This window comes from Methanoregula sp., from assembly GCF_035543475.1.
GTDB lineage: Archaea > Halobacteriota > Methanomicrobia > Methanomicrobiales > Methanospirillaceae > Methanoregula.
Map to the genome: position 1 here is coordinate 55,861 of NZ_DATKKA010000006.1, position 56,548 is coordinate 112,408.

At 58.9% G+C, this 56,548-nt stretch carries 53 protein-coding genes, 1 tRNA gene and 1 pseudogene (2 of these 55 running past the window's edge); 29 read left to right on the top strand and 26 right to left on the bottom strand.

Features of this window, described 5'->3' with window-relative positions:
* Positions 1 to 291: the 5' end (the start) of a methanogenesis marker 9 domain-containing protein gene (locus VMS83_RS01745; protein WP_325409255.1), read on the bottom strand. The gene continues 849 nt to the left of window position 1, outside the view; the window shows 291 of its 1,140 coding nt (coding positions 1–291); its start codon is at positions 289 to 291; its stop codon lies off the left edge, out of view.
* A gap of 226 nt (positions 292 to 517) precedes the next feature.
* Between VMS83_RS01745 and cfbA the strand changes: the two genes are divergently transcribed.
* The 6 genes from cfbA to VMS83_RS01775 all read left to right on the top strand — a co-directional run bounded on the left by cfbA (position 518) and on the right by VMS83_RS01775 (position 5,852).
* A complete protein-coding gene (cfbA, locus tag VMS83_RS01750; RefSeq protein WP_325409257.1) occupies positions 518 to 919 on the top strand; it encodes a sirohydrochlorin nickelochelatase in 402 nt (133 codons plus the stop codon).
* 6 nt (positions 920 to 925) lie between these two features.
* Positions 926 to 2,137, top strand: a complete 1,212-nt coding sequence (gene cfbE, locus VMS83_RS01755; RefSeq protein ID WP_325409259.1) for a coenzyme F430 synthase — start codon at positions 926 to 928, stop codon at positions 2,135 to 2,137.
* A gap of 2 nt (positions 2,138 to 2,139) precedes the next feature.
* Entirely contained in the window at positions 2,140 to 3,213 is a 1,074-nt protein-coding gene (gene cfbD, locus VMS83_RS01760; protein WP_325409261.1) for a Ni-sirohydrochlorin a,c-diamide reductive cyclase catalytic subunit, read from the top strand.
* A complete protein-coding gene (gene cfbB, locus VMS83_RS01765) occupies positions 3,210 to 4,583 on the top strand; it encodes a Ni-sirohydrochlorin a,c-diamide synthase (protein WP_325409263.1) in 1,374 nt (457 codons plus the stop codon). The genes cfbD and cfbB overlap by 4 nt, the downstream gene beginning before the upstream one ends.
* A gap of 128 nt (positions 4,584 to 4,711) precedes the next feature.
* On the top strand, positions 4,712 to 5,677 hold the full coding sequence (gene ilvE, locus VMS83_RS01770) for a branched-chain-amino-acid transaminase (protein ID WP_325409265.1): 966 nt from the start codon (positions 4,712 to 4,714) through the stop codon (positions 5,675 to 5,677).
* A gap of 100 nt (positions 5,678 to 5,777) precedes the next feature.
* Positions 5,778 to 5,852: transfer RNA gene (locus VMS83_RS01775), tRNA-Glu, on the top strand.
* Between the two features lie 53 nt (positions 5,853 to 5,905).
* Here VMS83_RS01775 and VMS83_RS01780 read toward each other — a convergent pair.
* Positions 5,906 to 6,703, bottom strand: coding sequence for a hypothetical protein (locus VMS83_RS01780; RefSeq protein WP_325409267.1), 798 nt, complete (start codon positions 6,701 to 6,703; stop codon positions 5,906 to 5,908).
* Between the two features lie 1,062 nt (positions 6,704 to 7,765).
* Here VMS83_RS01780 and VMS83_RS01785 point away from each other — a divergent pair.
* Positions 7,766 to 7,996 (top strand): hypothetical protein, encoded by a 231-nt coding sequence (locus VMS83_RS01785; protein ID WP_325409269.1) that lies wholly within the window; start codon positions 7,766 to 7,768, stop codon positions 7,994 to 7,996.
* A 706-nt stretch (positions 7,997 to 8,702) separates the two neighbouring features.
* Here the strand turns inward: VMS83_RS01785 and VMS83_RS01790 are convergent.
* Positions 8,703 to 8,915: a hypothetical protein gene (locus VMS83_RS01790; RefSeq protein ID WP_325409271.1), complete on the bottom strand. Its 213-nt coding sequence runs from the start codon at positions 8,913 to 8,915 to the stop codon at positions 8,703 to 8,705.
* A 256-nt stretch (positions 8,916 to 9,171) separates the two neighbouring features.
* On the opposite strand from VMS83_RS01790, the gene VMS83_RS01795 reads away from it, so the two are divergent.
* Entirely contained in the window at positions 9,172 to 9,555 is a 384-nt protein-coding gene (locus VMS83_RS01795) for a hypothetical protein (RefSeq protein ID WP_325409273.1), read from the top strand.
* Between the two features lie 90 nt (positions 9,556 to 9,645).
* Here the strand turns inward: VMS83_RS01795 and VMS83_RS01800 are convergent, their stop codons facing one another.
* From VMS83_RS01800 to serS, 3 genes are all read right to left on the bottom strand, one after another.
* The gene (locus VMS83_RS01800; RefSeq protein WP_325409275.1) at positions 9,646 to 10,677 is read right to left on the bottom strand and encodes a PEGA domain-containing protein; all 1,032 of its coding nucleotides are present in this window, start codon (positions 10,675 to 10,677) and stop codon (positions 9,646 to 9,648) included.
* A 28-nt stretch (positions 10,678 to 10,705) separates the two neighbouring features.
* The gene (locus VMS83_RS01805; RefSeq protein ID WP_325409277.1) at positions 10,706 to 12,241 is read right to left on the bottom strand and encodes a zinc ribbon domain-containing protein; all 1,536 of its coding nucleotides are present in this window, start codon (positions 12,239 to 12,241) and stop codon (positions 10,706 to 10,708) included.
* Positions 12,242 to 12,347: 106 nt separating this feature from the next.
* Positions 12,348 to 13,625: a serine--tRNA ligase gene (serS, locus tag VMS83_RS01810; RefSeq protein ID WP_325409279.1), complete on the bottom strand. Its 1,278-nt coding sequence runs from the start codon at positions 13,623 to 13,625 to the stop codon at positions 12,348 to 12,350.
* Between the two features lie 428 nt (positions 13,626 to 14,053).
* Here serS and VMS83_RS01815 point away from each other — a divergent pair, with 428 nt between their 5' ends.
* From VMS83_RS01815 to VMS83_RS01835, 5 genes are all read left to right on the top strand, one after another.
* Entirely contained in the window at positions 14,054 to 15,328 is a 1,275-nt protein-coding gene (locus VMS83_RS01815) for an NRAMP family divalent metal transporter (RefSeq protein WP_325409281.1), read from the top strand.
* Positions 15,329 to 15,333: 5 nt separating this feature from the next.
* Positions 15,334 to 15,555 carry a hypothetical protein gene (locus tag VMS83_RS01820; RefSeq protein ID WP_325409283.1) on the top strand — a complete coding sequence of 74 codons (222 nt, stop codon included), beginning with the start codon at positions 15,334 to 15,336 and terminating at the stop codon, positions 15,553 to 15,555.
* Entirely contained in the window at positions 15,552 to 16,829 is a 1,278-nt protein-coding gene (locus VMS83_RS01825) for a magnesium transporter MgtE N-terminal domain-containing protein (protein ID WP_325409285.1), read from the top strand. The genes VMS83_RS01820 and VMS83_RS01825 overlap by 4 nt, the downstream gene beginning before the upstream one ends.
* Before the next feature lie 28 nt (positions 16,830 to 16,857).
* On the top strand, positions 16,858 to 17,490 hold the full coding sequence (locus tag VMS83_RS01830; protein ID WP_325409287.1) for a class I SAM-dependent methyltransferase: 633 nt from the start codon (positions 16,858 to 16,860) through the stop codon (positions 17,488 to 17,490).
* A 94-nt stretch (positions 17,491 to 17,584) separates the two neighbouring features.
* Positions 17,585 to 18,118 carry a PEGA domain-containing protein gene (locus tag VMS83_RS01835; protein ID WP_325409289.1) on the top strand — a complete coding sequence of 178 codons (534 nt, stop codon included), beginning with the start codon at positions 17,585 to 17,587 and terminating at the stop codon, positions 18,116 to 18,118.
* A 132-nt stretch (positions 18,119 to 18,250) separates the two neighbouring features.
* Here VMS83_RS01835 and VMS83_RS01840 read toward each other — a convergent pair whose 3' ends face one another.
* Positions 18,251 to 19,087, bottom strand: coding sequence for a PEGA domain-containing protein (locus tag VMS83_RS01840; RefSeq protein WP_325409291.1), 837 nt, complete (start codon positions 19,085 to 19,087; stop codon positions 18,251 to 18,253).
* Between the two features lie 95 nt (positions 19,088 to 19,182).
* On the opposite strand from VMS83_RS01840, the gene VMS83_RS01845 reads away from it, so the two are divergent.
* Positions 19,183 to 19,836, top strand: coding sequence for a VTT domain-containing protein (locus tag VMS83_RS01845; RefSeq protein ID WP_325409293.1), 654 nt, complete (start codon positions 19,183 to 19,185; stop codon positions 19,834 to 19,836).
* Positions 19,837 to 19,877: 41 nt separating this feature from the next.
* Here VMS83_RS01845 and VMS83_RS01850 read toward each other — a convergent pair whose 3' ends face one another.
* From VMS83_RS01850 to VMS83_RS01880, 7 genes are all read right to left on the bottom strand, one after another.
* Complete coding sequence (locus VMS83_RS01850; protein WP_325409295.1) at positions 19,878 to 20,957, bottom strand: GHMP kinase; 1,080 nt, start codon at positions 20,955 to 20,957, stop codon at positions 19,878 to 19,880.
* Positions 20,958 to 21,150: 193 nt separating this feature from the next.
* The gene (locus VMS83_RS01855) at positions 21,151 to 22,515 is read right to left on the bottom strand and encodes a phosphomannomutase/phosphoglucomutase (protein ID WP_325409297.1); all 1,365 of its coding nucleotides are present in this window, start codon (positions 22,513 to 22,515) and stop codon (positions 21,151 to 21,153) included.
* Positions 22,516 to 22,533: 18 nt separating this feature from the next.
* The gene (gpmA, locus tag VMS83_RS01860; protein ID WP_325409299.1) at positions 22,534 to 23,283 is read right to left on the bottom strand and encodes a 2,3-diphosphoglycerate-dependent phosphoglycerate mutase; all 750 of its coding nucleotides are present in this window, start codon (positions 23,281 to 23,283) and stop codon (positions 22,534 to 22,536) included.
* A 101-nt stretch (positions 23,284 to 23,384) separates the two neighbouring features.
* Positions 23,385 to 23,945 carry a ferredoxin domain-containing protein gene (locus VMS83_RS01865; RefSeq protein ID WP_325409301.1) on the bottom strand — a complete coding sequence of 187 codons (561 nt, stop codon included), beginning with the start codon at positions 23,943 to 23,945 and terminating at the stop codon, positions 23,385 to 23,387.
* A 72-nt stretch (positions 23,946 to 24,017) separates the two neighbouring features.
* Positions 24,018 to 24,440 (bottom strand): hotdog fold thioesterase, encoded by a 423-nt coding sequence (locus VMS83_RS01870; protein WP_325409303.1) that lies wholly within the window; start codon positions 24,438 to 24,440, stop codon positions 24,018 to 24,020.
* Between the two features lie 18 nt (positions 24,441 to 24,458).
* The gene (locus tag VMS83_RS01875; RefSeq protein ID WP_325409305.1) at positions 24,459 to 25,160 is read right to left on the bottom strand and encodes a glycosyltransferase; all 702 of its coding nucleotides are present in this window, start codon (positions 25,158 to 25,160) and stop codon (positions 24,459 to 24,461) included.
* 66 nt (positions 25,161 to 25,226) lie between these two features.
* Positions 25,227 to 26,567, bottom strand: coding sequence for a protoporphyrinogen/coproporphyrinogen oxidase (locus VMS83_RS01880; protein ID WP_325409307.1), 1,341 nt, complete (start codon positions 26,565 to 26,567; stop codon positions 25,227 to 25,229).
* A 143-nt stretch (positions 26,568 to 26,710) separates the two neighbouring features.
* Between VMS83_RS01880 and VMS83_RS01885 the strand changes: the two genes are divergently transcribed.
* Entirely contained in the window at positions 26,711 to 28,294 is a 1,584-nt protein-coding gene (locus VMS83_RS01885) for an L-lactate permease (protein ID WP_325409309.1), read from the top strand.
* A gap of 337 nt (positions 28,295 to 28,631) precedes the next feature.
* Here the strand turns inward: VMS83_RS01885 and ilvN are convergent, their stop codons facing one another.
* From ilvN to VMS83_RS01900, 3 genes are read right to left on the bottom strand one after another with little or no spacing between them, the layout of a single operon-like run.
* Positions 28,632 to 29,135: an acetolactate synthase small subunit gene (gene ilvN / locus VMS83_RS01890; protein WP_325409311.1), complete on the bottom strand. Its 504-nt coding sequence runs from the start codon at positions 29,133 to 29,135 to the stop codon at positions 28,632 to 28,634.
* On the bottom strand, positions 29,132 to 30,811 hold the full coding sequence (gene ilvB, locus VMS83_RS01895) for a biosynthetic-type acetolactate synthase large subunit (RefSeq protein ID WP_325409312.1): 1,680 nt from the start codon (positions 30,809 to 30,811) through the stop codon (positions 29,132 to 29,134). Before ilvB ends, ilvN begins: the two co-directional genes overlap by 4 nt.
* Entirely contained in the window at positions 30,808 to 32,298 is a 1,491-nt protein-coding gene (locus tag VMS83_RS01900; protein ID WP_325409313.1) for a 2-isopropylmalate synthase, read from the bottom strand. The genes ilvB and VMS83_RS01900 overlap by 4 nt, the downstream gene beginning before the upstream one ends.
* A gap of 437 nt (positions 32,299 to 32,735) precedes the next feature.
* Between VMS83_RS01900 and VMS83_RS01905 the strand changes: the two genes are divergently transcribed.
* Positions 32,736 to 33,413 carry a DUF2115 domain-containing protein gene (locus VMS83_RS01905; protein WP_325409315.1) on the top strand — a complete coding sequence of 226 codons (678 nt, stop codon included), beginning with the start codon at positions 32,736 to 32,738 and terminating at the stop codon, positions 33,411 to 33,413.
* 60 nt (positions 33,414 to 33,473) lie between these two features.
* On the opposite strand, the gene VMS83_RS01910 is transcribed toward VMS83_RS01905, so the two are convergent.
* Positions 33,474 to 33,767: a hypothetical protein gene (locus tag VMS83_RS01910; RefSeq protein WP_325409317.1), complete on the bottom strand. Its 294-nt coding sequence runs from the start codon at positions 33,765 to 33,767 to the stop codon at positions 33,474 to 33,476.
* Positions 33,768 to 33,882: 115 nt separating this feature from the next.
* On the bottom strand, positions 33,883 to 34,539 hold the full coding sequence (locus VMS83_RS01915; protein WP_325409319.1) for an NAD(P)/FAD-dependent oxidoreductase: 657 nt from the start codon (positions 34,537 to 34,539) through the stop codon (positions 33,883 to 33,885).
* 536 nt (positions 34,540 to 35,075) lie between these two features.
* On the opposite strand from VMS83_RS01915, the gene ppk1 reads away from it, so the two are divergent.
* From ppk1 to VMS83_RS01930, 3 genes are read left to right on the top strand one after another with little or no spacing between them, the layout of a single operon-like run.
* Entirely contained in the window at positions 35,076 to 37,178 is a 2,103-nt protein-coding gene (ppk1, locus tag VMS83_RS01920; RefSeq protein WP_325409321.1) for a polyphosphate kinase 1, read from the top strand.
* A complete protein-coding gene (locus VMS83_RS01925; RefSeq protein ID WP_325409323.1) occupies positions 37,165 to 38,769 on the top strand; it encodes a CHAD domain-containing protein in 1,605 nt (534 codons plus the stop codon). The genes ppk1 and VMS83_RS01925 overlap by 14 nt, the downstream gene beginning before the upstream one ends.
* A complete protein-coding gene (locus VMS83_RS01930) occupies positions 38,766 to 40,391 on the top strand; it encodes a Ppx/GppA phosphatase family protein (protein WP_325409325.1) in 1,626 nt (541 codons plus the stop codon). The genes VMS83_RS01925 and VMS83_RS01930 overlap by 4 nt, the downstream gene beginning before the upstream one ends.
* Positions 40,392 to 40,399: 8 nt before the next feature.
* Here the strand turns inward: VMS83_RS01930 and VMS83_RS01935 are convergent, their stop codons facing one another.
* Positions 40,400 to 40,807, bottom strand: a complete 408-nt coding sequence (locus tag VMS83_RS01935; RefSeq protein ID WP_325409420.1) for a DUF126 domain-containing protein — start codon at positions 40,805 to 40,807, stop codon at positions 40,400 to 40,402.
* Between the two features lie 44 nt (positions 40,808 to 40,851).
* Between VMS83_RS01935 and VMS83_RS01940 the strand changes: the two genes are divergently transcribed.
* Both VMS83_RS01940 and VMS83_RS01945 read left to right on the top strand, forming a co-directional pair.
* The gene (locus VMS83_RS01940) at positions 40,852 to 42,012 is read left to right on the top strand and encodes a proteasome-activating nucleotidase (protein WP_414674906.1); all 1,161 of its coding nucleotides are present in this window, start codon (positions 40,852 to 40,854) and stop codon (positions 42,010 to 42,012) included.
* A gap of 46 nt (positions 42,013 to 42,058) precedes the next feature.
* A complete protein-coding gene (locus VMS83_RS01945; protein ID WP_325409329.1) occupies positions 42,059 to 42,568 on the top strand; it encodes a DUF5804 family protein in 510 nt (169 codons plus the stop codon).
* A gap of 84 nt (positions 42,569 to 42,652) precedes the next feature.
* On the opposite strand, the gene VMS83_RS01950 is transcribed toward VMS83_RS01945, so the two are convergent.
* Positions 42,653 to 43,321 (bottom strand): FKBP-type peptidyl-prolyl cis-trans isomerase, encoded by a 669-nt coding sequence (locus VMS83_RS01950; protein WP_325409331.1) that lies wholly within the window; start codon positions 43,319 to 43,321, stop codon positions 42,653 to 42,655.
* Positions 43,322 to 43,480: 159 nt separating this feature from the next.
* Entirely contained in the window at positions 43,481 to 44,710 is a 1,230-nt protein-coding gene (locus VMS83_RS01955; protein ID WP_325409422.1) for a proteasome-activating nucleotidase, read from the bottom strand.
* A gap of 137 nt (positions 44,711 to 44,847) precedes the next feature.
* Here VMS83_RS01955 and VMS83_RS01960 point away from each other — a divergent pair, with 137 nt between their 5' ends.
* Both VMS83_RS01960 and VMS83_RS01965 read left to right on the top strand, forming a co-directional pair.
* Complete coding sequence (locus tag VMS83_RS01960; protein WP_325409334.1) at positions 44,848 to 45,360, top strand: multiprotein bridging factor aMBF1; 513 nt, start codon at positions 44,848 to 44,850, stop codon at positions 45,358 to 45,360.
* 193 nt (positions 45,361 to 45,553) lie between these two features.
* The gene (locus tag VMS83_RS01965) at positions 45,554 to 48,622 is read left to right on the top strand and encodes a PAS domain S-box protein (protein ID WP_325409336.1); all 3,069 of its coding nucleotides are present in this window, start codon (positions 45,554 to 45,556) and stop codon (positions 48,620 to 48,622) included.
* Positions 48,623 to 48,656: 34 nt separating this feature from the next.
* On the opposite strand, the pseudogene VMS83_RS01970 reads toward VMS83_RS01965, so the two are convergent.
* Positions 48,657 to 49,200, bottom strand: a pseudogene (locus VMS83_RS01970) (LysE family translocator).
* Between VMS83_RS01970 and VMS83_RS01975 the strand changes: the two are divergent.
* Positions 49,123 to 49,392: a hypothetical protein gene (locus VMS83_RS01975; protein WP_325409425.1), complete on the top strand. Its 270-nt coding sequence runs from the start codon at positions 49,123 to 49,125 to the stop codon at positions 49,390 to 49,392. The pseudogene VMS83_RS01970 and the gene VMS83_RS01975 overlap by 78 nt on opposite strands.
* A gap of 258 nt (positions 49,393 to 49,650) precedes the next feature.
* Here the strand turns inward: VMS83_RS01975 and VMS83_RS01980 are convergent, their stop codons facing one another.
* On the bottom strand, positions 49,651 to 50,319 hold the full coding sequence (locus VMS83_RS01980) for an SOS response-associated peptidase (RefSeq protein WP_325409340.1): 669 nt from the start codon (positions 50,317 to 50,319) through the stop codon (positions 49,651 to 49,653).
* Positions 50,320 to 50,713: 394 nt separating this feature from the next.
* Here VMS83_RS01980 and VMS83_RS01985 point away from each other — a divergent pair, with 394 nt between their 5' ends.
* Both VMS83_RS01985 and VMS83_RS01990 read left to right on the top strand, forming a co-directional pair.
* The gene (locus VMS83_RS01985) at positions 50,714 to 52,180 is read left to right on the top strand and encodes an amino acid permease (RefSeq protein ID WP_325409342.1); all 1,467 of its coding nucleotides are present in this window, start codon (positions 50,714 to 50,716) and stop codon (positions 52,178 to 52,180) included.
* A 365-nt stretch (positions 52,181 to 52,545) separates the two neighbouring features.
* Positions 52,546 to 53,097, top strand: coding sequence for an NAD(P)H-dependent oxidoreductase (locus tag VMS83_RS01990; protein WP_325409344.1), 552 nt, complete (start codon positions 52,546 to 52,548; stop codon positions 53,095 to 53,097).
* A 208-nt stretch (positions 53,098 to 53,305) separates the two neighbouring features.
* Here VMS83_RS01990 and VMS83_RS01995 read toward each other — a convergent pair whose 3' ends face one another.
* On the bottom strand, positions 53,306 to 53,620 hold the full coding sequence (locus VMS83_RS01995) for a hypothetical protein (RefSeq protein ID WP_325409346.1): 315 nt from the start codon (positions 53,618 to 53,620) through the stop codon (positions 53,306 to 53,308).
* Positions 53,621 to 53,733: 113 nt separating this feature from the next.
* Positions 53,734 to 53,931, bottom strand: coding sequence for a hypothetical protein (locus VMS83_RS02000; RefSeq protein ID WP_325409348.1), 198 nt, complete (start codon positions 53,929 to 53,931; stop codon positions 53,734 to 53,736).
* Between the two features lie 898 nt (positions 53,932 to 54,829).
* On the opposite strand from VMS83_RS02000, the gene VMS83_RS02005 reads away from it, so the two are divergent.
* The 3 genes from VMS83_RS02005 to VMS83_RS02015 form a co-directional block, all read left to right on the top strand.
* Complete coding sequence (locus VMS83_RS02005) at positions 54,830 to 55,006, top strand: hypothetical protein (protein ID WP_325409350.1); 177 nt, start codon at positions 54,830 to 54,832, stop codon at positions 55,004 to 55,006.
* Positions 55,007 to 55,117: 111 nt separating this feature from the next.
* Positions 55,118 to 56,014 (top strand): class I SAM-dependent methyltransferase, encoded by an 897-nt coding sequence (locus tag VMS83_RS02010; protein WP_325409352.1) that lies wholly within the window; start codon positions 55,118 to 55,120, stop codon positions 56,012 to 56,014.
* A gap of 134 nt (positions 56,015 to 56,148) precedes the next feature.
* Positions 56,149 to 56,548, top strand: the 5' portion of a protein-coding gene (locus VMS83_RS02015; RefSeq protein WP_325409354.1) for a Yip1 family protein. 194 nt of this gene lie beyond the right edge of the window; the window shows 400 of its 594 coding nt (coding positions 1–400); the start codon lies at positions 56,149 to 56,151; its stop codon lies beyond the right edge, outside the window.

Consider the following 56,548-nt stretch of genomic DNA (forward strand, 5'->3'; position numbering starts at 1 on the left):
GATGCCGGCTACGACCCCGGAATCCCTGAGCAGTTCGATCTCGGCCCCCAGCGCCGCGATCGGGTCATCATAGAGGAACTCCTTTCGCTCACCTCGCGCCGCTATTTCCTTTGCGGCATCCATGGTGGGCCGGTCGATCGCGTACCCGCCAATGAACGCGGCTCCGATGTGGTTTTTGCGTTCGAGCACGTACCGGGCATCCACGATCCCTGCCATGGATGCAATGGCCACCGGAGTCTTTACCACGTGGTCATTGATGATGAGGCCGAAACGTTCGAACGCATCCATCATAAGTTCATATCAGTTGCGGCGGGCACCTGAAATATTCTTTGGATCCGATCCGGGAGAGCGTGATGCGCCCGGGCCAGACTGTAGGTCATTTTTTCGTCTGCCGTGATCCAAATGACAAACCATTATTACGATTGCATCCCATTTTTCATACGTAATGTGTTATCGTGAGCAAAAGTACACGAACTTTCCATAAACACATGACGATCTCAACATCGGAGTTACCCCCATGAGTAAAAAGGGAATGTTACTGGTAGGCCATGGCAGCACCATGCCCTACAACAAGGAGCTCATCGAATCCACCGGGAAGATGATCGCAGCGCAGACCCCCGAATTTGTCGTCAAATGCGGTTTTATGAATATCAATAAGCCCTCCATAAAGGAGGCGCTGGCCGAATTTGCCCGGGAAAATATCGATGTGCTCGTGGTTGTCCCGCTCTTTCTTGCAAAAGGCGTCCACATTGAAAAAGACATTCCCGGAGAGATCGGCCTGCCCGAAGGATCCAAGAAGGGCACGTTTGCGCTCAACGGGAAAACCGTCCCGCTCGTGTACGCCGATCCCATCGGGATCGACCCGCTCCTTGCCGAACTGATGGTCAAGAACGCCCACAAGGCCCTTGCACTCGTCTGACCGCATATGCGGGTCCTGGTCCTCGACACGATCCATGGCGGCAGGGAGATCGGTGCAGCCTTTGCCCGTGCCGGGCACTCTGTCGACATCGTGGACGTGTACCGGGGAACCACACCGGATGCAGCGGACCGGGCCGCAGCCACCACCTATGACCTGGTGGCCGCCCCGGTCCATCTCGACCCGGCCCACCCGCTCCTTGCCGGCCGCACGGAGCCGGTGATCACCCACCACGAGGCCGTACGGCGGCTTCTTTCCGAAAACGTGCCCCGGCCGATGATCGAGATCACCGGTGCACAGGGAAAAACCACCACGGCCTGTGCGCTCGCTTCCATCCTTCCCGGCGCCGGTGTCCTGCACACCTCGACCGGCACGTACGCAAAGCCCGGCCACCGGCTACTCTTCAGGAAAAGCATCACGCCGGCCTCGGTGCTGGAAGCAGCAGAAAAGGCTCTGGCCCTGGACGGCTGGCTGGTGGCCGAGGAGTCGCTGGGCGTAACCGGCGCCGGCGAGCTTGCCATTATCACCTCTCCCGGCGATTACCGGTGTGCCGGCAACCGGAAAAGTGCGCTTGCCGCAAAGGTGGCATCATCGCAGGGCAGCAGGCAGCTCCTCTGTGCCCCGGGCGTCCCGTCCGGCGGTCATCCGGATGCCGTGCAGCTGGATGACGTTGTATCTGTCACCGGGGACCGGTGCACCATCGCGGCAGCCGGCCGGTCAGGGGTATTTACCAACCCCCTGCTTGCCCTGCCGGGATACCGCGTGCCGCTTGCCCTCGCCGGGACCGCGGCCGTGCTCCTCGGGTGCGATCCCGCACCGCTCTCCGCGTTTCCCGGGGTCCCCGGAAGGATGGAGATACGAAAAGAGGAGGGGGTCCTTATCATCGACAACGCGAACAGCGGGACGAATGCGGCGACCACCATCGAGGCTGCCCGGTACGCCCGTTCCTGCGCCGGTTCCCCGGCGATCACGCTCGTCATCGGGACAGTCAAAGGTGACGGGGCGGTCTGCGAAGGGTTTGCACCCGACCAGATCCGGGCGGCCATACTGACTATCCGGCCCAGCACGCTCATCTGGGTGGGGGACCCGCCGGAGAGGGATGACCTCCCGGACCTGCCCGCCATCGATGCAGTCTGCCCGACCCTTGATGAGGCGGAACGCTGCGCCCTCGCAAAGACGCATACCGGAGCTGTCGTGCTCGCGGTCAAGACCTGGAGATAGATATGCCCTCACGATTCATGCACCCCCGCCCGAGCTCGATTGTCGCCGCCCTCTATACGGCACGTGACCTTGAAGTGGACGTCGCCATCCTGCACGGCCCCTCAGGCTGTTCCTTCAAGCACGCCCGGCTTCTCGAAGAGGACGGGATGAGGGTGCTCACCACTGCCCTTGCAGACAACGAGTTTATCTTCGGCGGCCAGAAGGCGCTCGAAGGCGTGCTGCGGTACGCCGGGGAACAGTTTGCCCCGAAAAGGATGGCCGTGATCGGGACCTGCGTTTCCATGATCATCGGCGAGGACCTGGAAGCGGCCATCGACAGCGCCGGTATCGCGACCCCGACCATAGCCGTCGATATCCACGCGGGCTTTACCGAGAACATTGCCGGTGTGCTCGCAACGCTCGAGGCTGCCGCGGAAGCAGGCTGGATCAGCGCTGACGAACTGGCCCGGCAGCACCGGCTCATGGAGAAGGCAAACGAGGTGGAGAAGCTCCGGGGCGCTGCATCCCGGGAATACCTTGAACCCTCGCGGGGCGATCTCAAGCACCTTGCCGCAGAGCGCCTCATCGCATGCGCACGGAGCGGGTCAAAAGGTGTCGCGGTCCTGAACGCGAAAAAGGAGACCGCCTACATGTTCGCCGACGAGCTGATCGCGCTCCACGATACCTGCCCGGATGCGGACATCACGTATCTTGTCAACCTCGACAACCGCGGCCTGCCCAAGGTGCGGGCCGACGCAGAACGAATCCGGGAGGAGATGGAGAGGCGGGGGGTCCGGTTTGAGCTCATCGGTGCGCTGGACGAGTACGGCGCAAATGGCGATGCCCTCGGGGCCCGGATCCGAGAGATCGCCCCTTCCTTTGCGTTGATCGCCGGGGTACCGCACGCGATCCCCCCCGAATATACTGACGGGATCGAGTGCTTCTCGGTCACAAACGGCCCGCGGCAGGTAGCGCCGCTCAAGGCCATCGGCCACCAGCACGTGCTCGTGGAGATCGACCTCCACCCGCGGACACTGGGCGTGCGGGATATCGTGGAGAGCGAGTTTGGGGCCGTGATAAGGAGCCTTGCGCGATGAGATCCCTCCTCATCACCGGTGACCGGTCCGGCAGCGGGAAGACGAGCATCACGCTTGCCCTCGCGGCACTTCTCCGGGAACGGGGAGTAGTCCAGACCTTCAAGGTGGGGATGGACTACATCGACCCCTCGTACCTCGCCGCGGTCTCGGGCCGGCCCTGCCGGAACCTGGACAACTTTGTGCTGGGCGACGGGCAGATCCGGGGCATCTTTGCGCACGGGTGCCAGGGTGCCGATATCGCGCTCGTGGAGGGAGTCCGCGGGCTGTACGAGGGAGCGGAGGCATTGGACGACACCGGCAGCACCGCCGCCGTTGCAAAGATCCTCGACCTGCCGGTCGTGCTCGTGGTCTCGGCCCAGAGCATCACCCGGAGCGCTGCTGCAATCGTCAAGGGCTTCCAGGCATTCGACAGCGATATCCGGATCGGGGGCATTATCCTCAACCAGGTCAAGGGCGGGTCGCACCGGGAGAAGGCAACGCGGGCAATCGAGCACTACTGCGGCATCCCCGTGATCGGCGCCATCCCCCGGATGGAGGAGATGCAGCTGGCCATGCGCCACCTCGGCCTTGTCCCGTACCGCGAAGGCTCGGGACGCGGGGATTTTGACACGCGTATCCGGACGATCACCGGGATCATCGGGGACCACGTGGATCTCGACCGCCTCCTTGCGCTGGCAAAGGAGCATATGCCGGCCTCACGGGAACAGATTTTTACTCCTGCACCGGAGCAGGACGTGCGCATCGCGGTCGCGTATGACGAGGCGTTTAACTTCTATTACGCAGACCTTTTCGATCTCCTCCCGGCACTGGGGGCAACGGTCGTGCAGTTCAGCCCGGTCCATGACAGCCTCCCGGAAGCGGACGGCTATATCATCGGCGGCGGCTACCCGGAGCTCTTTGTCCCGGAGCTTGAGAAAAACGACCGGATGCGGGAGGCGATCCGCGAAGTCTCCCGGAACGGTACCCCGGTCTATGCCGAATGCGGCGGGCTCATGTACCTTACCGACCGGATGGTGCTCAAAGCGGGATGGCAGGGCAGGAAGACGGAACTGTCCGGCGCAATGTGCGGGGTTTTCAAAGGGGAGACGGTGATGCCGGCGAAAAGGGTGGTCAGCTACGTGGAGGGAACGAGCAGCAAAACCTGCCCGATGGGGGCCGCCCGGTTCCGGGGCCACGAGTTCCATTACTCGGGTGTGACGCTCGATCCCTCAACGAAGTATGCGTACCGCCTCTCGCGGGGGATCGGGATTGCGGACACGAATGACGGTGCGGTGCGCGACAACACGCTGGGGAGCTACACGCACCTCCACCCGGTCGGGAGCAGGGACATGTTCCGGAACTTTGTTGACCGCTGCCGGGAACGGCGGTAAGACCTTTTTTTGATCCCGACCTGAACCCGTGTCCGGGGCAGGTTATCGTTCTGACGGGAAAACACCGCATTCCCGGGAACAGGGTTAAAGAAAAACTACAAAAGCACCGGCACCCCAATTCAGATTATATGATCATTTATATCGATGGGAAATACCTCCCCGAAGGCCTCGCAAAGGTCTCCGTGTTCGACCACGGCCTGCTTTACGGCGATGGTGTCTTCGAGGGGATCCGTGCATACAACGGACGGGTCTTCCGGCTCAAGGAGCACATCGACCGTATGTACGATTCGGCAAAGACGCTCGATATCACCCCGCCGATCTCAAAAGAGGAGATGATCGTAGCGATCTGCGAAGTGCTGCGCAGGAACAAGCTCACCGATGCCTACATCCGGCCGATCATCACCCGCGGTGTGGGCGACCTCGGGCTTGACCCCCGCAAGTGCCCGAAGGCTTCGGTTATCGTGATCGCCGTTACCTGGGGCGCGATGTACGGCGACCTGTACGAGAAGGGGCTCAAGGCCGTCACGGTCTCGGTGCGGCGCAACCCGGCAGAATGCCTGCCGCCGAATGTGAAAAGCCTCAACTACCTCAACAACATCCTTGCAAAGATCGAAGCGAACTACAAGGGCGGGGACGAGGCGATCTTCTTTGACACGAACGGTTATATCTCCGAGGGCTCGGGCGACAACCTCTACGTGGTCAAGAACGGCGAGATCTTAACCCCCCACACCCTCAACAACCTCCGCGGCGTGACCCGCATGGTGGTCCTCGAACTTGCCGAATCGCTGGGAATCACGGTGAAGGAGCAGAACCTCGGGTACTTCGATCTCTACACCGCGGACGAACTGATCTGCACCGGCACGGCAGCGGAAGTCGCTCCGATCACCTGGGTGGACGGCAGGGTCATCGGTACCGGCAAGCCCGGCCCCGTTACCCGGCAGCTGATGGCGGCGTTTACGGCGATCACCAAGAAAGAGGGATACCCCATCAATAAGAAGACCGGCGCACCGGCAGCAGCAAAACCAAAAGCCACAACCGCGGTAAAGAAGGCGGCACCGGCCAGGGCAAAGAAAACCGCGGCCAGAAAGAAATAACCCTTTTTTACCCACGGCGGCAGGAACCTGCAACGAGCCTTCCGGCTGTCCGTTTCCATAACCTATTTATCAGGCAGAGTAAAACTAGTTAGAGCAACGCGCTGCTATAGTGTAGACCGGCCAATCATGCGGGCCTTTCACGCCCGCGACTGGGGTTCAAATCCCCATAGCAGCACTTTAGCACTGACGGTACAATGCTCTTTTCTTCTGGAACAAATTAGAACAACGTTATTTCACTGATGTTGCTTTTGCAATCATCTCACGCACACCTTCGATTACTACTGGATAAATTGAGTCCTCATAGAATTTAAAAAATTGAATGGAATTTTCATATTTTGTTTCCACTCCTTTTGGAATTGTAAAATTAGATAGGAGGATGGATAAAATCACAGGGCCAGTAACAGTGTTCTTCTTATAATGCTCCAAGAAAAAAAATGGCCAGGATATTGCATACATTTCCTTTTCTCTATCACGAAGAGGGATGCTGTATTTTACACACAATATATCATTATTAATTTTTATCGCTTCTTTCATGGCCTTATTTTCCAATGCAGGCCCTAAATATATTTGACAATGAGGTGTTAGTATTACACCAAACCAATTTGCTTCTTCTGCCCAAGCGTGAGCATCTGCAATTGCAGGGCCAAGGACAGTTCTATCTCCATCATCAATCAGATATTCACCAATGGAAAGAGATCCACGTAATAGAATTTGATGCTTAAGTCCAAATACAATAGCACTTTGAAGCCATTCCGCGATTGAGGGAAATTTTACTAATGCCTCTTTTTCTCGCCCTGTGGGCCAACAGATGATAATTGAATCCCCAAAAGTGGAGATTGTCATTTCAGGAAATTGATATCTCCCTTCGGCGTTTTCGTTGAAAGATTTCCCAATAACCTCCGCCTTTTCTTTTAATTCAGATATTAACGCATTTTTCCCATCTATAAATGTCTGTGCTTCATTAAGTTTGTAATTTGAAACACCTAATGCATCCAATATAGCAATAAACCCAAATTGCTCCACCATATCCTATCCTTTAGGAAATTATCAAGAATCCAGTATTAAAATTGTCCTGAACTCCTCACTTATAATGTAATTCTCTTCGATAGAGATCCCTACTCCAACATAGATCCTTCCAGAACTGCTTTGTCATACTTCCTTCAGGAGCCAGATGATCTGGATCAGGTTCGCCGTTAAGATTCGGGAATGGTGTTCCATCGTTGCGAGACCAGACCACATCTCACTCCAATAACCAGCGATTCCTCCCCCTCCTCGCTTGCGCTCGGAGTCGCTCGGGCGCCTTGCCGGGCCCTCGCTGGGCAAGTGAGTGTTTGTGCGCCCGCTTCACTTATTTCACCACTCCGTTCATCGAATTCATTCACGTGCCAGGATCCCGGTAAGTGCGTAGCGCAAAACCCGACGAGGCGTTTTGAGCGTCCGGCATCGCTCAGCGATCACGAAGCAGACACAAGAGGATTAATGGTCTGATCTCCGTCCCGGGTCTCTGACCGCATAACACATATGGAGGGACTCCCCCTCACACACCGGATAAACCACAAGCCAGACAAACATAACGGTTCCCCTGAATAACCCGATCTGAGATGCCCTATTCCGGGCCCGAATTGAGCCCGGATTACCCTTTTTGGATCTCATCGGAGCCCGTATCGGGCTCCGTTTAAAAATAAGCCCAAATAAGCCTTATTTTTGCAATCGGACAAAATATAGCGTTCACGTATCGCGGTTTTAAGGCCCGATCTCAGACCCAAATGGGTTTTCGGTCGATCCCGGAAAAAGATGCCCTGCAAAGGCCGCTGTGGCCCGATTATGGGCATTATATGGGCCTCAATTTGGCCGTATTTTCCCAAATGGAGCAATATTTGAGCCCTGATTTTTCGCCAGGGTAATCGGACGGTTTTACGGGCGTATTTTGAGGCTGCGGCTGCCCTTTCAGGTCAGGATGACAGCCACCCCATGCCTTCCGGAATCTCTCCCCTCACACAGGTTGCTGGAATTATTTATAGAATAAAGAAAGAGATCTGGCATTGCAATCAAAATTATCGTAAAATCATGAGGATTTGGGCGAATTATATGACATCTGATTCCGAGCAAAAAATGCAATATGCATTGAGTTTTCCTGCACGGATGCTTGTCGTAACTACCGTGGCAATTATTGTCGTGAATCTGATAGAGTTTTATGGCATAATGCATCTTGCTCTGGACTTTGTTCTTGAAGTCAGCATCCTGGAGGTCGTAATAATAGCGATAAGTTTCGCATTCTGGGTCCCACGGTACAACCTGAAATGGGGAAGAAACCCGTAAGCACCCATCAGGAAAATACCATCAGCCGGGCTTTGAACTTTAAAAAAGTCCGGGTCGCGAGCGGATAATTCCGGAAAATGATCGGTCGGGCAGCTGAAGATTTGCAAAAATGATCGGGTCGTGAGCTGAAGATTCTCAGAAAAGTCCGGCCCGGGACCCGGCAATTTTCAAAAATGATCGACCCCCCACCCCCCATCAAAAATTTCAGGGACCCCCCCTCCCACCCATGGGGGTCTCTCTAAAAAAATAACCGGGACCCCCTTTATGCAGTATAAAGCGGGAGTCCCTTTGCTTCTTCCAGTTTCTGAACATGTGTTTCCACTGAAATTTCAGGCGAGAGGGGATCAGGGCTCCCCCATTACTCAAAGACCAGGGGGACCCCCTTATCACGATCATATGGGGTAGTCCCTTGCAACATTCGCGGATCAAAGGTACCCCCTCCCCCCCATGGGGATCTCCGCAAAAAAATACCGGGACCCACTTGCTCCAATGCAAAAGGGGTCCCCCCTGCTGTGTTAGCCTAATGGGGGATGGCCCCCCACGAGAGCATCAGGCCCACTGATCCCGGGAAACGCCGGATCACAAGAGAAGAAATCCGGAAAATGAACGGCTCCGCGGCCAAAGAGTTGAGAAATCAGGGGCAGGAAAATAATCTGCGGTACGAAACCCTACGGGCAGCAGCACAACCGGGCAATGCTGGGCCGGTTCAAAGCCTGATGTCTTCCCGGCCGGGACCGTGCAGGTCCGGATCCGGGCCCGGGACGTGGTCGCCGGTACATCCGTTCGGACATTTGAATGAGGAGTGGTAGTAGACTTCGCCAACGATCGGCTTTACCGGGGAGTAAAACGTAGTGCCACAGATCTTGCACTTCAGTTCCCCCGTATGGGCATTGATAAGCAGGGTGTTGATAGGTGCCATGGTTTTTCTTTCCTGGGCGTGATTTCCCGATACTGTTTTAGGATCCTTTCCCGCAGGGCCAGGTGCGTTTGTACTGGCAGCGTTTACCGGCTCTTTGCAGGAGAGAACCATTTCCTTCAATTACCCTGATCTAAAACAAAACAATATATTATAATCTCTTCAAAAATTTTGAAGCCATTGTAATCCCGGTTACAGCCTAGCGACAACCGGGAGCGGGTGCAGATCCTTTATTGTCCCCCGCGTCAACCAAAAATCTATGGAAACAGATGAGACCCAGCAGCGCAATGACCGGCCCAGGCACCACCGCCACCGCGGGTTTATGCTGATCCCGGCCGGGGTCCTTCTCGGCCTCGGGTTCGGCCTGATATTCAGCCATGCCGGGGCGGGGGTACTGATCGGCCTCGGCCTCGGGTTTATCGGGGCAGCCCTCTTCCCGTACACGCGGACCGGTCCCGATGCCAATACAGTTGCGGGGGGCCGGAGGGGATCGGGGATCCTCGCCCTGGTCGGCATATTCCTGACGGTCATCGGCTTCGGTGTCCTCTGGCAGCCGTTCACCGACTGGCCGGTCATTGCGGCGCTCTTCATCATCCTTCTCGGACTCTGGTTCCTCTTCCGGGCATTCTTCCCGGAAAAATAACCGGGCACTTTTTTTGGGCGGCGTTTCTTCTGCGGGAAAAAAGCGGCAGACCCTGACAAGGGCTGGACAGGACTCCCGGAAAAGAGTGTGTTATGCACCGGACCGCGGCCGGATAAGGACAAAGAGAAGGCCCGCGGCAATGCAGGCACCAAGGGTCACCGGCACCGGGAGGGGTGTGGGGATCTCCGGGATCAGGGAGGCCGGCCGGGAGAGCACGATCGTGGTCGTTACCGGCTGGTCAGCGATTACGGTCACCTCGGTCTCGAACGGGACATAGCCTGCGAGCGTGGCATTGACCGTGTGGTTCCCGGCAGCGATCCCGTTCAGGGTCACCGGGGAGATGCCGGCAGCGGTCCCGTCAAGGGTAATATTCGCCCCCTCTGGCGATGTGTTGATGGCAAGCGAGCCGGTCTTTGGCCGGAGCGTGGCAGTCATTTCCGTGGTCGCACCTTCCTCGACCGTTGCGGAGGTGGAGAGCGTCTCGTAGTTGAAGCGCGAGACGTTTACGAGATACGTGCCGGGAGCTAGGCCCGGGATGCTGATCGGGGACCTGCCCTGGTAATTCCCATTGACAACTACAGATGCATCCTCCGGCACCGAGCTGACATTGAGGATGCCGGGGACGGCCTCGACCGGCGTCGTGATAGCGCTTCCCGGCGGGGACGAGGAGGCGGTCACATAGCCGATTCCCGGACTGGAAAGCGTCACCGAGATCGTGCTGTACTGGGCCTCGTTTAAGTTGGCAAGGGAGTTTGGCCCGTCCACCGCCCAGACCGTGTAGGTACCGGCATCGAGCCGGCCCCCGGTTGCGCCCGTCCCCCAGTCGTACTCCCAGTGGTTGTTGCTGTCTACGCTCACCTGCGTGAACCCGCCCTGGTCGGCAGGGTAGTTGATGTTGTCCAGCGCCACGCCGTTTGCCGGCAGGTTGGGGCCGGTGAGGAAGAGGTACACCGTCTGGCTGGTGTAGCAGTACCCGGATAATTTCACGGTGTCGCCGATATAGGACTGGATGGAGCCGGCGGACACCGCACCGGCAAGCAGGACGCAAAGGAGGAGCCCGGCCCAGATGACCCGGCAGACCGGAGCGGGCCGGGATTTTTTGCAGGCTGCCAGAGGTTCCATATGAAAGGGGGGATTTCCCGGGCAGCCTTCAGGTGGTGTTGCCCGTCTTGTTCAGGCTCGTGGTCGTATTCGAGATCGGCAGGGTGGGCATGGGCGTCAGCACCGGGGTCGGGGTGGCAGTCGGGGTTGCAAGAGTGATCTGCAGGTCAACACTGCCGTTGGGCGTGGTGGTGGAGACGGTCTTTACCATGCTGCCGTCCTTGTACAGGGTGACCGTGAGCTGGTCGCCGGAACCGTCCGTCTTCTGTACGGAGATGGCCACGGAGCCGTCAACCGTCGGGATCCGGTAGAAGTGGTCGCCGGTATCGCTGACTGCGGCCTGGGAACCCGGTATGCCCACGAGACCGGAGTAGGTCTTGTCGTAGGTGATCTCGGCCCAGACACCGCTCTGCGGGATGAGTGACTGAGGTGTGGTCGTAACGGCAACCGTGGTCACAACGGCTGTGACCGCGGGGGTCGGCGTCGGTGTGGGGGTGGGAACGGCCGTGGTCGGTACCGGTGTCGTGACCGGCTGGACCACCGTTGTCTTTTGCAGGTTCATCACCACAAATCCCCCGGCCACGATCGCAAGGATGATCACGATGATGATCGCTGCCGCGAGGATCTTCCGGCTCTTCTTCTTTGGTGCTTCGGGCACCGGGGGGATGGGGGGGATCGGCGGCATGGGCGGGAGCGTGGCTGCAAAGGTATCCGGTAACGGGGCTGCTGCGGGAGCTGGTGCATCGGCCGGGGCCGGGCTTTCAGCCGCAGGCGGTACCGCGGGGGCAGGCGCCGGTTCGGCGGGCGGGGCTGTGGGGGAAGGCACAACCGGAGCAGACTCTGCACGGGGCACCGAGTCTGCGATCAGGGGCTCGATCGAGTGGATGATCTGCTCGATAGGCCGTCCAACCCTGCGCTCTCCCGGGAGGTGAGGTGCTGCGGGAGCAGTGGCAATCTGGGGGGCGGCAGGCGGGGCTTCCTCGCTTGATCCGGGAACCTTTGTCCCGCACCGGTTACAGAAAGTCGAACCCGGGGGGATCCGGTTCCCGCACCGGCCGCAGAACGAACCTTCGGGAAGGGACGTGGTCTCGACAGGCTTGGGGGGCAGGTGGCCGGTCTCCACCGTGATCTTCTTGATGGGGCCGGCTCCCTCGATCTTCTTTTTTATTCCGCCGGCAGCATGATCCTGGTGACTCCCTGCCGCAGTCGGGGTATCAGAAGACGCTTCCACAGCAAAAGCCGCAGCTTCTGCAATATTCTTCCTGAGGGCCTTTGTCCATTCATCGGCCTCGCGCCTCCGCTCACCGGCAGTCTGCCGGACAAAGGTGAGCGCCATCTCCCGGGTATCAGCCGTATCGGTCAGGATGGTGAGCGTGATCACCGGATCGCGGATAGCGTTCTCGCTTGCCATAACGTTCCGAATCGTGAAGAGCTGGATCTGCTGGGTCGGGACGACATTCTTCTCGCTATCGATAATAATAAGACGACGATTGGTGAGCACCAGTTCGAACGGCACGGACTTGACCTTTACATGCTGTGCCGTCAGCACGATGGACTCATCGCTTTTGAGATCGGGATAGCCCATGATTACCACGTTCTTGTTGTACTAATCTTGCATGAACTCTGACAAATAGGTATGGATAAAAGGTGCAATGCCGATGACCCGGAAAAGTAATAAAAAAGAATTTTTTTCAGATGAACTCGCGGTCGTTCATGTACTGCCGCAGGACTTCGGGGATCGTCACCGACCCGTCGCGGTTCTGGTAGTTCTCCAGGATACACCGCAGCGCTCTTGAGGTTGCGATCGCGGTCGAATTCAGGGTGTGGACCAGGCGCTTTGACTCGAAATTCTCCTTGTCCCGCACCCGGATATTGAGGCTTGCCGCCTGGTATGCGGTGCAGTTGGAGCAAGAGACCACTTCCTTGTACGCATTCTCCCGGGGCATCCAGGCCTCGATGTCGTACTTTTTTGCGGCCACGGTCCCGATATCCCCGGTGCAGATGTTGACCACATGGTAGGGAAGACCGAGCCGGGTAAAGACCTCCTCGGCATTGGCCAGCAGCTCCTCGTGGATCTGCCAGGAGTCCTCGGGCCTGCAGAAGACGAACTGCTCGATCTTGGTGAACTGGTGGACACGGAAGAGCCCCTTGGTATCCAGGCCGTGCGCCCCGATCTCGCGCCGGAAGCAGGGGGAGAGCCCGCACAGGCGCACCGGCAGGTCCTTTTCCTCGAAGATCTCGTCCTGGTACATCGCGGCGATCGGGTGCTCGCTCGTTGCGATCAGGTAGGCATCGTTGCCGTCGATCTTGTACATGACCTTCTCGAAATCGTCGAGATCGGTCACCCCCTCGTACGAGCTGCGGTTGATCATGAAGGGCGGGACTACCGGGGTAAATCCCTTCTTTTCAAGAAGGTCGAGGGCAAAACGCTGGAGCGCAAGGTCGAGCATGACCAGGCCCCCTTTCAAAAAGTAGAACCCTGCCCCGGAGGTTTTGGCCGCACGCTCGAAGTCCGCCCACCCGTTGTCGGCCGCGAGCTGCCCGTGGTTTTTTACCTCGAAATCAAACGAGCGCGGTGTTCCCACGCGCCGGAGCTCCACGTTCTCCGTATCATCTTTTCCCACCGGCACGCTCTCGTGCAGGATGTTGGGCAGGCGCATAAGACGGGTCTGGATGAGGGCTGTGATCTCCTCCTGCTCGGCATCGTTTGCCTTGATCTTTCCGGGGAGCTCGGCGGCCTCTTTCATCAGCGGCGCCGGGTCTTTTGCCGCCTTCCGTGCCTCGTTGATCTCCCGGGCGATCGTGTTCCTCCGGCGCCGCAGCTCATCGGTCTGGACCTTGAGCTCGCGGGAGCGGGCATCCTTTGCCAGGATCTCGTCCACCCATGCAATCTTCTCTTGTGCATTCCGTTTGAGCAGGTCGGCTTTTACGATCTCCGGGTTTGCCCGTACAAACCTGATTTCAAGCATCTCTTCGCACCTCTCCCCAGGACTCCGCCGGCCATACGTGCCGGATATTCTCCGGCCGGGGCATTCCTGTAACAGTGTTCAACCTCTTTCCTTATTAGGATTCAATGCCCGCAGGGCACCGGAGGCACGGGACACCGGGTACCTGAAAAACCCGTTTTAACGGGATTATTGTTTTAAATCGCCCAATCTGGATTTTGTTTGGTTAAAAACGCCAGAATAGCGCTATTGAGAGGAATTGATGCCCATGATATTCCCGAAACGCAAAATAACGCCCGCCTGAAGCGATATTATTATATGAGCCCGGCGTCCATCAATTAGACATCGGGCCGCAGGAGTACTGCTCCGCGCCTTTTTATGCTGCCATTCGGATCGAATGGGGGGATGACATTCACAATGCACTAGAGCAGAAACAAGTTCGCGGGTGACGTATGGATTTTTTGTCAAGGGTCTATTTTAACTACCGGAGAATTATCAAGACCATCCAGATCTACCTCCTGCTGGCCGGTCCCGGTCTTATTGTCATGATTGCGGACAACGATGCCGGCGGTATCACCACGTATGCGGCAACCGGGGCAAAGTTCGGGTATAACCTGATCTGGTTTCTCATCCTGCTCGGGCCGGTTGCTTACTTTGTCCAGGAGATGACCGTGCGGCTGGGGGCCGTAACCAAGCACGGGCATGCTGAGGCGATCTTTTCCGCATTCGGCTCGTTCTGGGGATGGTTCTCGCTCTGCGACCTGACACTCGTGAACTGGCTGACGCTCGTGACCGAATTTATCGGGATGACCGCAGGCCTTGCGATCTTTGGGATGCCACCGGCGCTCACGGTGCTGATCGTGATCTGCATCATGATGGCCATTGTCGTGTCCGGGCGGTACTGGACCTGGGAGAAGATCACCATGGTGCTCTGCCTCGTGAACCTGATCTATATACCCGCGGCGTTCCTCGTGCACCCTTCCGTGTACCAGGTGATCCATAACGGTCTTATTCCCAATTTCCCGGGCGGGTTTAACGGCGAGCTCTTCTTCTTTTTGATGGCGAACATCGGGACCACGATCGCTCCCTGGATGATCTTCTTCCAGCAGAGCGCGGTCGTGGACAAGAACATGAAGGAGAAGGACATCCCGTGGGGCAAATTCGACACGGTGGTCGGGGCGATGTTCACGGTCCTTGTGGCGGTCTTCATCATTATCGTCACCGGCACGCTGCTCAAGGGCATGAACGTGGAGAGCGCTGCCCAGGCCGCAGGGATCATGATGGCCACGCAACCGTGGGTAGGGACCTTCCTTGCCATCGGTCTCTTCGATGCCGGGTTCCTGGGTGCGCTCTGCATTGCACTCACGAGCTCCTGGGCATTCGGCGAGGTATTTGGGTGGGCGCACTCCCTCAACTACAAGGTCAAGGAGGCCATCTGGTTCTATCTCTTCTACTTCTTCGGCCTTGTTACTGCCGGCTGCGTAGTCCTGATCCCCGGGGCGCCGCTGGTGCTCATCACGCTCTTTGTGCAGGTGGTGGCAGTCACGCTCCTGCCGGCAGCGCTGGTGTTCTTGATCATCCTGCTCAACAACGAAGAGATCATGGGGAAATACAAAAATACCCTCTTTGACAATATTGCGAACATAACGATAGTCACGTGCATCATTGTCGTCTCATCCCTCTACGGCATCAGCACGTTATTCCCGAACCTGTTCGGAGGCGGGTGAAGATCATGGCATTTTCCTTGCAGAACGGAATTATCGAACCGGTAAAGGCGGTCTTTAGTAACGGCGTGGCAGCAGTCCGGGCGATCAACAAAAAGTACGAGCACCCCCGGATTACCATGTCCCCGGGGGTAAAGATGGCGCTCCTTCTCCTGCGGCTCTACCTGATCTTCCTTGTACTGCTGCTCGCCTACAAGTTCTATACGATCATCACGGGGGGTTCATTATGACACAGAACGAGGCTGCCGCAGGTGCGGCAAAACCCGCGGACAAGGAGACCTTTCTTTCCGAGATCCTCGGTGTCCCGGTCGTTCTTAAGGAAAAGAAGATCGGTACGCTCGGGGACCTGATCATTGTTGAAACGGCACGGATCCCCGAGGTGAAGTCGCTCTATGTCAAGAGGTCGTTTGGTTACCCCAGCCTGATCATCCCGTGGGAGAACGTAGTGGAACTGGGGCACCGGATCACGGTTAATATCACGGCCCTCGAACCCTTCGAGGCAAACCCCCCGGAGGATGCCCTCCTCCTCAAGGATTACGTGATGGACAAGAAGGTCCTTGACCTCGAGGAGAGCGAGGTGGAGGTCGTGTACGATATCCGCCTGGTCCAGAGGAACAGGAAACTCTACGTAACCGACGTGGACACCGGCAAATCCGCCCGGCTGCGGAGGTTCGGCCTGGGAAAGCTGACCCGGGTCCTTTCCGCAGATACGGCGGAAGACCAGATGATCTCCTGGACCTATATCCAGCCGCTCCCCAACAACATCGGGAGCTTCAAGGGAGACGTGAAGCTCAAGGTCTTAAAGGAGAACCTGGCAGAGATCCACCCGGTGGACCTCGCCGATATCATCGAGGAGCTCGACCATGACCAGCGGATGGCAGTCTTTGCCTCGCTCGACAACGAGCATGCGTCGGACACCCTTGAAGAGATCGAGCCCAATGTCCAGCGGGACCTTATTGGCTCGCTCGATATTGCAAAAGTAGTCCCTCTTATCAGCGCCATGACTCCCGGGCAGGCGGCCGACATCCTCTCGGTAATTCCCCACTCCCAGGCCGAGGACATTCTCGAGGCCCTCAGCCCCGAGATGGCAAAGAAGGTGAAGGCGATCACGGAGAAACAGGAGGAGAAGGTGATCCACTACACCACCCAGAAGATCCTCCGGTTCCAGCCGGAGACCCTGGTCGAGTACGTGCAGAACGATTACCCGAACCATGCCCGGGGAAAGGACGTGATCATGTACATCTACGTGGTGGATACGCTGGATCGCCTGCTGGGTGTGGTTGACCTCAAGGAACTCCTGATCGCAGACGACAAGGCCCCGCTCTCTGCGATCATGACCGAGAACGTGATCTCGTTAAACGCGGAGAGCACGCTCAAGGAGGCCTCGCAGGAGTTCGAGCGGTACGGCTTCCGGGCCCTGCCGGTCACCGACGACGAGGAGCGCCTGATCGGGGCCATCCCGTACCGTGACGTGATGGACCTGACCCACCACCTTCTCGAATAATTTTTTTTGCACGAGCGGAGGCAGAAGAGTGAAGCAGGAGAGCGGAGCAGGGCCCTGGGAAGGGGAATATGCCCGGAAGGGGCGTCTCTGGGGCGGAGCGGTCCATTTCCTGCCGGCGATCCCCCGCAAAGGACGGGTCCTCGAACTCGGTTGCGGAAACGGGAAGACCAGCCGGGCCCTGCTGGAACGCGGGTGCGAGGTTGTCGGGATAGACCCTGCGCTCACCGCCATCGGGCTCTGCCGGCACCATGCCCCCGGGGAGACCGGCGGGGAGTTTGCCCTGGCCGATGCCCGGAGCCTGCCGTTTACCGACGCCTCGTTTACCGCGGTCATCGCCTTTCACGTGATCGGGCACCTGCCCGGGGAAGAGCGTGAACGGTGCGCACGTGAGGCAGCCCGGGTACTCAACGACGGAGGCACCCTGTATTTTTCCGGTTTTTCAAAGGAGGATTTCCGGGCCGGTAACGGGTGCGAGACAGAGCCCGGCACGTTCCTGCGCAAAAACGGGATCGCGACCCATTATTTTACCGAGAGCGAGGTATTGGCCCTGTTTGGCGAACTGGTCCCCTCCGGCTGCACCACCCGGCGCTGGGCGCTGACAGTGCGCGGGAAGGCCTTCCCCCGGGCCGAGATTGCGGCTGCGTTTACCAAAAAACCCTGATTTCGCCGGAAAAAACGCAAACTGCCGACGCATCATGAAGGAATCCTTAAATGGGCACACAACCTTCTTTTCTCTCGCACATGGAAGTGCTTCTATGAGAAAAGTATTCCTTCTTGTCCTGTTTGTGTGTATTGCCCTGATTGGATGCGCCATGGCCGTAACGCCGGCCGGTAACCAGACGGTTGCCGCAAATGTCACGACCGCACCGCAGCTCATCGGCGGCGACATGGGAACCTACCTCGTTACCGCAAATGTCGAAGGGGCAAACGTTACCTTTGACGCCGACTACAAGGGCGCCATTACCGGCGGCCAGCTCGCGGTACCCGTATACACGACCGGCACGCCCTACCGGACGATCACCGTCCAAGCACCCGGCTATGCAGATTACACTGCAAACATAACCCAGTACCCGGGAAAGAACGAGACCGTGGATATCCCGGTCACGCTTGTCCCGCTCGCCGCGGCTAACACGACTGCAGTCCAGTCAAACGCAACCGCAGCCGTAACCCCGGAAACTACCACCGCAGCCCCGGTCTCCCCGGCCCCGACCACCGCCGGCAGCCTGCCGTTTGCTGCGTGCGGTGCCTTTGTCGTGCTCGGGATCCTTGCGATCCGCTCACGGCGGTAAAGTAATTTCAACTTTTCCTTTTTTTTAAGAAAGCCCGCTCACTGAACAGGGGAGCCCGTCGCGGACTGCACCGTTCTATCCGGGACAATCTTGACCGGTCCATACGGTCATCCGGCACCGGAAAAAAGTGAGTTACCTGCGGCGCAGGAACGCAAAACAACCCAGGGCCATAACGAGGACTCCCAGTACTTCACCGGCACCCGGGGCAGGCGACCGTGGCGTCGGGGGGGCAGCGAGTTCCAGGCTCTCCACCACCCGTGCGGTCTGGCCGGCAGTCACCGTGACATTCCCGGAAAAGGGAAGGAAATTGTCGGCCTCAAGCCGGACCTGGTGTACCCCGGGGGAAATGCCGGTAAAGGTGTACGGGCTGTCACCCGCATAGACCGAATCGATGAACACCTGCACATGTTCCGGCGAGGAATTCACCTCAATGGCCCCGGTTGACCCGGCAGCGGAGGCAGATCCGGCCTGTGCCGGGTTGACTACGATATGATCGATACCGGGCAGGAGCGATGAATCGTCAAACTCCCGGGAGTACCCGTCCGGGAAGGTCACCGTAGTGATCCGGGGTGTGAAGTCCGCGGAGATCACGCTGCTCACCGCGGAATTCCGGAGTGCAGCCTGTGCATTGGTAAAGTTCATCGACGCTGTCCGGTATTCCGTCCCGGTTGGCACGGCACTGGTATCGGCAAAGTCCTTCAGGAGCAGGACAGCCTCGGAGGTGGAGAACGAGAGCACCTGAGGGGGTTCGTTACTGGTAGCAAGGCCCCGGGTCACCTGGTCCTGGAGCACCGAGACCGGGATCGCGTTCTCGATAACACCCTGGAGCGTGAAGTGGAAATCCGCGGTGGCATCGCCGTTTGCTTTTACCGTAATGGCAAGGGAGTCCGCCGTAAATGCAGCCGCCGGGACGCAGGAGAGGAACGCAAGGCAGAGGAGCACGCAGGATATCCGGGCAATCGGAAACATAGGATATGATACAGTGGTATGTTCTTTTGTTAAAGCCTTCCCGACCGTGGTACCTCAGGTTGATATAGGCAGGTTACCCCATATCTGTACTATCCATGATGGAGCCGCTCGTCGATCTGATCTTCCATCTCGATCAGCATCTTGCCGGTGTCGTGCACAGCTACGGTCTCTGGACCTACCTGATCCTCTTTGCCATCATCTTCTTTGAGACCGGCCTCGTCATTATGCCCTTTTTGCCCGGCGACTCCCTGCTCTTTGTCTCCGGGGTTCTTGCCGCCGGCGGGATCCTCAACCTCCACCTCCTCCTTGCGGCCTTTATCCTGGGAGCCGTTCTTGGAGATACCGTCAACTACTGGCTGGGCAGTTATATCGGGCTCCACGTCTTCCGGGAGCGATTCCCGAACCTGATCAAAAAAGAGTACCTGGACGATACCTATGCGTTCTACGAAAAGTACGGCGGGACCACGATCTTCGCGGCCCGGTTCGTGCCGGTTGTACGGTCGTTTGCGCCCTTCCTTGCCGGTGTCGGGAACATGGAGTACCACCGGTTCCTGTTCTACAACGTGCTCGGTGCGGTGGCCTGGACCCTGGCCGTCGTGATGGCAGGCTTTTACCTGGGCCGTGTCCCCATCGTGCATCAGAACATGAGTATCCTGATCATTCTCGCGGCTGCGACCATGGCGGTCACGATCCTGTTACTCGTTATCGGCATCATCTCCTCGTGCCGGCAGCAGAAGAAGGAAGACTGACGAAAAAACGTTTCCGGCAGGGTGCAAAAAAAGAGAGGAACTTATTTTTCGCAGGTGATGGTCATACCGTTGTTGTCCACTTTCGTGGCAATCGCAATGGAGAGGCCAAGGGGCGAGAGGATCTTCTGGATCTCTTTTTTGCTCTTGTCCGTGACAACCGCAATCGACGGCCCCACCGAGCTCATGCCCACGAACTCGAGGCCGGCCTCGCGGAGCGTGCTCATGTACTGGTAGATCCGGTAGCTGTGGTGCTCCACTTCGGCCCGCTTTGAGCCGCGGAACTCGATCTCCCAGATGACATCCCCGATCTTTTTTAAGTCATGCCGTTCGAGCGCCGGGACAAGGTCCATCAGGAACAGGTATGCCTTGAGTTCCCGGTCCCGGTAATCCAGCGTCCGTGCCCGGTTCATGAGGAGATCGAACTCTTTTGTGCCGGCAGAGGAGATGTCGGTCGGGGGGACCACGATAAAGACGTTTTTTCCTTCGGCAAACGGGTGGTGGTACACGAGCACGAGTTCGTCGCCCATCACTGCCATGCCGCCATGGGTACTCGCCGCCGGACCAACGCCGGTCTCGAAGCCAAACGCGATGGTCCCGTCGGCTGTCTCCTCCACGTAATTGTGCCCGATGAGCGAGCGCAGCTCCGCGTTCGTGAGCGGGTTACCGACCGCCTCGTTTAAGGCCGTCGCCACCGCGATCATCACCGTGCTCGTTGATCCGAGCCCCACGTGCTTGCGCTCGTGGTCAACCGCCTTGATCGAAAATCCGCCGGTGTAACCGACGGCCTTAGTGAAGACCGCCACGAAATTCTCGATGATAGCCGACCGGTTGTAGTCTATGGTCAGGCCCTGCCGGGTGCACTCGACCTCGGCAGTGCAGTAGCACTGGATCGCAAAGCCGACACCCCCGCCGCCGGCATGGTCCGGGGCAAACCGGTTCATGTCAAGGACCGTGAGGTGGATCCGGGCCGGGGCCCTGACCACAACCTTACCCTTTTTGGGCCGGAGCTTGTAGGTGTTCTTCTCAAGGCCGAGCGTTTTTACAATCTCACCCGGGAGGAAGGTCCGGAATTCGTATTCCACGAGATCGAGATCGCCGCCACGTATCATCATCACTGGCATGGTCTGTCAGTGGTTATGATCCCTCCCGGCACGAAAAGGTTTCGGTACTTCTCCCGGTGCAGGACGGTGATGCCGGACCATCATAACCATGCCGGAAAAGAAATGTTCCCGCCGGCTTTATACCCCGACAGAGGATAAACGGTGGTACAAGCCGGTTGTATAAGGGCGGCGCGCCGGATCAGCCTTCTCCTGCCTATCCCGGTTCTATTTCCATTGACGGGTCCGTATCCCGTATCACTTCAAGGACAGCGTTGAGCCTCTCGTCCCTTGCAGTTTTTGTGCCGGCCTCAAGATTGAGCCGGACAACCGGCTCAGTATTGGACGGGCGCAGGTTGAACCACCATGACGGGTATTCCATGGTCAGGCCATCAAGAACATCGGTGCCTGCATCGCGAAACACAGCCCGGAGAGCAGCGGTGATGGCTTCCCACCGGTCGGTCCGGATATTGATCTCGCCGGTGGAAGAGTATTTTTTGAGCGGTGCGATGAGCTGAGAGAGCGGCTGATCTTTTATCGACAGGAGGTTTACCATCTGGGCCATGACAAAGATGCCGTTGTCGCAGAACCCCGTCTCCCGGAAGTAATAATGGCCCGAAAGCTCGCCGGCAAAAAGGGCGTTCTCCTGCCGCATCTGCTCCTTAATGAATGCATGGCCCACCCGGCAGCGCACCGCCCGCCCGCCAAGGCGGGTGATGGTTTCGGCAACTACCCGGCTCGAACGCAGGTCATAGAGAAAGGTCGCGCCCGGTGAATGTACAAGGAACGCTTCTGCGATTAGGGCAGTGACAAGGTCAGCCGGGATACGTTCCCCCTTTTCGTCCACAAAGATGCACCGGTCTGCATCGCCATCAAATGCAACTCCGAAATCTGCCTTGCCGTCACGGACAAGGGTTGTAAGATCATCCGTTGCGGAAGAGAGGAACGGATTTGGGCCGTGATGGGGGAACCGCTCGTCAGGCTGGAGGTTGATTGCCAGGGGTACAAGGATCGGAAGGAAAGAAAACAGCCGCGGGATCTCCGGACCTGCCATGCCGTCGCCGGCATCGATTGCAATCCTGAGGGGACGCGGATTATTGACGGAGCGGGCTACCATGGCAAGGTACTCGTCCCTCATATCCCCGGTCCGGTACGGGCCGGGAGATTGGACGGGATGTGCGCCCTCGTGCATTTCTCCAACCATGCGCTGGAGCACCGGCAACCCCTCATTACCGGAAAGAGGGATAGCATGTTCCCTTGAGAGTTTGATGCCATTTGTTGCCGGGGGGAGGTGGGAGGCGGTCACCATTGCGCTGCCATGAAATTTCCCTTTGATGGTGGCATAGTAGAGGAGAGGGGAACTTGTCATGCCAAAATCGGTGACGGCCCCCCCTGCCCCGGTATATCCCCGGATAAACGCGGCTGCAAGCGCCGGTGATGAGGGGCGGCAGTCCCGGCCAACCGCAATCTCCCCGCGGTCGAGGAGGCATGCAAAAGCAGCGCCGATCTTTTCGGCAACAGTCTCGTCCAGTTCGACCGGGTATGCACCACGGACATCGTACGCCTTGAAGATACCGGTCATAAAAATCACGTCACCCGCCTATTTCTTTGCGGAGGCCTGGTCCGCCACCGAGGCGGTCGCCAGCCGGATTTCTTCGGCGTCACCGAGATAGTAATGGCGGATCGGGTGCAGGTGGTCGTCGAGCTCGTACACAAGGGGGAAACCGGTCGGGATGTTGAGCCCGGTGATCTCGTCATCGGGCACGTGGTCGAGGTACTTGACCAGCGCACGGATGCTGTTCCCGTGGGCCGCGACAAGGATCCGCTTTTTCTCCCGTACGGCCGGGGCAATGGTCCCCTCCCAGTACGGTACCACCCGGGCAAGCGTATCCGCGAGCGATTCGGTGGCCGGCAGCGCCTCCGGCCCCATGCCGGTATACCGGGGATCGAACCGGGGATGGCGGGGATCGCTGTCGGCAAGTGCCGGGGGCCGTACGGCATACCCCCGCCGCCAGAGCAAAACCTGTTCTTTCCCATACTTCTCGGTGGTCTCGCGCTTGTCCAGCCCCTGGAGGGCACCGTAATGGCGCTCGTTGAGCCGCCACGAGTGGTGGACCGGAAGGTACATCAGGTCCATTTTGTCGAGGACGATCCAGAGGGTCCGGATTGCACGGCGGAGCATGGAGGTATAGCAGAGATCAAACGAGAGACCGGCCTCCGCAATCAGGCGGGCAGACCGCGCTGCCTCCTCCCTTCCTTTCTCTGACAGGTCGACATCGGTCCAGCCGGTGAACCGGTTCTCCCGGTTCCAGGTACTCTCACCGTGACGAAGCAGGACAATGGTGTACATGGGAAATCCTTCTGATAGGATCTGTGCTCCCGGATTAAAAGAAAGGCGATGCAAAGGTGATCGGAGATCTGCCCCCGCGCAAATCCCAAAAAAAAGGTTCCTTATTTCGGTGACGGCCGGTCAAAGTAGATGCTCTTTCCCGATGCCGAGAGCGGGATCGCGTAGGCCGCCGTGCAGTCCTTCCCGAGGAACCCAAGGGCCATTGCGATTGACCCGGCCGAGTACATAACCCGGTTGTCCACGTTGTGGATCTGGGCGGTCTTGGCCGCGGAGCCGACCGCGATCCCGAGGTCCGCCATCCTCACCGCGCAGTTCGGGCCGGCAAACGGCGTGGTCTGCTTCTTTACCGCACCTGCTGCCTTTGCAAAGGCCGCACAGGAGGGGTACCCGCAGGCCCCGCAGTTGATCCCGACAAAGACCCTGCCCCGGGCGCCGATCACGATGCAGGCATCGCTTGCAGCGACATTGCCCGCATCGCGCAGGAAAAAGCCGACACCGTTTTTCGTGCCAAACTCTTCCATCGCCTTAGCGACTTTCTTTTTCTGAGCAGCGGAGAGCACCGTGATGATGATCTCGTCCTGCCCCTTTGCCTTGGGCGCTGTCCGGGCCGCAAGCGCCATGAGCCCGGCGACTGTGGCCACCGCATCCTTTTCAGCAGTCATACGGGAATATGGGATGCCAAAGAGCGATAAAAGGATAGGTTGCCGCAGGGAAAGGAAGGTCCCCTGCAGGAACTACGGGGAGACCCGGAACGCCACACCATCGAAGACGGCAATGATCCGTTCGCCCTCGTACACGGTGACGCGGTGCGTCTCGCAGGTACCATTCGATCCCACGCGCTCGGCCACCGCCACGAGCCTTCCCTTTGCCGGGGCGACATACTGGATGTGGACGGAGACCGCGGTGCGATGGACGTTCCCGCAGTTGGAGGCGATCCCGAACGCATGGTCGGCGAGCGCAAAGATCGCCCCCCCGTGGGCAACGCCATGGGGATTGCACTTGCCCTCGCAGTCCATCTCGACCCGGGCATAGCCGTCCCGGGCCTCGGTGATGTGCAGCCCCAGGAGCCGGCCAAACCCGCTCTCCTCGAACTCGGTAATCCGGTCAGCAACAGAGACCGGTGCAGGTTCGTTACGATCCTTCCCTGGCCTGGTCATACATCTCCCGGGTCAGGATCACTTGTTGTATTTTTTCTGGGAATAGGCATACTTCTGGGACTCCCCGCCATGCCCGACGATATAGAGCCACTCGTACAGGGACTTGAACGTGCCGTACTGCTGGTACCGGCGCATGGAAAAGCCGACCTTAAGTTTCCCGTCGAACCGGATCTTCCCCTGGTCCTTCATGCGCATCGCGATCTCAAGGTCGTCCCCGGCATCGATGCAGCGGTACATGCCGGCCCGGAGGAAGGCATCCTTCCTGAACGCCGTGTTGCAGCCGAGCGTGTAATAGAAGGTGCGGCTGTAATACCCGATCCGGGAGAAGGTGTTTGCAAGGAGGAGCGAGAAGTGGTTCCCGAGCGTGTCCTCGATAGGGTACACCGGCCCGTACAGCTGGACTACTGCAGGATCGGAAAAGTCCGTCTGTACGCGCTCCACCCAGTCGGGGGGGAGGATGCAGTCGGCATCGGTAGAGGCGATGATCTCGCCTTTTGCCGCCATCACGCCGTCGTTCCGGGCGCCACCGACCTTCCTGCTGGTCTGGACAAAGACCATGTCGGCGTACTTCCGGGCGATCTCGCAGGTCTTGTCCGTTGAGCCTCCATCTACCACGATGACCTCGTACTCGCTCCGGGCAAGGGTCTGGTGCGAGAGCGATACAAGGCACTGGGCAATGTTCTCCTCTTCATTAAAGGAGGGGACGATGACCGAGATCATGCGGGGCAAAAAACTCCTGTACTTTTTTTGGGTTCGCGTAATAATAAGGGTGCTGCCGCATCCAGCCTATGCCGGGTGCGCCTGCACGAAATCCAGCACGCTCCGGATGCACCCGTCCATGTTGAGGTACTCGAACTGCGCAAACCGGCCCACGAGCGGGATCCCGATCGATGCGCAGTAATCACGGACAATGGCAATATTCTTCTGGTAGTCCCGGTCGTACACCACGTAGGCAAACGGCTGGCGTTCCACGGAGGAGAAGATGATCCGGTCCGGGGTGACAAGGCCCATGGTTCCCAGGGTCGTGGTTACCTCGGCGAGAAGATCATTGTCACTCATCTGCGCCACGGGATCACCGGGCTGGTACGTGATCTCGGCAAGGATCGCGCTGCAGCCCTCCGGGGCCACGTGCCGGCTGTACTGCGAGGGAAACGAGACCCGGTTGGTCTTCCCGAGCACCGGGTCGGGGATATAGAGCCACGAGTAGTCCGGGACTGTCCCCCGGACCCCGATATTGACACAGACAAGCGAGTTGTACGTGAGCGCACCGCAGGCCTTCCTCACGTCCTCCGGCACCCCCTCGAGGGCAGCGAGGAGGTGCTGGACCGGGATGGTGGAGATGATCCGGTCCGCCTCGATCGTCTCTTTGCCATCGCTGATCAGCCATGCCTTACCCTTCTTCCGGATCGAGCGGACGACAAAACCTGTCCGGATGAAGGGTTCTACCGGTCGGGCGATCGCCTTTACGAGTGCCTCGATCCCGCCGTCCAGCGGGTAACTGAAGACCGACTGGTGGGTATAACCTTCCGTGGGAATACCGATGGCTGACTTGATCACATCGTCGACCGGCGGCCGGGGAATACGCCCGTCTACCCAGTGCAGGGACATGTGATGCGTGGGATACTTCCAGATCTTCTCGTTATACGGCACCATGTAGCATTCGGCAATCCCTTTCCCGAACGTGTAATAGATCCAGTCACGGAAAGTCTCGGGAGGTGCCACTTCGCCTTTCTCCACGGAAAGGAGGGTTTTGACAAACTCGGAGATGCAGAAGAACCGGTCCTCCGCCGGGAGGTCCGCAAGGCCGTTCTCGAAGGGGTACTTCACGTACCGGTCCTTGTAGAAGATCTTCGTGTTCCGGGCATTCTCCTGCATGTTGCCCGCGATCATCTCCCGCATGAACGAGAGAACCTCGGTGTCCCGCGAAAAGATGATGTGCGAGCCACCGGTATCAAAGGTAAAACCATCCTTCGTGCGGGACCGGCAGAGCCCGCCATAGACCGGTTCTGCTTCGAGGACCACGATGTCCGCGCCCTGCTTGTACAGGAGCCGGGCCAGCGTCAGGCCGGACAGGCCGCCCCCAAGGATTGCAGTCTTCACTGCCTCAAATGTTTGCGGGCGGATCATATAGAACTCACGTTAAAATCTTTCCGGCAGGATACGGTCCGGGCAGATACGCAATCTCCGCCCTTTGCCGGGCAGGATCAAAACGATAGTGTTATGCTATAACATGGCAGACACATCTTTCATACCCCGGAGGGTAGATCAAAGTGGACCTTATCATTCAGTTTATTCTGGCCATCCTGCCCATTCTCCTCATCTTTATCGGACTGGTCTTTTTCCGCCAGTCCGGGACACTGATGGGGATCCTTGGATGGATTCTGACAGTAATTATTGCGGTCGTCTTCTTCCAGACCAGCATTCCCGTTGCGCTCGCTGCATCGTGGTACGGTGTGCTCTCGTCATTTGGGATCTCCCTGATGGTGCTATTCACCATCCTGCAGGTCACCATGATGGACGTAACCGGTGCAATCAAGAGCATCACGGCGTATGTCAAGACCGTTGCCGCGGAGCGGTACGAGCAGATCATGATGCTGAACGTGGGCTTTGGGACATTCCTTGTCTCGATCGGCGCCACCCCGGTGACCATGCTCCCGCCGATCATGCTCGCCCTCGGGTTCTCGCCCCTTGCGGCAGTTGCCCTGCCCTGTATGGGCTATGACCCGCTCACCTCGTTCTCGCTTCTCGCGGTTCCGATCACGCTGCCGGCCTCGGCCTTCGGACTGAACGTAAGCACGTTGGGGATCACGGTCGCGTGGTTCCTGCCGGTGATAACAACCGGGATCTCGCTTGCCATGCTCTGGGTTGCCGACGGTTTTGCCGGTGTTAAGAAGGGATTTGCAACCGCCCTTGTGGCCGGGGTCACGCTCGGGTTATGTTCGATTCTCTTTGTCCATATTCTCCCGGCGCCGGCCATCGGCCTTGTGGGAGTCTTCTCGGGCCTGGTGACCGTGATCGTCCTTCTCCTGATGCGGAAGCTCCGGGGCAGGCCTCTTGACGTCTCCGAACCCGCGACCATTGCCGAGGCAAAGGAGGAGCGCAAACACCTGATGCCGCTCTGGAAGGCCTCGATGCCCTGGATCGTGCTTGTGATCTTCTGCGTAATCATCAGTATTCCCATTATCCAGGGAAATCTGCTCTCGATGCTGGGCAATTACCAGAAGATCCCGGTCCTCGCTGACCAGATCGTGAACCTCAAACTCCTCACGCAGGCATACTTCTGGGTGCTGGTGAGCACGGTGATCACTATTCCTCTCCTGGTCAGGTCAAAGGAAGAGTTTACCAAGATCACATCGCTCTGGATGAGGCGTGCGTGGAGCCCGACCCTTGCCGCCATGGTCTTCTTTGCCATTGCCTACGTGATGGACTGGTCGGGGAAGTCGACGATCAACGGTGCGCTCGCGTTTGCACCCGGTGCTTCCGGCTTCAACATGAACATCGTGATCGGTACGGTGCTTGCACTTGCCTTTGGCATTGCCTTCCCGCTGATCAGCCCCTCGCTGGGTCTCTTCGGCGGCTTTGTCTCGGGAAGTGAGACCTCCTCGAACGTGATGTTCTACGGGATCCTCAAGCAGTCGTCGTCCATGCTCAACCTTGACTTTATCAAGGTCTACGCAGCCCACATGGTGGCCGGCGGTATCGCGTCCGGTATCGCGGTGGCAAAGATCATCAATGCCGCGGCGGTCGTGGACAAGATCGGCATAGAAGGCGAGGTGGTCCGCAAGGTTGCGCCGGTGGCGATCGTGCTCACCCTCATTACCGGCGTCATGCTGATACTGATGCTGTATCTCTGACATTTCTCCCTTTTTTTACAGATTTTCCCTGATTGAGAAATAATTTTCAAAAACAATCTCGCTTTTTTGCATTACCTGTCTTTTATAGTCGATCATGCACGAAAAGAGAGAAAGTGCTCTGCCAAAGGATTTTTGCAAAACTATCTGCCCCCCTCACGCCAGCCCTGCCCCCGAGGGGGCGGGGGCGATGGCGTGGGTATTACCTGAATCCGGAGCTGCCCAGAGTACTGGTAATACGGCATCATCGCTACGCAGGGAATGCCCACGCGGCGGGGGCGGCAGCTCACGAAGATCGATCATACCTCTTTTAGGATTTTACAAAGCACAAAAAAGAGAATTATTTACTGCTCGTCACGGTTTTCGTGCCGCGCATGATCCCGATCCGGCCTGTCCGGATCAGTTCCTTGATCCCGAACTGTCGGAGCAGTTTTTCCATAGCATCGATCTTGTCCGTGTCACCGACAATCTGGAGGATCACGGACTTTGCGCCCACGTCCACGATCTGGGCCCGGAAGATGGTCGCGATCTGCATGATCTCTGCCCGGGTGGTTCCCTGATCCGCGGTCACCTTGAACATGGCAAGCTCCCGTTCCACCCGCTCGCTGTCGGTCAGGTCCGAGACCTTGATCACATCGATGAGCTTGTTGAGCTGTTTCATCACCTGCTCGACCTGTGCATCGTCACCGATCACCACGATCGTGATCCGGCTCATGTCCGGCTCCTCGCAGGTCCCGACCGCAAGGCTTTCGATGTTAAAGCCGCGCCGGGAGAAGAGGCCGGTGACCCGGGAGAGGACCCCGGCCTTGTTCTCCACGAGAATGGATAACGTGTGCGCTTTCATGATGGCGGATGCCCCCCGATCATTTCGTTGATGGCAGCCCCGGCCGGCACCATGGGAAAGACATTCTCCTCCCGCTCGATCCGGAAGTCCAGCACGAACGGACCGTCATGGTCCACCGCGGCTTTTAAGGCCGGCATCACCTCATCGCAGGACTCCACCTTGATCCCCTCGATCCCGTAGGCCTGGGCAATCTTCACAAACTCCACCGGCGGAAGTTCCGTGTAGGAATAGCGCCGGTCGTAGAAGAGCTCCTGCCACTGGCGCACCATCCCGAGGTACATGTTGTTGAGGATCGCGATCTTCACCGGGATATTGTACTGCGCTGCCGTGCCCATCTCCTGGATGTTCATCTGGATGCTCCCGTCGCCGGCCACGTCAAAGACCGGCACATCGGGCCGGGCAAAGTGCGCACCGATCGCGGCGGGAAAGCCATAGCCCATCGTGCCCAGGCCTCCCGACGTTATCCAGGTGCGGGGGTGGCGGAAGCAGAAATACTGGGCGGTCCACATCTGGTTCTGGCCCACCTCGGAGACAATCACTGCATCGCCTTTCAAGAGCTCGTTCATCTGCTGGAGGATGAACTGCGGGTGCAGGCAGCCGTTCTCCTTCCCGTACCGGAGGGGGTGGTGCTGTTTCCAGTGCCTGATCCGCTTCTGCCAGGCCTCGCAGACATTCTTTTTCGCAAGCCCCGCGATCATATCCGTGAGCACCGCCTTTGTATCGCCCACGATCGGCACGTCCACGCGCTTGTTCTTCCCGATCTCGGCCGGGTCGATATCGATATGGATCACCTTTGCATGCGGGGCAAAGGTCTCGATCTTCCCCGTGACCCGGTCATCGAACCGGGCCCCGATGGCGATCAACAGATCGCACTCGGTGACCGCAAAGTTCGCGTACTCGGTGCCGTGCATGCCGAGCATACCCAGGTTGAGCGGGTGGTCGCACGGGATACACCCGATCCCCATCAGGGTCGTCGTGACCGGGATGCCATGGGCGGAGACAAATGCCATAAGCTCCGGTGACGCATTGGACGAGATCACACCGCCGCCGGCGTAGATGAGCGGCCGCTCGGCAGCCATGATCAGTTCAATCGCCTTGTCAATCTGGCGCTTGTGCCCCTTGTAGGTCGGGTTGTAACCCCGGAGCACCACTTTTTCCGGCACCACGGGTTCCTTCACCGACCGGGTATTGACATCTTTTGGCAGGTCGATAAGGACCGGGCCCTGCCTCCCGGTACCCGCGATGTAGAAGGCTTCCTTGACCACGCGGGGGATATCCGATGTATCCTTTACCAGGTAGTTGTGCTTGGTAATCGGCATCGTGATGCCCTGGATGTCCGATTCCTGGAAGGCGTCGTTTCCGAGCATCGTGGTCGGGACCTGGCCGGTGATTGCCACCACCGGGACCGAGTCCATGTAGGCCGTGGCAATCCCGGTGACCAGGTTACAGGCACCCGGCCCCGAAGTCGCAAGGCATACCCCTACACGGCCGCTCGCGCGTGCATACCCGTCGGCGGCATGCGCAGCTGCCTGCTCGTGCCGTACCAGGATGTGCCGCAATGGTGAATCGTAGAGTTCATCATAGATCGGCAGCACTGAGCCGCCAGGGTAACCGAAGAGTGTATCGGTACCCTCGCGCTGCAGTGATTCGATGAGGAGTTTTGCCCCGGTTTTCATGTTCGTTCCTCGAGTAGTCTGTTCATCCCGGCGATCATCGCTTCGACGCTCGCCATGATGATATCGGTGCGTGCACCGCGTGATGTAATTATCTTCCCGTCTTTACTTAACCTTACGGTCACTTCGACCAGTGCGTCTGTTCCGCCGCTGATCGCGTCCACGTGGTACTCCTCGAGCCGGATGTCCCCGACATCGGCCACCGACTTTGCAAGCACCTGCATGGCAGCATCCACCGGGCCGTCACCCGTGGCAGCCCCGGTCATCTCCTTTCCCTTGACTTCCAGCGTGACCGACGCGGTGGGGATCATGCTGCTCCCCGAGACCACCGTGAACTGCCGGAGCTTGATGGTGGGCCGGCACTCCATGGCAAGCACGGTGTCGGCCACGGCCATCAGGTCGGAGTCGCTCACCCTCTTCCCGGAATCACCCAGGTCCTTGATCCTTGCCACGATGGCCTTGAGCTGCTGCTCGTTGGGAGAATACTTCATCTCGTTGAGCGCTGCCTCGACGGACGCAGAACCGGAGTGCTTCCCGAGAACGATCCGGCGCTTCCTCCCGATCTGCTCGGGACGGATGGACTCATACGTGGCCGGTTCACGGATCACGCCGTGCGCGTGGATCCCGCTCTCGTGGGTGAACGCCATCTCGCCCACCACTGCCTTGTTGACCGGCAGGGGGACTCCCGTGAGACGCGAGACGAGCGTGGAGAGCGCATAGATCTCCTCCTTTTTGATCCCGGTGGGATACCCGTACAGCACCTCAAGTGCCATCACGAGCTCCTCGAAGGGGGTGTTCCCCGCCCGCTCGCCAAGACCATTGACCGTTGTATGGGCGCAGGTGGCCCCGGCTTTTAAGGCCGACACCGTATTAGCAAGGGCAAAGCCGAGATCGTCATGGCAGTGGATGGAGAGCGGCGCGATCCCGGCCAGTGGCGGAATGTATGCCGCGATCTTCTCCGGGGTGAGAAGCCCCACCGTGTCGCAGAAGCAGAGCCGGTCGGCCCCGCGTTCTACTCCCCCGGTGTAGATCTCTTTGAGGAAACTCTGGTCGGCGCGGGAGGCATCCTCACCCGAGAGTTCCACGATAAGTCCCCGGCTCTTCGCGTACTCCACCGAGCTCCATGCCATCTCCGCAACCTGCCCGCGGGTCTTACGCAGCTTCTTTTCGATGTGCAGGTCGCTGACCGGGATGACAAGGTGCACGGAGTCGGCACCGTTGTCCGCGGCATAATCGATGTCTGATTTTACCGCCCGCACAAAGGTGCAGGTCTCAAGAGGCAGTCCCGCATCCGAGATGAGCCGGATGGCATCCTGCTCCCCGGCGGACGTTGCGGCAGAACCGGCCTCGACCACGTCGACACCAATGGCTGCAAGCCTGGTCGCAATCTCCAATTTCTGGTCCGGGTTTAACGATACACCCGGGGTCTGTTCCCCGTCCCGTAACGTGGTATCAAAAAAGCGCACTTTACTGGCGAATAAAACACTCACTCATGGCAGACACCATGCACCATTATAGGAGTGGTGCATATAAAAAATCTCGCTGCACCACAAGCCCGGTATCAGGGACAGAGCATGAAATTGCGCTGTTTTGGCTCTTGGTGAATTCCTCAAAAAAAAGAATAACGCTCTTTTTAAGTCTCCGGCAAGCCTCCGCTCCTTGCACGCTTGCAGGATCCCCCGTTTGTTCTTAATGCCGTATTTCCTGTGTGTAATGATGGAGCGATTGAAGATCCTTATGCTACAGGTAATACAGACTCCATCGCACACGCCCCCGCCCCCCCGGGGGCAGGGCTGGCGTGAGGGGGGCTCGCATATATTTTAAGGGATTTCTGCAGAACGCTGTTTTTACACAGCACCAACCTGTCGTGGAGAAATCTCTTTAGGGCCAAAAATGTACCCTGTAGTAAAAAACGCGGTCCCCGTTCATGTCATTTTTTTCCAAAGAGACAAAAAACATCTCCGAAACCTTTGCATCAGCGGTCCCGGTAGCGGAGGCATGCCGGGATCTTGGATCTGCCAAAACCCGTGGGGAACTCGGGAAAAAGATCGCTGCCCTGGTCCTGGCGTACTCGCCCCGGGATATCCGGCAGATGATGACAAACTTCGGGAACACGATCCGGGACATCTCCCCGGAGTACCGGGCAGAACTTGAAACGGCAATCACCGGCCACCTGCTCGGGACATACCAGGACATCCGGCTCGCGGAGCAGCAGGGCTCTTTTGCGAGGATGAAGGAGCCGGTCACGGCCCATGAACGTTCCTACTGGGAGATGGTGGCCGCCCAGTGCAAGGCAGGCCCGGGCGATCTCCGGCTCCGGTTTTTGAAATTCCTGCTCGCCGGGTACTGCATGATCGTACGGCAGGAACCGGGCCACCCGGTGGGGATGCGGTTTCCCGGCGGCGATAAGGTTGAACGGATCGATGGGGTGTATTACTGCCCGGTGCGGGAGAAGGCAAACGACGTGGATGCTGCTCTCTGCCCGTTCTGCCCGGCGCACCAGACCCCGGCAGTCGGGTACCTGAAACCCCCGGTGAACGCAAGCGAGCACCGGAAGCAGGAGTTTATCGATAACTGCTACCGGTACCACAATTTCAACGGGTAAGAAAGAAAAACGTTTTTTTTAAGGGGAAAAAACGAAAGGCCGGATGTTCCCTGTTCACGCCTACTTCTTCTTTTCAAGTTTTTCAATGAGGAGGTCCAGTTTTGCATTGAGGGTAACCAGTTTTTCTTCCCGTGCCCGCAGCTCGAAATTCGTGATGGCAAACCAGATCAGCGCGCAGGCTGCGCCGATCATGGCAATGGACAGCATATACGTGGTGAGCGAGTAGGTGGTATCACCCAGAACCATGAAGATACTCAGGATGATGAGGTAGATGCTGATGAACGTGACCCCGAATATAAAGAGTATATCCGTCCATTTCAGCAGAATGTTTCTGTCCCCTAATTTGAGTAACATGTCCCCTCCTCCACGGTAACGCCTCTCTTTTTTACACTATCTTTCTGCCTATATAACACTATAGGGTGCAACTCCGGGCAGGAGGACTGGGTATCCCCAACCGGATCCCGCGACACTATTCTTTCTGAACATCCCCGATCCAGGCCGTGCCCACCCGTTCGAGAAACCGGGACGACCGCTCCTTTGGCTCCGCATGGGACTGGTAATAGGCAAGCAGGGACCGGATGCAGGAAAGCGCCTGATCTGAGGTCAGGCCGGTCGCGACCTGCTCACCCTGGCTGGACTTAAACCCGCTGTGCCCGCCGAAGTACACGGTCCACCCCTTGGCAGACCCCATGATACCAACGTCCCGGACCCGGCTCTCCCCGCAGCACCGCGGGCAGCCGGAGACACCAACCTTGATCTTGGCCGGGAAATCCTTGCCGGCATATTCATCCGAGATCGCCCGTGCAAGGGCGAGCGAGTCCTGCGTGCCGTTCTTACAGTAGGAGATGCCCGGGCAGGACTGGACATAGCGGACGCCGGGGGCAATGGATGCGGCCCCAAGCGGGCCCAGTGCCTTTCTTACGGCCGGGATATCTTTTTCCTGCACTCCGACAAGGAGGAAACGCTGGCCTGATGTGATCTTCACGAGCGGGATAGAGTAGGTCCTTGCAACCCGGGCAATGGTCTCCAGCTCGTCCGGGGTCACGACTCCCGCAGGGACGCGGGTCTGGATCGCGTACGTCTTCCCGTCGCGCTGGAGCTTTGCGCCAAACGTGGCATCGGTCATGGATATACATGGCTGTTCGTGCACGATGAAAGCTTGGGATGCGGATGTCACTGTGGAGAAAATGAGATCTCATTCGGATAAAACCGACATACTGTCTCCTTTCAGGACCGGATGCAGGCCATTGCCATTCATAGATTTATTCAGATATTTAGTGAAAATGGACGATGCCTCGTGCGCCTCAGGGCCTATCCGGGGCACGGCGGGGCAAGGAAGTTTTTTGTAATACGCTTCAGGTTATTTGTCCCCGATCCGCCGTGGAGGCGGCGGCATCTGTCGATCGTGGGGGGTTGGAGGCGACAGCCCCCATCTGCATGAGGACGGGTTACGATACAAAAAGATCTGATCCGGATCAGCCGAACATTTTCAATGACAGGTTAAACCTGATCCTCACATCTTTACAAAACATCCTGTCGCTGCTCTCCTGTGCCCTCAATAGGTCTCCTGCCGGGTGCAGGATTGATATGCCCGGCCTCCCTACCATCACAGTACACTACCCTGTGCGGAAACATCGCCCTGTACTCGCCTCCGGTGATCGCATGACCGATACTGTACCAACACTCGATTCCCCGTCCCTTTACATCAACCGCGAACTGAGCTGGATCCGGTTCAACCACCATGTACTGGAAGAGGCCCAGGACCCACGGCACCCGCTCCTCGAACGGGTGAAATTCCTTTCGATCTTTGCCAATAACCTCGATGAGTTCTTCATGATCCGGGTCTCGGGTCTCCAGAGGCAGGCCGCAAAAGGCGTGCTCAAGGCCCCACCCGACGGGATGACGGCATCCGAGCAGATCCTTGCGATCGAAAAGGCGCTCATTCCTGAACTGGATCTCTCGTTCGAATGCTGGAACAGCGAGATCCTGCCCCGGCTTGCCGCAGCCGGTATTTTTATTCATGATTACAGAGAACTGGACGAATCGCAGAAGCAGGCCCTGCACACGTTCTTTGTCGAGGAAGTATTTCCGGTGCTAACCCCGCTTGCCTTCGACTCGGCCCACCCGTTCCCCTTCATCTCCAACCTCTCGCTCAACCTTGCGATCACCATCCGCGATCCAAAGGGAAAGGAGCTCTTTGCCCGGATCAAGGTACCCACCGGTCTTTTTCCCCGCCTTATCCGGATCCCGGACACACAGCCCGCCAGCCGGCGTGACGACAAGCAGGTGCACCTTGTCTACCTGGAAGACCTCGTGGCCGCACATCTCGACCTGCTCTTCCCGGGTCTCGAAGTGATCGGCGCCTCGCCCTTCCGGATTACCCGTGATGCCGACCTCGACATTGAGGTGGACGAGGCATCCGATCTCCTGACCACGGTCGAGGAGATCATGGAGCAGCGGGCAAAGGGCACCCCGGTCAGGATCGAGGTAGACTGCTCGATGCAGGAGAGTACCTGCCACATGCTGGAACGCAAACTGGGCACCAGTTCCCATATGCTGTACCGGATCGGCCACCCGGTCGGCATGGCCGATCTCATGGAACTCCTCTCCCTTGACCGCCCCGATTTGAAAGACACCCCCTTCCAGCCCTCGGTACCGCCGGAGCTTGCCGAGGAAAAGGACATCTTCTCTGCCATACAGCGAAAGGATATCCTCCTCTTCCACCCCTATGACAGTTTCTCGCCGGTGATTAACTTCATCCGGCAGGCCGCCCATGACCCGGGCGTGCTTGCCATCAAGATCACCCTGTACCGGGTGGGCTCCAACTCCCCGATCGTAAAAGCGCTCATGGAGGCCCGGGAGAACGGCAAGGCAGTAGCCGCCTTAATCGAGCTCAAGGCACGGTTTGACGAGGAGAACAACATCGGCTGGGCCCGGGCACTGGAACGGTCGGGCGTCCATGTGGTGTACGGGGTCGTGGGCCTCAAGGTACACGCAAAACTCTGCATGGTGGTCCGGCGCGAGAAGGACGGGATCCGGCGGTACATGCACCTTGGGACCGGCAACTACAACGCGACCACGAGCCGGATCTACACGGACTTCGGGATGTTCACTTGCGACCGGGAGATCGGGGATGACGTGGCCAACCTCTTCAACTTCCTGACCGGCTATGCCCGTTTCGACCAGTACAGGAAACTGGCCGTGGCCCCGGTCACGCTCCGGTCGGCGATCCTATCCCGCATTGACCGGGAGATCGGGAACCACAGGAAGAACGGCGGCGGCCACCTTATCTTCAAGATGAACGCGCTCGTGGACAGCGAGTGCGTTGCCGCCCTGTACCGCGCTTCGCAGGCAGGAGTAAAAGTCGACCTCCAGGTCCGGGGTATCTGCTGCCTGCGGCCGGGCATCCCGGGGATAAGCGACCAGATCGCGGTCAGCGCCATTGTCGGGCGTTTCCTCGAACACGCCCGGATCTATTACTTCCGGAATAATGGTGAAGATGAGATACTGCTCGGGAGTGCCGATCTTATGCCCCGCAACCTGGACCGGCGTGTCGAGGTGCTCTTCCCGGTCACTGACCCGGCGATGAAGAAGGCACTGCTCGCGATCATCCTCGATACCGAGCTGCGCGATAACCAGCAGCTCCGGCTGATGGCCGGGGACGGGACCTATACGCGGAAACATCCGGCCCCGGATGAAGCGCCGGTCGATTCCCAGGCCTGGTTCCTCGCTCATAAAGGGATCTGGTACCATGCAGGCCCCTGAACCGGCGCCGGCCATTCCCGGGCCCTGCATCTTCGGCATGGGCCGGCTGCTGCCGCTCATCGATGTGCTCACTGCAGAGGTCGCCGGGGTCCGTGCCGATGATGATATCGAACACGTACACCGGATGCGGGTCGCCTCGCGCCGGCTCCGTGCCGCGCTCCCCCTCTTTGCTGAATGTTTCCCCGAAAAGGAGTACCGTGCCTGGCTGCGGGAGATAAAGAAGATCACCCGTGCGCTGGGCGCTGCCCGGGATACCGATGTCCAGATCGCATTCTTAAAAAAATTCTTAAAAGCCCAGGCCGGACCGCAGGGCGCAGACCGCCTCCCGGGAGGAGAGCCACGTTCCGGCGATCCGCTTGCGCTCCACCTCCATCAGCTCCAGAAACAGCGCGGGACCCTCCAGAAGCAGGTGGTCGCAGTCCTCGATGAACTGGAACGTTCGCAGGCGCTCGTCTCCCTGCGTGCTGCCTGCAGCCTGCCCCCGGAACCGGCAGGAAGAAGAAAACGGAAGCGCTTTGCCGGCATCCTTCCGGTTGCTGCCCAAAGGATGGGCAGGCGCCTTGCGGCCATCCACCAGTACGAACCCTTTGTCCACAACCCGGATGCGATCTTCGAGCACCACGCACTCCGGATCGCAGCAAAGAAACTCCGGTACACTCTCGAGGCCTATGCCCCGCTTTACCGGAGAGATCTCGCAAAACCGCTGGCACGGATCAAGCGCCTGCAGGACATCCTCGGGGATATCCATGACTGCGATGTCTGGATCGAGGAGATGTCGGTTGCCATCGTTAAGCAGCGGGCCCGGCGCCACCCGCAGGCCGCCGGGTCGGGCCCGTCAGTCTCTGCTGTTGCACCCCTCCGCCGCCTGCTCTTTAACCGGGAGAAACGCCGCACGCGCCTGTACCGGCAGTTCGTGCGGTACTGGGATGCACTTGCCCGGAACGGGTTCTGGGATGAACTGGCGGTTACGGCCCTCTCGGGCCAGCGCTCAGGGTTCTGCCACACCCGTATGCTCCCCGCAGAAAAGGAGCGCGGGGCTTTTATCCGGCTCGCTGCTACGGTCCCCGGGCACGAAGCCCACACGAGCGCCGTGACAGCACTTGCCCTCCGGCTCTTCGATGAACTGGTCCCCCTCCACGGTCTCTCCCGCCGCGACCGCACCCTCCTCTCCTTTGCGGCCATTGTGCATGACATCGGCTGGATCCAGGGGCAGACAGGCCACCAGCAGGAGAGCTCTGCCATGATCCTTGCGGCGCCGGCACTGCCGGTGCCGGTCCGGGAGCAGGGGATCGTGGCCCTCGTTGCCGGGCTCCACGGCGGGAAGGTGGCACGACGCCCCGACGGGTTCTTTACCCTCCTTACTCCTCCCGATAAAAAACGTGTCCGGTCCCTTGCGGCCCTTCTCCGGATCGCGGACGGGCTCGATTATCTCCATGCCGGGAACGTGACCGGCCTGTCCTGCACGATCCGGGCAAACAATGTTCTCTGCACACTCACCGGAAGCGGCGACCTCTCGGTCGAGAAGGCCCGGGCCATACGCAAGAGCGACCTGTTTGCCGAAGTATTCGAAAAGCCGCTGGTGATCGCATGAAGGCAAAGAAAAAGATCGGGGAGGCGGGTCGCGTCGTCACCTTCATCGACATCGGGACGAACTCCGTCCGGATGCTCGTGGTCCGGTTCAACCCCAACCACTCCTACAGCATCCTGACCCGGCAAAAGCAGCAGATCCGCCTGGGTGAGGGGGAGTTCGATGACGACGAGATCACGCCCGAGGCCATTGACCGGGCCTGCGTGGTCTGCCGTAAGTTCGTGGATCTCGCCCGGACCTTCAACACCGAGGAGTTTGTTGCCGTCGCCACCTCGGCTGCACGTGAGGCTGCCAACCAGGAGACCCTGCTCACGCGCCTCCGTCACGAGGCGCTGATCGATGTGCGGGTGATCTCAGGCCTCGAAGAGGCACGTCTCATTTATCTCGGGGTGGCAAGCGGGCTGCACCTTGGCGAGCGCCAGGCATTCTTTATCGATATCGGCGGCGGGAGCACCGAGATCTCGCTGGGCGGCCAGCAGCAGTTTACTCTCCTTGAGAGCTTCCGGCTCGGGGCGATCCGGCTCTCCAACCTCTTTTTGGCCGACAACCCGGCCGGGCCGGTCCGGCCGGAGCAGTACAAGGTCGTCCAGCAGTACGTGAGAAACGCGATCATTCACACGGTCCAGAAGATAAAAAAACAGAAGATCGACCTTGCCGTAGGGAGTTCGGGGAGCATCATGAACCTCGCGGACATTGCGGCACGGGCGCTTCATCCTGAGGGGGGTGTCCCGTCCGGGATACTCACGTACCGGGATCTCAAAAAGGCCATCGACCTGATCTGTGCGCTCCCGCTCGAGGAACGCCGGAAGGTGCCCGGGATCAACCCCGAGCGGGCCGACATCATCATCGCCGGAGCCGCGATCCTTGATACGTTCATGAAGGAGCTCGCCCTCGAGTCCATTACCACCACGGGCCGGGGGCTGCAGGACGGCCTCCTTATGGACTACCTCTCGCGCATGGAGGACTTCCCCCTGTTCGGGACGCTCTCCCCCCGCGAGCGCAGCGTCCTCCAGCTGGGCCGGTCCTGCGGGATCAACGAGGCGCATGCCCGGACCGTAACCCGGCTCGCGCTCGAGCTCTTCGATTCGGCAAAGGAGGTAAAGATCCACGGCTTCGGTGACGGGGAACGCGAACTCCTCGAATACGCCGCGTTTCTCCACGACATCGGGTCGTTTATCTCGTTCACCAACCACCACGCACATTCCTACTACATCATCAAAAACTCCGAGCTTCTCGGTTTTGACCAGAAAGAGATCGAGGTCATGGCAAACATCGCCCGGTTCCACCGCAAGAAGAAGCCACGCAAAAAACGCCTCGACCTCCCCGACATGGCCGACCACGAACAGGGAACGGTGCTCATGCTCGCCATGTTCGTCCGGCTTGCCGAGAGCCTGGACCGGAGCCATGCCGGGTTCGTGCAGCATGCGCAGTTTGTCCGGGCTGAAAAAGGAGAGGTTATCCTCGACATCCTTGCCGGGAACGACTGCCAGCTTGAGATCTGGGGAGCGGAAGCGGAACAGCGGGCGTTTGAGAAGGTCTTTGGAAAACGCCTTAAGGTAGAGGTCATTGCCCCCCGCAGCGGCGGGGACGGGCAGAACGGCGGCGGGGATCCCGCCACCCGGTAAACGGATAATTACGCCGGGGTACCCTCGTACTCCATCGTGCCCCGGTCGCCGTCCACGCTGACCGTTGTCCCGGTTTTAAGCCGGTCAAGGGGGACCGCCGGGCGGTCGATCATGGGGATGTTGCCGATGATGGCCCCCGTGGCGATGATCGGTTCGGCCTCGGTATTGACAATGGCTGCCGGGGCATGGCCGTTTCGCGAGAGGGCATAGATCACGTAGGAGCCGACCGTCGACCCTTTGCCATACGGGAAGGCGAGCACGGTCCCGGCAACCGATTTGCCTTCGAGCGGATGTCCCTTCTCTACTACGATCCCCGATTCGGGATCGACACCTGACAGAAACGAGATGGGCTCGGGGCTCACGAGCAGCCTGCCTGCGCCCTTTCCCCCGGAAATGCTGCGACCGGTAATGAGCAATATCACACCACATAAATGGTTGAAGATGGAGATATATGAGTAATATGGAAGAGACCTCGGTCGATAATGCACCGGCCGCGAACGAGCTCAAATACCAGATCCAGATAAACGAGCTCGAGGCGGCGCTCCTTGAACAGAAGGTCAGAGCCGAAGATCTCCAGAAAGAAAACGCGCAGCTCAAACGGGAGAATAACCAGCTCAAGCGCATGCCGCTCTTTGTTGCGGTTATTGTTGATATTCTGGAGAACAACGAGATCTATCTCCGCCAGCAGGGAAACAACCAGGAGTACCTGACCCATGCCTCCGAAGAACTCCGCCCGCTTTTAAAACCCGGCACCAAGGTGGCAGTCAACAACGCACTCTCGATCGTAAAGGTGATCGGGAACGTGTACGATGCCCGGGTAAGGGTGATGGAACTCGAGGAATCACCGTCGATCACGTACGCCCAGATCGGAGGCCTCTCGGACGAGATAAAAGAGGTACGCGAGGCCGTGGAATACCCGCTCACGAAGCCCGAGATTTTCCGGAGGATCGGGGTCGAGCCGCCCAAGGGCATCCTGCTCTACGGGTCCCCGGGCACGGGAAAGACCCTGATCGCAAAAGCAGTTGCCCACGAGGCAAAGGCCACGTTTATAAGGATGTCGGGGAGCGAGCTTGTCCACAAGTTCATCGGCGAGGGTGCCGGGCTCGTCCGCGAGCTCTTCACCCTTGCCCGCGAACGGGCGCCGGCGATCGTCTTCATCGACGAGATCGATGCGGTCGGCTCCATGCGCACCAACGACGGGACGAGCGGGAGTGCCGAGGTGCAGCGCACCCTCATGCAGCTCCTCGCGGAGATGGACGGCTTTGACAACCGCGGCGATATCCGGATCATGGCGGCCACCAACCGCGTGGACATGCTCGATCCCGCCCTGCTCCGGCCCGGCCGGTTCGACCGGCTGATCAAGATCCCGCTGCCCGACCAGGCAGCACGCCTCGAGATCCTGAAGATCCACGTAAAAAAGATGCACCTTACCGATGTCAGGCTCGATGTGATCGCCTCCATGACCGACGGGGCAACCGGGGCAGAACTCCAGGCCGTCTGCCGCGAGGCCGGCATGATGGCAGTCCGCCGTGACGCTCCCGCGGTGGAAATGAAGGACCTGACCGATGCGGTAAAAAAAGTCCGGTCCGAGACGATCACCGATACCCGGATGTATACCTGAAACCCCCCGCCTCACCTAGAAGGCCGGTACGGGGAAAAGGGGCCCTATGAACATTCTCCTGATCCAGCGGGAAGGCACCGATCTCCACCACACCCTCTATTCTTCCGAGACCAGCCGGCACGCGCTCCGTTTTTACCACCCAAAGAAAATACCCTGCGGCGTTATCATTGCGGTCGCATCTCTCGGGAGCGCCCTCTCGCTTGTCTCAGAACTGCGCTGGTACCTCCGGCGCTACGTGCGGGAGACCCTCTTCGAGGTGGAGCCCGGGATCTTCTGCACCCATGATCTCGCGCAGGACATCTACTACGAGCGCACTGCCATCCTTGCAAAGCCCTGGGCCTTCCGCCGGCTTTACGGCTTTATCGCCGGGAAGCCGGCCCGCCGGCTGGTTATGGCCGCAGGCGCAGCCGCACAGGACTGTGCAGCGGATCTTACCGGGGCAGAACGGACAATCGAGGTCTGGTGCACGGAAGACGAGGTCGAGGACATCGGCGATCTCATCACTCTCGAAGAAGCCGGGGAGGAGCCCGGCCCGGCAGACAGCCCGGGGCCGTGATCGGGATAGATAAAAAGACTTTTTTTTGGCAGGATTCAGGGCATGTTCCCCTGATGCCCGCGGATTAAAAAAGAAGAGAGCAGGTTATGCTGCTGCCGTGGCATTTGCCGTGGTATTGGCGTGCAGGATCTCTGCCAGCCGGATGGTGAACGTGAGGTTCTGGCCGGCAAGGGGATTATTCGCATCCCAGGTGATGGTCGTATCCGTGACATTGAGGATCTTCACCGTGCTGATCGCGTTTGTGGTCTTATAGTGGATGGTGAACAGCTCACCGGGAGCAAAACTGGTATTGGCGAGCGGGCCGGTGCGGTTTAGGGTCTGGACAAGGCCCGGGTCGTACGCCCCGTAGGCATCGGTGTACATGAGGTTCACGATCTTGGTCTCCCCGGCCCGCATGCCGGTCACCGCGTTCTGGACACCGGAGATCACGCTGGAGTTCCCGAGAGTAAAGACGAGCGGGGTCGTGGTATTCATGTTGGAGATAAAGACCGTGCCGTTCTCGAAGGCTTCCGTATAGTAGATCGCAACGGTATCGCCCTTGACCGCTGCCGGGCCGGAAAAGGAGAGCCAGGCACCTGCGACCGCAAGGATTACAATGACTGCCACCCCGGCAAGGATCAGCCGGGTCATCCGCTTCTTCTTTGTACCGTCATCCGGTACCGGTGATCCCGCAGTCTCCGCAGCCGTGGTCTCCTCCACCGGTGCTGCCGCCTGTTCTGTGATCTCCTCTTTTACTGGTTCTGGATCGCTCATACACATTTCCTCCGCACAGGTATCGTAACCCCGGTATATCTTGCTGCGGTACAGGAAAAAGGTCGCGGTCTCTTACGGGAGAGTGCAGGTGGTGCCCCGAACTATACCGAAGAACCAGCAAAAAAGAACTGTCGCACCTTTACGGCAAAAAAAGGATGATCAGGCAAACATCCGCCCTTCCGCATCGGGCAGGGTGCGGGAGAAGTCGAGCCGGACCTTCTCGATGGCCGAAAGGAAATCCTCGCGGGTGATCGACGGCCGCTCGTTTCTTATCGCATACATCCCGGCCTCCATGCAGATCGCCCGGAGGTCGGCACCGTTCTTTCCTTCGGTCATGCCCGCGATCTCGGCCAGGTTGACTGAATCGTCCATGGTCAGGGTCCGGCTGTGCACTTTTAAGATGGAAAGCCGGCCCTCCTCGTCGGGTAAGGGGATCTCGATGATCCGGTCGAACCGGCCGGGACGGAGCAGGGCCTTGTCCAGGATATCGATCCGGTTGGTGGCCCCGATGATCTTCACGTCGCCCCGGTTCTCGAACCCGTCCATGCCGGCCAGGAGCTGCATGAGGGTCCGCTGCACCTCGCGGTCGCCCGAGGTGTTTGCCTCGGTCCTCGATGCACCCACCGCATCGATCTCATCGATGAAGATGATGGTCGGGGACTTCTTCTTTGCAAGGTCGAAGAGCTCGCGGACGAGGCGGGCCCCCTCCCCGATATATTTCTGGACAAGCTCGCTTCCCACCACCCGCATGAAATGGGCATTGGTCTCGTGGGCCACGGCTTTTGCAAGCAGGGTCTTTCCCGTACCCGGGGGCCCGTGGAGGAGCACCCCCTTGGGGGGTTCGATCCCGATCTGGGTGAAGAGCTCCGGGCGTTTGAGCGGGAGCTCGACCGCCTCGCGGATCTCGTTTATCTGCTCCTTTAACCCCCCGATATCCGAATAGCTCTCCATGGGAGAGTCCACCAGTTCCATGCCGTACACCTGGGCATCAAAGGAGCTGGGCAGCAGCTCCACGATGGCAAGCGACTGCTGGTTGAGCGTGCAGCGTGCACCGGGCTTTAAGTCGTCGGGGTTGATGGACGGCGAGCTCCGCACCAGGAACCGGGGCCCGGCACTGCTGCGCACGATCACCCGGCTGGTATCCACCACGTCCACAACGGTCCCGATAATAAGGGGGGGGCTTCGGAGCTGCTCGCTCTCGCTCTTGAGTTTCCGGACCTCCCGCTCGTACCGGATCTTCTGCGTCTCGGTATAGCGCTTGTCCGCTTCTGCCTGCCTGACCTGCTCGCGGAGCTCAAGGTTGCGTGACTCAAGGTTTGTGATCCGGTCCAGCAGCTGGGTCTCGAGATCCTGCTTGTCGCTCTCGATCCTCTGGAGCTGGTCGCGCAGCTGCTCAGTGAGCGAACGGTACAGCCGGCACAGTTCCTCAGGGGTCTGGGGCTCGGCTGTATCGCGAAGAATGTCACCCACGGGGGTTCCTCAAATAGGTATATAGGGAAATCGCCATATAAAGTGTTTGTGAGAATATGCAGTGCGAAATGTGTGGCGAAACCATTCGCGGCCCCCCGAAACTGATCCGTGTTGAGGGTGCTGAGCTGCAGGTCTGCACCAAGTGCGGGAAGTTTGGCACCGAGGTGCAGCAGCCCCGTCGGGCAGATATCCAGCGGCCGGTGGCCGGCCGGGCTGCACCGGGAGCCCGGGCAGGGACAGGAACCGCCCCGGTCCAGCGGAAACGGGACATGTTTGATTACATGGAAGGGGAGATCGTCGAGGATTATGCAAAGAGGGTAAAAGATGCCCGGATGGAAAAAGGGCTCTCCCAGAAGGACCTTGCCCTCCAGCTGATGGTACGGGAGCTGCTCATCAAAAAGATCGAGAAGGGCGAACTCGTCCCGGAAGAAGAGGTACGAAAGAAACTGGAAAAAGTGCTCGGCATCAAGCTCGTGGACCTGGTTTCCGATGATGCGGAGAAGAAGACCCAGGCAAAGATCACCCAGACGCTGGGCGATCTCACCATTATCCGGAAAGCAAAGAAATAGCGGCGCATCTCCCCGGTGCCGCCAATCACCCCCGTTTTTTTGTTGTATCCCGTTATATCGGACCGGATCCTTCTGCCGGCAGGTGCGGTGCAATCCTCTTTGTCCAGGCGCCGCTCTTCTGGAGGAAAGACAAATACCCATATAATCCAATCACTAATCAGGAAGTACCGCGGAGTGGCCCGGGCCGATAGGTATGATCTCTATCCTTTATGTCGATGACGAGGAGAGCCTGCTTGAGGTAGGCAAGCTCTTCCTTGAACGGAGCGGGCAGTTCTCCGTCGACGTTATTGCCTCGGCCACGGAGGCGCTGGATCTGCTTGCCACCCGGGAGTACGATGCGATCATCTCCGACTACCAGATGCCCGTGATGGACGGCATCGAGTTTCTAAAGAAGGTGCGGTCGTCGGGAAAGACCATCCCGTTCATCCTCTTTTCCGGCCGGGGCCGCGAGGAGATTGTCATCCAGGCCTTAAACGAAGGGGCAGACTTCTACCTCCAGAAAGGCGGGGAGCCGCTCGCCCAGTTCACCGAGCTCTCGTTTAAGGTCCGGCACGCAGTCCAGAAGCGCTGGGCGGAGTCACGCCTCCGGGAGCACGAGCGGCGCGAGGCGGACATTATCAACTTCCTGCCCGATCCCACCTTTGCGATCGACAAGGCCGGGACCGTGATCACGTGGAACCGGGCCATGGAGGAGATCACCGGGATCCGGCCCGCGGAGATCCTCGGGAAGGACCGGTACGAGCACGCCATGGCCTTCTACCATGAACGCCGCCCGATGCTCGCCGACCTCATCCTTTCTCCAGATGCCCGGTACGAGGAAGAGCATTATCTCTACACCATCCATGGCAACCGGGTGCTGACCGCCGAGACCACGTTTCAGAAGCCTGACGGGACGCCGGTCCATATCTGGGGGAAGGCAAGCCTCCTCCTGGACGGGAACGGGCTGGTCGCCGGCGCCATTGAATCCATCCGTGACATCACCGAACAGAAGAAGGCAGAAAAGGAGCTCCGGGCCGCGTACGATGAGCTCTCCGCTGCCGAACAGGAGCAGCGCAGCCAGTTCCAGGAGCTGGCCCGGAGTGCGCAGCTGATCCAGGAGAACGAGGAGAATTTCCGGCAACTGGTAGAGACAGCACCCGATCCCATCTATATCATCGCCGGGGACCGGTTCGCCTACGTCAACCCCGCCATGGTCCGCCTGATGGGGGCAGCGTCAGCGCAAGAGCTGCTCCATACCTCGCTGTTCGACCGGATCCACCCGTCGTGCCACGGGGATATCCACGGGCGGGCCCGGACGGTGATCGAGGAACGCAGGCCGGCCGGGCTCAAGGAGACGGTGTATATCAGGATGGACGGGACGCCCATCGATATCGAATCCTCGATAGCGCCGTTCCGGTACCACGGGGAGCCGGCGGGCCTGGTCATCCTCCGGGACATCACCCGGAGGAAACGGGCCGAGCAGCAGCTAAAGGAAAGCGAGGAAAAGTACCGTGACCTGGTCGAGACTGCGGACAATATTATCCTGAAATGGGACAAGACCGGGACGATCACCTTTGCAAACGGATACGCGGCGCAGTTCTTCGGGTATTCCCGGGACGAGATCGTGGGAAAGCCTGTTATGGGAACCATCGTCCCGCCCACGGAGTCGGGGTCGGAAAAAGACTTACAGCAGATGATCGCTGACATCATCCGCCACCCCGAACGCTATACCACAAACGAGAACGAGAACATCACCCGCGATGGCCGGCGGGTCTGGATCCAGTGGCACAACCGGCCCCTCTTTGACGGTAACGGGGAGTTTGCCGGCCTCTTCTCCATTGGCGCCGATGTCACCGAAAAGAGAAAAGAGAAGCAGGAGCTCTTCGAGAACGAACAGTGCCTGACTTCGATCTACAACACGGTGGCTGACGCAATCTTCCAGCTGGCCGTAGAACCCGGCGGGCAGTACCGTTTCACATCGGTCAACCGGGCCTTTTCCCTGATCACGGGCATTCCCCCCGGGCGGGTAATCGGAAAAACGGTCGAGGAGGTGATCCCACCGGAGTCCCTCTCTTTTGTCCGGGAAAAATACCACAAGGCCATTGAAACCAGGGCGCTGGTGCGCTGGGAGGAGACCTCCATGTACCCATCAGGGATGCTGACCGGTGAGATCAGCATCGCACCTATCTTTGACAAGGACGGAACCTGTACCCACCTGGTCGGGTCGGCACATGATATTACGGACCGGAAAAAATCCGAACAGGCGCTCCGGGAGACCGAAGCGGAGTACCGCAGCATCTTTGCGGCAGAGTCCGACGGGATCGCCGTGGTAGACCAGGCCACCGGGACCATCCTCGACTGCAACGAAGCACTCGCGCTTATGCACGGGTACGGGCGCGAGGAACTTTTGGGACAACCCATCACCGCCCTCTCGGCGGAGTCGGATGCCACAAAGCTTGCGATCAACCAGGCCACCCCGTCCATCCGCGACCGGTACCACAAGCGCAAGGACGGCAGCGTCTTCCCCGTCGAGATCACGGTAAACGCTACCACCCTCAAAGGAAGGGAGGTCCTGATCGGCGCCCTCCGCGACGTGACCGGGATCCGGCGTGCCGAGGAGGAACTCCGGCAGGCAAACCGGAGCCTTGCCCTCCTCACGAACGTGACCCGGCACGACATCAACAACCAGCTGGTGGCCCTGAACGGTTTCCTTGAGCTCCTCCACGAGAAGGTGAAGGACCCGTCGCTCGAGATGTACTTTGCCTGGCTCTCCCAGGTGAGCACCCGGATCGCTTCCATGATCCAGTTCGCGAGCACGTACGAGACCGTGCGGAAACCCGACCTTGTCTGGCAGGATCTCCATACGCTCGTCCAGACCGCGGTACGGCAGGTCTCCCTGGGGAAGATTGCCGTGAAAAACGAGATCCCGACCGGGGTCGAGATCTTCTCCGACCCGATGCTCCTCAAGGTGATCTACAACCTCGTGGAAAATGCCGTCCGGTACGGGGGATCCACCCTCTCCATCCTCCGCTTTTACCTCGTGGACCGGGACGGTCACAACATCATCGTCTGCGAGGACGATGGTGCCGGGGTCCCGTACGAGAACAAGGAGAGGATCTTCGACCGGGGGTTCGGGAAGAACACCGGGCTGGGGCTCTTCCTGGCCCGCGAGATCCTCTCGCTGACCGGGATCACCATCAGGGAGACCGGGGAGCCGGGGAAGGGTGCCCGCTTCGAGATCGCAGTCCCGAAGGGTTCGTTCCGGTTTGACGGGAAACCCTGATCCGGCGGGCCGGTAACTTTTGCATTAACCCGGCTCACAGGTGGGTCAGCAGGATCCCGGCCCCCAGCCCGACAAAGAGCAGGCTTGCGAAGAGATCGAAGCCGGCCTGGATCTTCGGGTTTTCCCGCAGGGCGTCGGCAAAGGCGGATGCCCCGAGCGCAACGATCAGGCACCAGATGGTACCGGTGAGCATGAAGGTCCCGCCCAGGAAGAGGAACGGGATCGCCCCATAGCCGGCGGCGGGATCGATAAATTCCGGTAAAAACGCCAAAAAGAAGAGCGCCACCTTCGGGTTGAGGAGGTTGGTGAGGGCGCCCTGGCGGTACACCACCCGGAGGTCCTCCCGGGATGCGGCCGGCACCAGGCCGGGCACCCTTCCGGTGCAGCCACGTGCTGATCCCCAGCCAGACCAGGTACAGCCCGCCGAGCATGATGACGGCGGTAAATGCAACCGGCCAGAGGGCAAGGATGGCGTAGAGCCCGAGTGCCGCCGCGGTGATATGGACAAGGCAGCCGGAACCGACCCCCAGCACCGAAACGATGCCGGCAGTACGCCCCTGTGCAAGGCTCCTTCCCATGATGTAAAGGGTGTCCTGGCCGGGCACGAGGTTGAGGGCGATCCCGGCAAGGAGGAATGCAACATAGTCATGGGTCCCGAAGAGATCGCCGCTCAGCATGGTACCGGGATATTCTTTTCAGGGCACACATGGTTTTTGGTTTGCGGTTCCGGGGAACGGGACGGAATTTTCTGCTCTGGAGAGATCACATGAGAAAGAGATGAGAGTCCCCCTCTTCCATGCCGGTGCGTCCCCCGGGAGGGGCGAGGCGCAATCGCGATGCTCCCGGCATTACCCGTACATGCAAACGAACCGCCGGGCAATTCAGGAGTGCAGGTAATACAACATCATTGTTAAGCGGGGGAGGGTACAGCGGCGGGGACGGAGGTTTGCGGGAGCCCCCCGGAGCGTTGTTCTGTTGCTTTTGAGAATTTCTCTAAAACAGGATTCTGGGGACAGCCCCCGGTAGCCTTAGAACCCCTGTACCGGCGCGATCACCCGCTCGTCGTCCACCTGCAGGTCATTGACCCGCTCCGAGACCGCGTACACCGCGAGGCTCTCAGGAGGTGCCGGCGCAAGGATCCGGTGTATCTCCTCCAGCGGGATCGGTTCGCGGGAGACCCAGCGGATCTCGTCCTCCTGCCGGAGGATCGCGGGCATCCGGTGGTGGACCGGGGCAACCACGCTGTTTGCCGGGGTCGTGATGATCGTATAGGTGGCAAGCGTCATGCCCGCCGGGTTCTGCCAGATGTCGTACAGCCCGGCAAAGGCAAAGACCGGATCGCCGGGCTTATGGAAGTAGTACGGGATCTTCTTTCCCCACTGCTCCTTCCACTCGAAAAAACCGCTCGCTGGTACCAGGCAGCGCCGGGTATGGAGGAGTTCCCGGAACATCGGCTTCTCTGCAAGATTTTCGGCCCGGGCATTGGCCGGGCGGTGCAGCGAGATGATGTCCCGGGCCCAGTGCGGGACAAGCCCCCACTGCATCATCCTTGCCTCTGCCCGCTCGTGCGCCACGATCACGGGGTTGGTACTGCCCGGGGCAATGCTGAAGTGGGGCCCAAACCCGATCGCGGGGTCGACGACCCGGAACCTCCCGCAGAGGTTATCGATGCATACCAGCGAGTACCGGATGCACATAGCGTTGTATCTTCCCACCGGGTATCATCAAGGTTCCGGGCAAATGCCGTGGTGTTGTGTGCAGAACTTTTTTCACCCGTTGCTGCCCTCGTTCCTGCTCCGGACACTTCTCCCGGCAGGATCTCCCGGGGAATTATCCGCCCAGGGGGACCGGCGGTATGCTAAACCGGGGCATAAGCGCAATTATTTTTTCAGTTATCGCTTGGTTTATGCGATTTTATTGTCAATTACCCTTTACCAATCCCGTAACCGGTCCGCGGTGCCTGCCTGGATCTTTTGTCTTTTTTCTGGCAAATGATCGCCATGAGCACCCCCAACCTCCCTGTGCCGGGGCCGGGCAGGGGCAGTAACGCATCCATTCCCGCAACCGGCACCGGCACACCGAGGACAGAACATGGCAACCTTTCTCCAGTCGCTCCGCGACCACGCGATGTTTAAGAAAAAACCGATCAGCGAACTGGTGGCCCACTGTTCCGGGGAGCACGCCCTCCACCGGGTCATCAGCCCCCTGGAACTGGTCCTCCTCGGGATCGGGGCCGTGGTCGGGACCGGCATCTTTGTCATCACCGGCGTTGCCGCGGCCGACTACTCCGGCCCTGCGATCATCCTCTCCTTTGTTATCTCGGGTATCGTCTGCATGCTTGCGGCCCTCTGCTATGCCGAGTTCTCCTCGATGGTGCCGGTGGCCGGGAGCGCCTATACCTACTGCTACGCCAGCTTCGGGGAGATCTGGGCGTGGATCATCGGGTGGGACCTGATCCTCGAGTACGCGGTCTCGATCGCAGCGGTCGCGGTTGGCTGGTCGGCGTACGTAACGAGCCTGCTTGCCGATATCGGCATCCTCCTCCCCCCGGCCCTTGTCAATCCCCCGGGCACCGGGGGAGGGTTCTTCAACCTCCCCGCGATGCTGATCATCCTTGCCATTACGGCCCTCCTGATTGTCGGGGTAAAAGAGAGCATCCGGCTCAACACGATCATCGTGGTGGTCAACATCGCGGTGATCCTGCTCTTCTTTTTCCTCTGTTACTCCCATATCGATGCGGTCAACTGGCACCCGTTCATGCCGTTTGGCTGGACCGGGGTCTTTGCCGGGGCCGCGATCGTCTTTTTTGCCTACATCGGCTTTGACTCGGTCATGACCGCGGCCGAGGAGATCGAGAATCCCCAGAAGAACCTGCCGATCGGGATCATCGGGTCGGTCTCCGTGGTCATCCTCCTGTACGTGGGCGTTGCCGCCGTGCTTACGGGCGTGATCCCCTATGGCGAACTGGGCACCAGTGCCCCGGTCGCAGATGCCCTGACCCGGATCGGGGTCCACGGGGGAGCATTGCTCGTTTCGCTGGGCGCCCTCTGCGGGATCACGTCAGTGATCCTTGTCACCCTCTACGGCCAGACCCGGATCTTCTTTGCGATGGCGCGGGACGGCCTGCTCCCGGCGTTTTTCTCCGATATCCACAAGACATTCCATACGCCGGCGAAAGTGACGCTTCTCGTGGGCCTCTCGACCGCGCTCGTTGCCGGCCTGCTGCCGCTGGGCCTGATCGCGGAACTGGTAAACATCGGCACACTCGCGGCGTTCATGGTCGTTGCCTTCGGGATCATTCTTTTGCGGAGGAGCCAGCCGCACCTCGAACGGCCGTTCAGGTGCCCGGCCATGCCGTATGTCCCCATCCTCTGCATTGTCTCCTGCGCTGTCCTGATCCTCGTGCTGCCGGCCATAACGCAGGTACGTTTTGTGATCTGGATGCTCGTCGGCCTTGCGATCTACTTTGTCTTCGGGATAAAAAACAGTGCAAACGGGAAAAGCCCGGCTGCCGATCCCAGGATCTGCGGGGCAGGGTCGGATTCCCCCGACCGGTAGCCACCTCTCCTGCTGCAGCCATTACCCGCGCCGGCCGGGTGGGGCAGAGGATCGGTCAACCCCTTTTTTTCGACTGCAGAAATTTTTTCACTCATCGCCAGCTATATGCCGATCGCGTGATGATGCAATCCTATGAAACACTGTCCGGGCGGTTCACAACCGAAGACATGCTGGTACTGCTATATGTGCATTGCCTACTTCTTTTGTAAGATAAGGGATCGCTGCCATTAAGGAATCGTTTCTGAAAAATGGTCTGGCCGTGCGGGCGATCTCCGGAACGGAGAGGATCAAAAGAGAACCTGCCCGCCCCCCTTTCGCCATCCTCAAAAGGCACCTAGATATCCCGGGACGAAAATGTACGTTGTATGAGCCAGTACCAGATCGCCGTACTTGTCGGGAGTCTCAGGAAGGACTCACTTAACCAGAAACTTGCCACCGGCCTCACCCGGCTCGCTCCGCCCGGATTTTCCTTTACGCAGGTGCAGATCGCCGACCTGCCGCTGTACAACCAGGACAACGACGACCACCCGGCTGCCGCAATTGTCCGGATGAAGGACGGGATTAAGGCTGCTGACGGCCTGCTCTTTGTCTCCCCGGAGTACAACCGTTCCATCCCGGGCGTGCTCAAGAATGCGCTCGATTGCGGCTCCCGCCCCACCGGCCAGAGTGCGTGGGCGGGAAAACCGGCGGGGATCATAGGCGTCTCCACCGGGGCAATCGGGACGGCAATGGCCCAGCAGCACCTCCGTAATGTCCTCTCCTACCTCGATGTCGCAGTGATGCGCCAGCCCGAGGCCTATCTCCAGATGCGGGAGGGCATGTTTGATCCTGACGGAAACATCGGGGCCGGGAGCAGGGCTTACCTCCAGAACTGGATGGACAAGTACGTAGCGTGGATCCAAAAGAACACGGGATGAGGAAGATCAACCTCATCCCACCCTGTCCACCGCCACGAGCCGGTTTACGATAAATCTCTGTGCACCCCGAAGGAAGTCCGGGCAATTATCCGGGAAAAAGAGAAAATCCGGGGCGATCCTTTGTTGCGGGTTATCCCGCAGGGTACAAAACAGCGTTCGGAAAAAAGGTGGCCAGGGGTATCCCCGGGGGCAGTACCCGGGTACCGGGTTACTTCTTTACCACGGGGGGTTTGTTCAGCTCGGCCTTTGCCTTCTCCACTTCAGCTTTCGCCCGGGTAAGGAGATCGTCAAAGGACTTCTGGACATGCGTTGTCGTGTCCTTTACGGTCTTCTCGATGTGCTTCTTGCCCTCATCGGTAGCCACGAGGTCGCGGGTGACCTTTGCGAGATCATCCATTGCGGAGAGGACCGATTTGGTGGCGGCGGTCAGGCGGAGATCGATCGGGTTCTCCTCCTTTGCCGGGGCCGGGGCGGGGTCTTCCACCCAGAGCCCCTTCTCAAAGTGCCCTTTCTTTTCTGTCATGATAATCACGGGATATGATGTATCATCTGTAGACGGTGCTACTACAAAAGGCTTCTAGAAAGGAGGGGGCGGATTTTCCCGGAAGCCTCAAGGGTAAAAAAGGGTGATGCCGGTTACTTATGAAAGCAGGGAGTTGCGATGGTTGAACGCTTCCTGCACTGCCGGCACGAGGAATCCCGGGAGGCCTTGAAAAACTCCGCCGGGGTCCGGTTGATAATGACATTGTCTGAATAACACAGGGGACAGGTCCAGCGGATGATATAGCCGGAATGTGTTCCCACAACTACCGATTTTAATGCTTGTTTGGCCATTGCTTACTACTCTTAGATATACTGATTCGACCGGCGGCAACAATTGCCAGATCCGGGATTTTATCGATCCTTACTACAAAAAAGGTTTCTCAGGGGAGGTCAAGGATCGCTGTTGATCGATCACCAGGATCGGGCGCGATCGTATGTATGCCCAAAACCGTTTATGTATAAGAGAATAGGTTGTCCCAGCGTATAACATGATGTGCGGGAACACCGAAATGCGGAAGCCGGTACTGCGCAGGTACCCTACGTTTGCCGGTTGCGGGATCCTTATGAAACAACCGGGCCGGGAGCAGGGCCGCCCGCAGAACAGGACGGCCCCGGATACTCCCTGAAAAAAAATCGTTGGTTACGGAAAGGATCTGCGGGGACCTGTTCGCACGGGTACCGGTAACAAACCCGGGCGTTTTCCGGCAACGCTCATGGAATGGTTTTTTCGCGTGAAAACGCCCCCATCCGGTACGGTCAAAGAAAACGAGAGGGAGGATCTGCCCCCCCTCTCCTGTTGCAGTGGCTGCCGCCCCGCAGGGACGGGAGTTCCTGCTGCTTAAATGCAGACCCAGGAAGCCTGACAGAGGCACGCCCACTTGCAGCACAGACACAGGTACGGATAGGCCCAGCATCCCATAATACAAAACACTTGCCGCTACACCCCATATATCCGTCGTTGAGTGCAGTTTTTATTGCAGTAATGGCCCGGATCCGGGCCCCGGTCCGGAGCGTTTCCCCATGGACCGGTGCATGCGGAACGGGACGGATGAAAGACTGAACGCATGACGCCCGCGATCTTTTTGGTCCTGATGGTACTAACCTGCAGGTTCAATGATTTCACGCGGGCCATCTGAGGAATATATAGGCTGGAGCCGGAAAGATACGTGCCAATCGGAGTTCATCTGACATGAATACACAGGTAATAAAAAATGGACCAGGCGTACACGGGCAGGCATTAAACGAGATGGAGATCATCCTTGGCGGGATCGTATGGTTCGCGGTGCTCCTTGCCGGGTTTACCACGCTGACGGTTGTCGGTGGTTGCCTGTACCTGGCATTTCTCGGGAGCAGGATGTATTTCTAGATCCTGCGTGGGGGGTCCCCTGCCGGGAAAAAACTGAGGGGCCGGCGGGATGTCTCCCCGGGAATGGCACAATAAAAAAACTCATAATCTTCCAGAAAAAATGGCTCTTGTATGGAACAACCAGACAGAGCCCGTGATCCCCCCCGGGACCACACCCGCTCCGGGCCCAGCCTGACTGCGGAGAGGGTGGCCGCATTCCGGGCAGCCGAATCGATGCTGCCGGTAGACCAGCGGGTATGCTACGATCCGTACGCGATCCAGTTTACCGATCCCGACCGCCTCGACGACCTGACCGAATATACCGACACCCATTTCCCCGGGCTCCGGAATTATGTCGTTGCACGGGCCCGGCATTTTGACGATGTCATCACGCTTGCGGCAAAGACCGGACTTGTCCAGCTGGTGATCCTGGGTGCGGGGTACGATACCCGGCCGTACCGGATCAAGGAACTCGAGGGCCGCGTGCGGGTCTTTGAGGTCGATCATCCCGATACCCAGCAGGTAAAAAAAGAGAAGATTGCGGAAATTTTTGGCGGGCTTCCCGAAGATGTCGTGTATGTCCCGGTTGATCTTGAGACGCAGGATTTGGGCAGCCTTCTTTTGGATTCCGGGTATTTCCCGGTGAAAAAGACCCTTTTTGTCATGGAAGGCGTGATCATGTACCTTACCCCCCGGGCCATTGACGCGATCCTGTCCTTTGTGGTCAATAACTCCGGACAAAACAGCGCCGTGCTCTTCGATTATCCCGAGGAAACCGGTGACGATACGGATTCCTCATCCCGAAAGACAAGAGAAGATTTCGGGAAACATACCGCCCGCCATGGCGAACCGATCCTGTTTTCGATGCCAAAGGAAGGCCCGGGAGCGTTTCTCCGCGCACGGGGCTTTTCCCGGATCCGGATTGTGCCCGGGGACGATTACCGGCGCCTGTATTTCATCAGGAAGAAGGAAGGACGGGAACTCCTCACCACGTCATCGTTCGTGTACGCAGTGGTCGGGGACCGGTGAGAAAGACCAGGGGATCCTCTTTTTTAAAAACGGGGAGCATTTCCCTGAGGGGATGAGTATTACCGGGAAGGAACCTGCCAGTTCACCCGTACATGATAAAATAAAATAAATGAGAGTGAATATGTCGTGTACCCATGTCGTCAGATTTTCTTGATCTTCTTTTCCATCCCGATACTTTCTTTGCACGGAAAACCACGGAGACCCCGGATTATCTTGTCCCGGCCCTTATTGTCGGAAGCATCAGCCTGCTTTCGCTGATAGCGCCCTATTTTCCGGGCCTCATCCTCCCGCATACCATTCCGGTAACGGTCATTGTCACCCTGCCTGAAATCATCATGAACGTGGCCGGTCCCTTTATTACCTGGTTTTTGGTCTCACTATGCCTGTTTGCGATCTGCAGTTTCTTTTCCGGCACGGGAACCTTTCCGGCAACGTTCAGGTGTGCCGGTTACGGGATGCTGCCCGTCGCCCTGGTAACACTCATTGAAGTTCTTACCAGTCCTTTTCTTTCTCCACAATCTGTCATGATGATCC

What these genes read in the sequence shown, in the direction of transcription:
- VMS83_RS01785 (WP_325409269.1), top strand. Translation starts at nt 7,766, where the DNA reads ATGACATCTGATTCCGAGCAAAAAATGCAATATGCATTGAGTTTTCCT.
- VMS83_RS01925 (WP_325409323.1), top strand. Translation starts at nt 37,165, where the DNA reads ATGCAGGCCCCTGAACCGGCGCCGGCCATTCCCGGGCCCTGCATCTTC.
- cfbE (WP_325409259.1), top strand. Translation starts at nt 926, where the DNA reads ATGCGGGTCCTGGTCCTCGACACGATCCATGGCGGCAGGGAGATCGGT.
- VMS83_RS01930 (WP_325409325.1), top strand. Translation starts at nt 38,766, where the DNA reads ATGAAGGCAAAGAAAAAGATCGGGGAGGCGGGTCGCGTCGTCACCTTC.
- VMS83_RS01950 (WP_325409331.1), bottom strand. Translation starts at nt 43,321, where the DNA reads ATGAGCGATCCAGAACCAGTAAAAGAGGAGATCACAGAACAGGCGGCA.
- VMS83_RS01790 (WP_325409271.1), bottom strand. Translation starts at nt 8,915, where the DNA reads ATGGCACCTATCAACACCCTGCTTATCAATGCCCATACGGGGGAACTG.
- VMS83_RS01990 (WP_325409344.1), top strand. Translation starts at nt 52,546, where the DNA reads ATGAGCCAGTACCAGATCGCCGTACTTGTCGGGAGTCTCAGGAAGGAC.
- VMS83_RS01905 (WP_325409315.1), top strand. Translation starts at nt 32,736, where the DNA reads ATGTCATTTTTTTCCAAAGAGACAAAAAACATCTCCGAAACCTTTGCA.
- VMS83_RS01980 (WP_325409340.1), bottom strand. Translation starts at nt 50,319, where the DNA reads ATGTGCATCCGGTACTCGCTGGTATGCATCGATAACCTCTGCGGGAGG.
- cfbD (WP_325409261.1), top strand. Translation starts at nt 2,140, where the DNA reads ATGCCCTCACGATTCATGCACCCCCGCCCGAGCTCGATTGTCGCCGCC.
- VMS83_RS01850 (WP_325409295.1), bottom strand. Translation starts at nt 20,957, where the DNA reads ATGCCAGTGATGATGATACGTGGCGGCGATCTCGATCTCGTGGAATAC.
- VMS83_RS01825 (WP_325409285.1), top strand. Translation starts at nt 15,552, where the DNA reads ATGACACAGAACGAGGCTGCCGCAGGTGCGGCAAAACCCGCGGACAAG.
- VMS83_RS01800 (WP_325409275.1), bottom strand. Translation starts at nt 10,677, where the DNA reads ATGGAACCTCTGGCAGCCTGCAAAAAATCCCGGCCCGCTCCGGTCTGC.
- VMS83_RS01815 (WP_325409281.1), top strand. Translation starts at nt 14,054, where the DNA reads ATGGATTTTTTGTCAAGGGTCTATTTTAACTACCGGAGAATTATCAAG.
- VMS83_RS01865 (WP_325409301.1), bottom strand. Translation starts at nt 23,945, where the DNA reads ATGACTGCTGAAAAGGATGCGGTGGCCACAGTCGCCGGGCTCATGGCG.
- VMS83_RS01960 (WP_325409334.1), top strand. Translation starts at nt 44,848, where the DNA reads ATGCAGTGCGAAATGTGTGGCGAAACCATTCGCGGCCCCCCGAAACTG.
- VMS83_RS01835 (WP_325409289.1), top strand. Translation starts at nt 17,585, where the DNA reads ATGAGAAAAGTATTCCTTCTTGTCCTGTTTGTGTGTATTGCCCTGATT.
- ppk1 (WP_325409321.1), top strand. Translation starts at nt 35,076, where the DNA reads ATGACCGATACTGTACCAACACTCGATTCCCCGTCCCTTTACATCAAC.
- VMS83_RS01875 (WP_325409305.1), bottom strand. Translation starts at nt 25,160, where the DNA reads ATGATCTCGGTCATCGTCCCCTCCTTTAATGAAGAGGAGAACATTGCC.
- VMS83_RS01855 (WP_325409297.1), bottom strand. Translation starts at nt 22,515, where the DNA reads ATGACCGGTATCTTCAAGGCGTACGATGTCCGTGGTGCATACCCGGTC.
- VMS83_RS01995 (WP_325409346.1), bottom strand. Translation starts at nt 53,620, where the DNA reads ATGACAGAAAAGAAAGGGCACTTTGAGAAGGGGCTCTGGGTGGAAGAC.
- ilvE (WP_325409265.1), top strand. Translation starts at nt 4,712, where the DNA reads ATGATCATTTATATCGATGGGAAATACCTCCCCGAAGGCCTCGCAAAG.
- cfbA (WP_325409257.1), top strand. Translation starts at nt 518, where the DNA reads ATGAGTAAAAAGGGAATGTTACTGGTAGGCCATGGCAGCACCATGCCC.
- VMS83_RS01880 (WP_325409307.1), bottom strand. Translation starts at nt 26,567, where the DNA reads ATGATCCGCCCGCAAACATTTGAGGCAGTGAAGACTGCAATCCTTGGG.
- VMS83_RS01795 (WP_325409273.1), top strand. Translation starts at nt 9,172, where the DNA reads ATGGAAACAGATGAGACCCAGCAGCGCAATGACCGGCCCAGGCACCAC.
- VMS83_RS01975 (WP_325409425.1), top strand. Translation starts at nt 49,123, where the DNA reads ATGGACAAGGCAGCCGGAACCGACCCCCAGCACCGAAACGATGCCGGC.
- VMS83_RS01910 (WP_325409317.1), bottom strand. Translation starts at nt 33,767, where the DNA reads ATGTTACTCAAATTAGGGGACAGAAACATTCTGCTGAAATGGACGGAT.
- serS (WP_325409279.1), bottom strand. Translation starts at nt 13,625, where the DNA reads ATGCTTGAAATCAGGTTTGTACGGGCAAACCCGGAGATCGTAAAAGCC.
- gpmA (WP_325409299.1), bottom strand. Translation starts at nt 23,283, where the DNA reads ATGTACACCATTGTCCTGCTTCGTCACGGTGAGAGTACCTGGAACCGG.
- VMS83_RS01915 (WP_325409319.1), bottom strand. Translation starts at nt 34,539, where the DNA reads ATGACCGATGCCACGTTTGGCGCAAAGCTCCAGCGCGACGGGAAGACG.
- VMS83_RS02010 (WP_325409352.1), top strand. Translation starts at nt 55,118, where the DNA reads ATGGAACAACCAGACAGAGCCCGTGATCCCCCCCGGGACCACACCCGC.
- VMS83_RS02000 (WP_325409348.1), bottom strand. Translation starts at nt 53,931, where the DNA reads ATGGCCAAACAAGCATTAAAATCGGTAGTTGTGGGAACACATTCCGGC.
- VMS83_RS01780 (WP_325409267.1), bottom strand. Translation starts at nt 6,703, where the DNA reads ATGGTGGAGCAATTTGGGTTTATTGCTATATTGGATGCATTAGGTGTT.
- VMS83_RS01940 (WP_414674906.1), top strand. Translation starts at nt 40,852, where the DNA reads ATGGAAGAGACCTCGGTCGATAATGCACCGGCCGCGAACGAGCTCAAA.
- ilvN (WP_325409311.1), bottom strand. Translation starts at nt 29,135, where the DNA reads ATGAAAGCGCACACGTTATCCATTCTCGTGGAGAACAAGGCCGGGGTC.
- VMS83_RS01945 (WP_325409329.1), top strand. Translation starts at nt 42,059, where the DNA reads ATGAACATTCTCCTGATCCAGCGGGAAGGCACCGATCTCCACCACACC.
- VMS83_RS01965 (WP_325409336.1), top strand. Translation starts at nt 45,554, where the DNA reads ATGATCTCTATCCTTTATGTCGATGACGAGGAGAGCCTGCTTGAGGTA.
- VMS83_RS01840 (WP_325409291.1), bottom strand. Translation starts at nt 19,087, where the DNA reads ATGTTTCCGATTGCCCGGATATCCTGCGTGCTCCTCTGCCTTGCGTTC.
- VMS83_RS01820 (WP_325409283.1), top strand. Translation starts at nt 15,334, where the DNA reads ATGGCATTTTCCTTGCAGAACGGAATTATCGAACCGGTAAAGGCGGTC.
- VMS83_RS01805 (WP_325409277.1), bottom strand. Translation starts at nt 12,241, where the DNA reads ATGGGCTATCCCGATCTCAAAAGCGATGAGTCCATCGTGCTGACGGCA.
- ilvB (WP_325409312.1), bottom strand. Translation starts at nt 30,811, where the DNA reads ATGAAAACCGGGGCAAAACTCCTCATCGAATCACTGCAGCGCGAGGGT.
- VMS83_RS01870 (WP_325409303.1), bottom strand. Translation starts at nt 24,440, where the DNA reads ATGACCAGGCCAGGGAAGGATCGTAACGAACCTGCACCGGTCTCTGTT.
- cfbB (WP_325409263.1), top strand. Translation starts at nt 3,210, where the DNA reads ATGAGATCCCTCCTCATCACCGGTGACCGGTCCGGCAGCGGGAAGACG.
- VMS83_RS01985 (WP_325409342.1), top strand. Translation starts at nt 50,714, where the DNA reads ATGGCAACCTTTCTCCAGTCGCTCCGCGACCACGCGATGTTTAAGAAA.
- VMS83_RS01845 (WP_325409293.1), top strand. Translation starts at nt 19,183, where the DNA reads ATGATGGAGCCGCTCGTCGATCTGATCTTCCATCTCGATCAGCATCTT.
- VMS83_RS02005 (WP_325409350.1), top strand. Translation starts at nt 54,830, where the DNA reads ATGAATACACAGGTAATAAAAAATGGACCAGGCGTACACGGGCAGGCA.